52 protein-coding genes (2 of these 52 cut by a window edge) are annotated in these 56,188 nt (G+C 61.5%); 28 read left to right on the top strand and 24 right to left on the bottom strand.

Annotated elements, in window-relative coordinates:
* Window positions 1-1,681: the 3' portion of an SAM-dependent methyltransferase gene (locus ACIX9_RS26295; protein ID WP_013579257.1), read on the top strand. It extends 110 nt beyond the left edge of the window; 1,681 of the gene's 1,791 nt are visible here — the last part of the coding sequence; its start codon lies beyond the left edge, outside the window; the stop codon is at window positions 1,679-1,681.
* Between the two features lie 193 nt (window positions 1,682-1,874).
* Here the strand turns inward: ACIX9_RS26295 and ACIX9_RS04305 are convergent, their stop codons facing one another.
* Together ACIX9_RS04305 and ACIX9_RS04300 are read right to left on the bottom strand one after the other, a co-directional pair.
* A complete protein-coding gene (locus ACIX9_RS04305) occupies window positions 1,875-3,077 on the bottom strand; it encodes a glycosyltransferase (protein ID WP_013579256.1) in 1,203 nt (400 codons plus the stop codon).
* Complete coding sequence (locus tag ACIX9_RS04300) at window positions 3,074-3,883, bottom strand: PIG-L deacetylase family protein (protein ID WP_013579255.1); 810 nt, start codon at window positions 3,881-3,883, stop codon at window positions 3,074-3,076. Before ACIX9_RS04300 ends, ACIX9_RS04305 begins: the two co-directional genes overlap by 4 nt.
* 306 nt (window positions 3,884-4,189) lie before the next feature.
* Here ACIX9_RS04300 and glf point away from each other — a divergent pair, with 306 nt between their 5' ends.
* The 6 genes from glf to ACIX9_RS04270 all read left to right on the top strand — a co-directional run bounded on the left by glf (window position 4,190) and on the right by ACIX9_RS04270 (window position 13,288).
* Entirely contained in the window at window positions 4,190-6,511 is a 2,322-nt protein-coding gene (gene glf, locus ACIX9_RS04295) for a UDP-galactopyranose mutase (RefSeq protein ID WP_198152156.1), read from the top strand.
* A 220-nt stretch (window positions 6,512-6,731) separates the two neighbouring features.
* A complete protein-coding gene (gene crtI, locus ACIX9_RS04290; protein ID WP_013579253.1) occupies window positions 6,732-8,288 on the top strand; it encodes a phytoene desaturase family protein in 1,557 nt (518 codons plus the stop codon).
* 25 nt (window positions 8,289-8,313) lie between these two features.
* Window positions 8,314-9,753 (top strand): aldehyde dehydrogenase family protein, encoded by a 1,440-nt coding sequence (locus ACIX9_RS04285; RefSeq protein ID WP_157477289.1) that lies wholly within the window; start codon window positions 8,314-8,316, stop codon window positions 9,751-9,753.
* A gap of 17 nt (window positions 9,754-9,770) precedes the next feature.
* Window positions 9,771-11,291: a phytoene desaturase family protein gene (locus tag ACIX9_RS04280; protein WP_013579251.1), complete on the top strand. Its 1,521-nt coding sequence runs from the start codon at window positions 9,771-9,773 to the stop codon at window positions 11,289-11,291.
* 18 nt (window positions 11,292-11,309) lie between these two features.
* A complete protein-coding gene (locus ACIX9_RS04275; protein WP_013579250.1) occupies window positions 11,310-12,098 on the top strand; it encodes a lysophospholipid acyltransferase family protein in 789 nt (262 codons plus the stop codon).
* Window positions 12,095-13,288, top strand: a complete 1,194-nt coding sequence (locus ACIX9_RS04270) for a glycosyltransferase (protein WP_232298783.1) — start codon at window positions 12,095-12,097, stop codon at window positions 13,286-13,288. Before ACIX9_RS04275 ends, ACIX9_RS04270 begins: the two co-directional genes overlap by 4 nt.
* Here ACIX9_RS04270 and ACIX9_RS04265 read toward each other — a convergent pair.
* The 7 genes from ACIX9_RS04265 to ACIX9_RS04235 form a co-directional block, all read right to left on the bottom strand.
* Window positions 13,273-14,232 (bottom strand): purine-nucleoside phosphorylase, encoded by a 960-nt coding sequence (locus ACIX9_RS04265; RefSeq protein WP_013579248.1) that lies wholly within the window; start codon window positions 14,230-14,232, stop codon window positions 13,273-13,275. The two genes, ACIX9_RS04270 and ACIX9_RS04265, sit on opposite strands and share 16 nt — an antisense overlap.
* 1 nt (window position 14,233) lies before the next feature.
* Entirely contained in the window at window positions 14,234-14,917 is a 684-nt protein-coding gene (locus ACIX9_RS04260; RefSeq protein WP_013579247.1) for a 7-carboxy-7-deazaguanine synthase QueE, read from the bottom strand.
* Between the two features lie 81 nt (window positions 14,918-14,998).
* Window positions 14,999-15,376 carry a 6-carboxytetrahydropterin synthase QueD gene (gene queD, locus ACIX9_RS04255; protein WP_013579246.1) on the bottom strand — a complete coding sequence of 126 codons (378 nt, stop codon included), beginning with the start codon at window positions 15,374-15,376 and terminating at the stop codon, window positions 14,999-15,001.
* 466 nt (window positions 15,377-15,842) lie between these two features.
* A complete protein-coding gene (locus ACIX9_RS04250) occupies window positions 15,843-16,553 on the bottom strand; it encodes an MBL fold metallo-hydrolase (protein WP_013579245.1) in 711 nt (236 codons plus the stop codon).
* Window positions 16,554-16,784: 231 nt separating this feature from the next.
* Window positions 16,785-17,030 carry a hypothetical protein gene (locus ACIX9_RS04245; protein WP_013579244.1) on the bottom strand — a complete coding sequence of 82 codons (246 nt, stop codon included), beginning with the start codon at window positions 17,028-17,030 and terminating at the stop codon, window positions 16,785-16,787.
* Window positions 17,031-17,039: 9 nt separating this feature from the next.
* A complete protein-coding gene (locus ACIX9_RS04240; RefSeq protein WP_013579243.1) occupies window positions 17,040-19,130 on the bottom strand; it encodes an ATP-dependent DNA helicase in 2,091 nt (696 codons plus the stop codon).
* A gap of 119 nt (window positions 19,131-19,249) precedes the next feature.
* Entirely contained in the window at window positions 19,250-19,618 is a 369-nt protein-coding gene (locus tag ACIX9_RS04235; RefSeq protein ID WP_013579242.1) for a VOC family protein, read from the bottom strand.
* A 105-nt stretch (window positions 19,619-19,723) separates the two neighbouring features.
* On the opposite strand from ACIX9_RS04235, the gene der reads away from it, so the two are divergent.
* Entirely contained in the window at window positions 19,724-21,592 is a 1,869-nt protein-coding gene (gene der / locus ACIX9_RS04230; RefSeq protein WP_013579241.1) for a ribosome biogenesis GTPase Der, read from the top strand.
* Window positions 21,593-21,598: 6 nt separating this feature from the next.
* Here der and ACIX9_RS04225 read toward each other — a convergent pair whose 3' ends face one another.
* From ACIX9_RS04225 to ACIX9_RS23505, 3 genes are all read right to left on the bottom strand, one after another.
* Window positions 21,599-22,699, bottom strand: coding sequence for a DUF7544 domain-containing protein (locus tag ACIX9_RS04225; RefSeq protein WP_013579240.1), 1,101 nt, complete (start codon window positions 22,697-22,699; stop codon window positions 21,599-21,601).
* Between the two features lie 79 nt (window positions 22,700-22,778).
* Window positions 22,779-24,119, bottom strand: a complete 1,341-nt coding sequence (gene trmFO / locus ACIX9_RS04220) for a methylenetetrahydrofolate--tRNA-(uracil(54)-C(5))-methyltransferase (FADH(2)-oxidizing) TrmFO (protein WP_013579239.1) — start codon at window positions 24,117-24,119, stop codon at window positions 22,779-22,781.
* Window positions 24,120-24,470: 351 nt separating this feature from the next.
* Window positions 24,471-25,289 (bottom strand): lysozyme inhibitor LprI family protein, encoded by an 819-nt coding sequence (locus ACIX9_RS23505; RefSeq protein WP_013579238.1) that lies wholly within the window; start codon window positions 25,287-25,289, stop codon window positions 24,471-24,473.
* 208 nt (window positions 25,290-25,497) lie between these two features.
* Between ACIX9_RS23505 and ACIX9_RS04210 the strand changes: the two genes are divergently transcribed.
* A complete protein-coding gene (locus tag ACIX9_RS04210) occupies window positions 25,498-26,061 on the top strand; it encodes a hypothetical protein (protein ID WP_013579237.1) in 564 nt (187 codons plus the stop codon).
* 8 nt (window positions 26,062-26,069) lie between these two features.
* Here ACIX9_RS04210 and ACIX9_RS04205 read toward each other — a convergent pair whose 3' ends face one another.
* Window positions 26,070-26,567: a GNAT family N-acetyltransferase gene (locus tag ACIX9_RS04205; protein WP_013579236.1), complete on the bottom strand. Its 498-nt coding sequence runs from the start codon at window positions 26,565-26,567 to the stop codon at window positions 26,070-26,072.
* Between the two features lie 156 nt (window positions 26,568-26,723).
* On the bottom strand, window positions 26,724-27,422 hold the full coding sequence (locus ACIX9_RS04200; RefSeq protein ID WP_013579235.1) for a hypothetical protein: 699 nt from the start codon (window positions 27,420-27,422) through the stop codon (window positions 26,724-26,726).
* 67 nt (window positions 27,423-27,489) lie between these two features.
* Between ACIX9_RS04200 and ACIX9_RS04195 the strand changes: the two genes are divergently transcribed.
* The 10 genes from ACIX9_RS04195 to moaC all read left to right on the top strand — a co-directional run bounded on the left by ACIX9_RS04195 (window position 27,490) and on the right by moaC (window position 36,433).
* Complete coding sequence (locus ACIX9_RS04195) at window positions 27,490-28,785, top strand: 3-deoxy-D-manno-octulosonic acid transferase (RefSeq protein ID WP_013579234.1); 1,296 nt, start codon at window positions 27,490-27,492, stop codon at window positions 28,783-28,785.
* The gene (gene lpxK, locus ACIX9_RS04190; protein ID WP_013579233.1) at window positions 28,782-29,765 is read left to right on the top strand and encodes a tetraacyldisaccharide 4'-kinase; all 984 of its coding nucleotides are present in this window, start codon (window positions 28,782-28,784) and stop codon (window positions 29,763-29,765) included. Before ACIX9_RS04195 ends, lpxK begins: the two co-directional genes overlap by 4 nt.
* 99 nt (window positions 29,766-29,864) lie before the next feature.
* Entirely contained in the window at window positions 29,865-30,887 is a 1,023-nt protein-coding gene (locus tag ACIX9_RS04185; RefSeq protein WP_013579232.1) for a glycosyltransferase family 9 protein, read from the top strand.
* A 158-nt stretch (window positions 30,888-31,045) separates the two neighbouring features.
* Window positions 31,046-31,633, top strand: coding sequence for a methyltransferase family protein (locus ACIX9_RS04180; protein ID WP_013579231.1), 588 nt, complete (start codon window positions 31,046-31,048; stop codon window positions 31,631-31,633).
* 64 nt (window positions 31,634-31,697) lie between these two features.
* Window positions 31,698-32,513, top strand: a complete 816-nt coding sequence (locus tag ACIX9_RS04175) for a DUF3108 domain-containing protein (protein ID WP_013579230.1) — start codon at window positions 31,698-31,700, stop codon at window positions 32,511-32,513.
* Window positions 32,513-32,746, top strand: coding sequence for a putative signal transducing protein (locus ACIX9_RS04170; protein ID WP_013579229.1), 234 nt, complete (start codon window positions 32,513-32,515; stop codon window positions 32,744-32,746). Before ACIX9_RS04175 ends, ACIX9_RS04170 begins: the two co-directional genes overlap by 1 nt.
* On the top strand, window positions 32,739-33,434 hold the full coding sequence (gene queC / locus ACIX9_RS04165; RefSeq protein WP_013579228.1) for a 7-cyano-7-deazaguanine synthase QueC: 696 nt from the start codon (window positions 32,739-32,741) through the stop codon (window positions 33,432-33,434). Before ACIX9_RS04170 ends, queC begins: the two co-directional genes overlap by 8 nt.
* Before the next feature lie 65 nt (window positions 33,435-33,499).
* Window positions 33,500-34,687, top strand: coding sequence for a tetratricopeptide repeat protein (locus ACIX9_RS04160; RefSeq protein ID WP_013579227.1), 1,188 nt, complete (start codon window positions 33,500-33,502; stop codon window positions 34,685-34,687).
* A gap of 64 nt (window positions 34,688-34,751) precedes the next feature.
* A complete protein-coding gene (locus tag ACIX9_RS04155; protein WP_013579226.1) occupies window positions 34,752-35,957 on the top strand; it encodes a molybdopterin molybdotransferase MoeA in 1,206 nt (401 codons plus the stop codon).
* On the top strand, window positions 35,948-36,433 hold the full coding sequence (gene moaC / locus ACIX9_RS04150; RefSeq protein WP_013579225.1) for a cyclic pyranopterin monophosphate synthase MoaC: 486 nt from the start codon (window positions 35,948-35,950) through the stop codon (window positions 36,431-36,433). Before ACIX9_RS04155 ends, moaC begins: the two co-directional genes overlap by 10 nt.
* Here moaC and ACIX9_RS25615 read toward each other — a convergent pair.
* The 3 genes from ACIX9_RS25615 to egtB form a co-directional block, all read right to left on the bottom strand.
* A complete protein-coding gene (locus ACIX9_RS25615; protein ID WP_013579224.1) occupies window positions 36,423-36,710 on the bottom strand; it encodes a hypothetical protein in 288 nt (95 codons plus the stop codon). The two genes, moaC and ACIX9_RS25615, sit on opposite strands and share 11 nt — an antisense overlap.
* Window positions 36,711-36,954: 244 nt before the next feature.
* Complete coding sequence (egtD, locus tag ACIX9_RS04145; RefSeq protein WP_013579223.1) at window positions 36,955-37,941, bottom strand: L-histidine N(alpha)-methyltransferase; 987 nt, start codon at window positions 37,939-37,941, stop codon at window positions 36,955-36,957.
* A gap of 241 nt (window positions 37,942-38,182) precedes the next feature.
* Entirely contained in the window at window positions 38,183-39,499 is a 1,317-nt protein-coding gene (gene egtB, locus ACIX9_RS04140; RefSeq protein ID WP_013579222.1) for an ergothioneine biosynthesis protein EgtB, read from the bottom strand.
* Between the two features lie 168 nt (window positions 39,500-39,667).
* Between egtB and ACIX9_RS04135 the strand changes: the two genes are divergently transcribed.
* A complete protein-coding gene (locus tag ACIX9_RS04135) occupies window positions 39,668-40,483 on the top strand; it encodes a class I SAM-dependent methyltransferase (protein WP_041596935.1) in 816 nt (271 codons plus the stop codon).
* A gap of 8 nt (window positions 40,484-40,491) precedes the next feature.
* Here the strand turns inward: ACIX9_RS04135 and ACIX9_RS04130 are convergent, their stop codons facing one another.
* Genes ACIX9_RS04130 through nadA form a run of 3 tightly spaced genes read right to left on the bottom strand, consistent with a single transcriptional unit; the run spans window position 40,492 to window position 42,787 of the window.
* The gene (locus ACIX9_RS04130; protein WP_013579220.1) at window positions 40,492-41,154 is read right to left on the bottom strand and encodes a DUF6629 family protein; all 663 of its coding nucleotides are present in this window, start codon (window positions 41,152-41,154) and stop codon (window positions 40,492-40,494) included.
* 21 nt (window positions 41,155-41,175) lie between these two features.
* Window positions 41,176-41,604: a DUF2203 domain-containing protein gene (locus tag ACIX9_RS04125; RefSeq protein WP_013579219.1), complete on the bottom strand. Its 429-nt coding sequence runs from the start codon at window positions 41,602-41,604 to the stop codon at window positions 41,176-41,178.
* Window positions 41,605-41,623: 19 nt separating this feature from the next.
* Window positions 41,624-42,787: a quinolinate synthase NadA gene (gene nadA / locus ACIX9_RS04120; protein WP_013579218.1), complete on the bottom strand. Its 1,164-nt coding sequence runs from the start codon at window positions 42,785-42,787 to the stop codon at window positions 41,624-41,626.
* Window positions 42,788-43,088: 301 nt separating this feature from the next.
* On the opposite strand from nadA, the gene ACIX9_RS23500 reads away from it, so the two are divergent.
* Genes ACIX9_RS23500 through ACIX9_RS04105 form a run of 3 tightly spaced genes read left to right on the top strand, consistent with a single transcriptional unit; the run spans window position 43,089 to window position 45,335 of the window.
* The gene (locus ACIX9_RS23500) at window positions 43,089-43,637 is read left to right on the top strand and encodes a twin-arginine translocase TatA/TatE family subunit (protein WP_013579217.1); all 549 of its coding nucleotides are present in this window, start codon (window positions 43,089-43,091) and stop codon (window positions 43,635-43,637) included.
* Window positions 43,630-44,415 (top strand): twin-arginine translocase subunit TatC, encoded by a 786-nt coding sequence (gene tatC, locus ACIX9_RS04110; protein ID WP_013579216.1) that lies wholly within the window; start codon window positions 43,630-43,632, stop codon window positions 44,413-44,415. The genes ACIX9_RS23500 and tatC overlap by 8 nt, the downstream gene beginning before the upstream one ends.
* Window positions 44,412-45,335 carry a M28 family peptidase gene (locus ACIX9_RS04105; RefSeq protein WP_013579215.1) on the top strand — a complete coding sequence of 308 codons (924 nt, stop codon included), beginning with the start codon at window positions 44,412-44,414 and terminating at the stop codon, window positions 45,333-45,335. Before tatC ends, ACIX9_RS04105 begins: the two co-directional genes overlap by 4 nt.
* Window positions 45,336-45,379: 44 nt before the next feature.
* Here ACIX9_RS04105 and ACIX9_RS04100 read toward each other — a convergent pair whose 3' ends face one another.
* Complete coding sequence (locus ACIX9_RS04100; RefSeq protein WP_013579214.1) at window positions 45,380-45,895, bottom strand: DUF3761 domain-containing protein; 516 nt, start codon at window positions 45,893-45,895, stop codon at window positions 45,380-45,382.
* A gap of 85 nt (window positions 45,896-45,980) precedes the next feature.
* On the opposite strand from ACIX9_RS04100, the gene ACIX9_RS04095 reads away from it, so the two are divergent.
* The gene (locus ACIX9_RS04095; RefSeq protein ID WP_013579213.1) at window positions 45,981-46,919 is read left to right on the top strand and encodes a TerC/Alx family metal homeostasis membrane protein; all 939 of its coding nucleotides are present in this window, start codon (window positions 45,981-45,983) and stop codon (window positions 46,917-46,919) included.
* Window positions 46,920-46,923: 4 nt separating this feature from the next.
* Here the strand turns inward: ACIX9_RS04095 and ACIX9_RS04090 are convergent, their stop codons facing one another.
* On the bottom strand, window positions 46,924-47,634 hold the full coding sequence (locus tag ACIX9_RS04090) for a VIT1/CCC1 transporter family protein (RefSeq protein ID WP_013579212.1): 711 nt from the start codon (window positions 47,632-47,634) through the stop codon (window positions 46,924-46,926).
* A 137-nt stretch (window positions 47,635-47,771) separates the two neighbouring features.
* Here ACIX9_RS04090 and ACIX9_RS04085 point away from each other — a divergent pair, with 137 nt between their 5' ends.
* The 4 genes from ACIX9_RS04085 (at window position 47,772) to ACIX9_RS04070 (ending at window position 55,312) form a co-directional block, all read left to right on the top strand.
* Window positions 47,772-48,569, top strand: coding sequence for a DUF5666 domain-containing protein (locus tag ACIX9_RS04085; RefSeq protein ID WP_013579211.1), 798 nt, complete (start codon window positions 47,772-47,774; stop codon window positions 48,567-48,569).
* Window positions 48,569-52,081, top strand: a complete 3,513-nt coding sequence (locus tag ACIX9_RS04080; RefSeq protein ID WP_013579210.1) for a TonB-dependent receptor — start codon at window positions 48,569-48,571, stop codon at window positions 52,079-52,081. The genes ACIX9_RS04085 and ACIX9_RS04080 overlap by 1 nt, the downstream gene beginning before the upstream one ends.
* Before the next feature lie 63 nt (window positions 52,082-52,144).
* Complete coding sequence (locus ACIX9_RS04075; RefSeq protein ID WP_013579209.1) at window positions 52,145-54,319, top strand: VWA domain-containing protein; 2,175 nt, start codon at window positions 52,145-52,147, stop codon at window positions 54,317-54,319.
* An 87-nt stretch (window positions 54,320-54,406) separates the two neighbouring features.
* Window positions 54,407-55,312: a tetratricopeptide repeat protein gene (locus ACIX9_RS04070; protein WP_013579208.1), complete on the top strand. Its 906-nt coding sequence runs from the start codon at window positions 54,407-54,409 to the stop codon at window positions 55,310-55,312.
* Between the two features lie 104 nt (window positions 55,313-55,416).
* Here ACIX9_RS04070 and ACIX9_RS26290 read toward each other — a convergent pair whose 3' ends face one another.
* Window positions 55,417-55,572, bottom strand: coding sequence for a DUF5522 domain-containing protein (locus tag ACIX9_RS26290; protein WP_013579207.1), 156 nt, complete (start codon window positions 55,570-55,572; stop codon window positions 55,417-55,419).
* Between the two features lie 3 nt (window positions 55,573-55,575).
* Window positions 55,576-56,188, bottom strand: the final stretch of a protein-coding gene (locus ACIX9_RS04065; protein WP_013579206.1) for a DEAD/DEAH box helicase. 4,004 nt of this gene lie beyond the right edge of the window; the window shows 613 of its 4,617 coding nt (coding positions 4,005-4,617); the start codon falls outside the window, past its right edge; the stop codon is at window positions 55,576-55,578.

Raw genomic sequence — 56,188 nt, 5'->3', positions numbered from 1 at the left:
GGCGGATGAGTTGGCGCGTCGACCGAACCTTGGGTTGCAGACGGCTCCGAAGCGGGAGATTGAACGGTTTGCGGAGATTGGGTTGCTGACGGCTCCGCTGCCGGTGAGTGAGGGTGGGCTGGGCCTGGGGGTCGAGGCGGGGACGCAGGAGACGCTGATGCGGGTGCTGGCGGCGGTGGGTGGGGCGGATCTGGCGCTGGGGCGGATCTACGAAGGCCATGTGAATGGGCTGCTGCTGGTGCAGCGGTATGGGTCGGCAGGGCAGGTGGCGAGGCTGGCCGAGGAGGTGCGCGGGGGGATGATTTCGGGGGTCTGGAATACGGGTAAGCCGGAGGTGCTGCGGTTGGTGCCGGAGCAGGGTGGCTATCGTTTTGAAGGAGAGAAGACGTTCTGTACGGGGGCGGCATTTGTGCAGCGGCCTATGGTGACGGCTGAGATTCCGGGGCGCGGGTGGCAGATGACAGTGCCGACGATGGAATCGCTGGGAGCCTCGATCGACCGGAGCTTCTGGCATCCGCTGGGGATGGAGAGCTCGGAGAGCTTTGGGGTGGACTTTACGGGTGGGCGGGTGGAGGCAGACGAGTTGATTGGTGCGCCGGGGGATTTTTATCGCGATCCGATGTTCCGTGGCGGGGCGGTACGGTTTGCGGCGGTGCAGGCGGGTGCCGTGATGCGGCTGCATGTGATGTTTGCCGAATGGCTGGATGAGATGCGGCGGGGGGACGATCCGTACCAGGTGGCGAGGCTGGGGGAGATTGCTATCTCAGCGCAGGAGGCGGCGATGTGGGTGGAGAAGGGCGCGGCGGTGTGCGAGGAGAGCTTCTACCGGACGGACAAGGCGCATGTGGAGCGGATGATCGAGTGCGCGAACATGATGCGGGTGGCAATCGAACGGCTGGGGACGGGTGTGATGCAGAGGGTGACGACCGGCGTGGGGGCGCATGGACTGTTGCAGCCGGCTCGGTTTGAGCGGGTGATCCGGGACCTGACGATGTATCTGCGGCAGCCTGCGCCGGATGCTACGCTGGCTGCGATTGGGCGCTACTCGCTGGAGAAGTCTCACCGGCGGTCTGAGGGGAGTGGAGATGGGTTCTGGAGGGATGGGTTCCGGGAGGAGTCTCTTCCGCCGAAGTACTTTGAACGGATCTATACGCAAAAGCGTGATCCGTGGGAGTTCGAGACGAGCGAGTATGAGCGGGAGAAGTATGGGGCTACGGTGGGGGCGCTGCCTGAGGAGCGATACGAGCGAGGGCTTGAGGTTGGTTGCTCGATTGGAGTGCTGACGAAGCTGCTGGCGGAGCGCTGCGATGAACTGGTAGCGGTGGATGTCTCTGAGACGGCGCTCCGTGTGGCTAAGGGGCGGTGTCCAGGGGTTTCGTTTGCATGTCTGCGGGTGCCGGAGGAGATGCCGTCCGGGATGTTTGAGCTGATTGTGGTGTCTGAGGTGGCTTATTACTGGTCTTTGGCCGACCTGGCGAGGGCTGCGGATGAATTAGCTGCGCGGCATATGGATGGAGGGCATTTGGTGCTGGTGCATTTGACGGAGTGGGTACCGGATTATCCGTTGACGGGGGATCAAGTGCATGAGTACTGGCTTGGACGGGCGGAGTGGAAATGGGTTGGTGGGGAGCGGCGGGAGAGGTTTCGGATTGATGTGCTGGAGAGACAGAGCAAGGCGTAACGGGGAAAAGACGGATTAAGGCGGGATAAGAGGGGATGCCTGGAGTGGATGCTTTCCGGGGATGGATGTGCTGGTTTGGGATTTGATTGGGTAAGAACAGGCAACTGCATAGGCGTCGCCGGGGGTGAGTTCTACTTCCCACTCATCGCGGTGAGACTGCGATGAATGGGGCACGCGAGCGTTCGTGGGCGTTCTAGGGAAGAACAGATAGGTGCAACGGTTCGGACGGGGTTCCTGGGCTTTTGTGGGTCAGGGTGGTGATGGTCTGGGTGAGGGCGGTGATGGTTTCTTCGATTTCGGAGTGGTGCGGGTGGTTGGTTTGAGTGAAGAGGTCTTCGATTAGGGCGTTGCAGTCCAGGAGTTCGAGGAAGCGGGGGGTGGGGAGGCGATCTGCGTGGAGATTCGTGATGCGGTCTTGCCAGGGTTGCGGGTAGAGGGTGAGGGGCGGCAGGTGTTGGGACTGGTTGAGGCGGCGGAGGGCGGCTAGGGAGCGGAAACGGTGTTCCAGCCACTGGGCTGAATCGACTGTGTGGGGCTCTTTGTTGCGGGACTGATTTTGCCAGATGCGGAGTTGACCGGAGAGACCTACCTCGGCCCGGCCATCGAGACGGGCGGAGGTGAAGATGTGGGTTTGGGGGCAGTGGCGGATGCGTGCGCCGACCTTGCGGAGGGCGTCGATGAAGGCTACGTCTTCAAGAGGCTTGACGGGGGGGAGGCCGCCGGCGAGGGCGTAGATGCTGGGGGTGCAGGCTAAGGATGCGCCGAAGTGCTCGAGGTGGCGAGGCCAGGGGTCGGCTGGGTCGGGATCGAGGATGGATTCAAGTTGGGCGACGAGGTGCTGGAGTTGGCGATCGTTCTTGTAGGCCTGGTATGTGCCGGGGTCTTGTTGCTTCAAGGCTTCAAGATCTTCCGGGAAGAGGTTGATGACGCCGCCCACTACGTCGGCTCCGGCTTCTATGGCGGCGAGATTGCGGGCGGTCCAATCTGGCGCTACGACCGTGTCCGCGTCTGTGGAGAGGATGGCGGAGTAAGAGTGCGGGGAGGTTTGCAGGCGATGGTGAGCGGTGTCCATGAGGAGACGGCGGGCGGTGCCTACGTGGGCTTCCTCCGGCGCGAGGGTGCGGGTGGCTGTGTGGAGATGGAAGGTTGGGTGTTGTTGCTGGTAGTGCTGTGCGACTGCCTCCGAGGCGTCTGTGCAGTTGTTGAGGAGGAGGATGACCTCGTAGGTATTGGGGTCCAGGGGCTGGTGGTTGAAAGACTGCTGGAGGCGCAGGGCATCCAGTGTGCGCGGGAGGATGGACTCTTCATTGCGCGTGGGGATGATGATGCAGGCTCTCAACTTTGGGTGAGGCGGTGTGGCGATGAGAGGCTCTGCGAGTGGGGCGTAACGGCTCATGAGGGGAGGGGCTTGGCTTCCTGGTCGCGCTGGCTGGTGGAGAGCTTGTTGTCTACGGCTTTGGCGAGCCACTGCTCGTTGGCCCAGAGACGCTCTGCGCCCTGGTAGCGATGGCTGAAGTTGGCGATGGTGTGGGCAAGATCGTCGTCGATCTGCGAGGCGTAGAGGTGGGCGATGCGGAGCTTGAAGTCAGTGGGATGGGTGTTGGTGCCGTGGACGAGGACGGGGTGGAGAGGCTCGTGGAGGCGGGTGTTGACGTCTTCACGGAAGCGGGAGAGATCGACACGAACGCCTTCACGGGTGGCGTAGGGGAGCTCTTCGTAGAAGGCGGTGGGGAGGGTGGTGGAGAAGGTGAGAGCAGCGTCGCGGGCTACGCGGTGGTCGACGTGATGACCTAAGCCCAAGGGCAGGACGAGAGCCTGCATGGGGCGTGGGGCGGCAGCCTGGGTGGTGAGGGCTTTCTGGATCTTGGGGATGGCGGTGTCGGCGGGATCGGCGTCCATGTCGCAGACGATGGAGGCGTCGCAACGGAGGCGGATGGGCGCGTCCTTGAGGTTGAGATCGACCATGGTGAGGCCGGGGAGACGCTTGAGGAAGGACTCATCTTCTTTCCGGCGCATGGCGGAGATGTAGGAGAGGCGGTCGTTGTCATGGACGAAGTCTGCGTCCGAGTATGGGGCGTAGAGGGAGCGGGTGAAGACGTTGAGGAGGGTGACGCGGTGGCCGGCGGAGAGCCAGTGGGCGATGGAGAGGGAGAGGGAAAAGGCAGCGTCATCGCGGTGAGGCGAGAGCACGAGAATGTTCAAGGTGAGGGTTGCTCCGGTGGAAAGGCGTTATTGGTATGGTATCGGGCGCGAGAGGTTGTGAGCGGACGAAAGATTGATGACGGGTTCTCTGATGCGGCGGGAAGGGTGTGGGGTTAGTCGCGAAAGGGAGTGTGGATGGGGCGAGGGGGACCCAACGCGCGACGGGGTATGTACATCAGAGAGATACCGGAAGCGCACGACAGCGACCGCAATTCCACTGCCACGCGTGAGGGGCTTTACTTGCAAACGACGAATCTTTCTGCGGACACTTTTACCTCTTCCCTTTCTTCTTCCCATGATGGCGGGTTGGATCTGATCTGCTTCAGCCACCTGCGGTGGCACTTTGTGACACAGCGGCCGCAGCATCTGCTGACGCGGTGTGCTCGGGAGCGGCGGGTGTTTTTTTGGGAAGAGCCTTATTGGGATGCGGATGATAACGGGGATGGGACGCCGACGCTCGAAGTGATGCAGGAAGGGCCGCAGTTGTGGGTTTTGCGGCCGCATCTGCCGAGGGCGGGCGATGCTAACGCGATGCTGCGGGGGCTGCTGAAGGAGTTTATGCGGGCGCAGCATGTGGCGCGGTTTGTGCGGTGGTACTACACGCCCATGATGCTTTCGTTTACGGACGATCTGCGGGCTGAGGCTACGGTGTATGACTGCATGGATGAGCTGAGTGGATTTCTGGGGGCGCCGCCGGAGTTAGCTGCTCGGGAGCAGGAGTTGTTTGGGGTGGCGGATGTGGTGTTTACGGGCGGGATGAGTCTGTATGAGGCGAAACGAAAGCAGCATGGAAATGTTCATGCGTTTCCGAGTTCGATTGATGTGGGGCACTTTGCTTCGGGCTCGGGGGCCGAGGAGCCGGGGGATCAGGGTGGGATTGGGCGGCCACGGGCGGGATTTTTTGGAGTGCTGGATGAGCGGTTCGATATTGGGCTGATGGGTGAGGTGGCGAGGCTGAGGCCGGAGGTGCAGTTTGTGCTGCTGGGGCCGGTGGTGAAGATTGATCCGGGGACGCTGCCGCGGGGGGAGAATATTCATTATCTCGGGGGGAAGAGCTATGGGGAGCTTCCGGGGTATCTGGCTGGGTGGGATGTGGCGATGCTTCCGTTTGCTTTGAATGAGTCGACGCGATTTATTTCACCGACGAAGACGCCGGAGTACTTGGCTGCGGGGAAGCCAGTGGTTTCTATGCCGATCCATGACGTGGTGACGGGGTATGGGCGCGAAGGGCTGGTGGCGATCGCGGGGACTGCGGAGGAGTTTGCGGCGGCGATCGATAAGGCGCTGGAGCCGCAGACGGCGGAGTGGCTCGAGGCTGTCACGGCGAAGTTGGCGGGGGGATCTTGGGACAAGACGTGGGCTTCGATGTGGAAGCAGATTGAGCTTGTGAGGGTGCGGTCGGCGGAGGTGAAGGGGGTGGGGGTGGCTTCGTTTCGGCTGGCACCGGTGTCGGTGAGGATGAAGGCCGGGCGGGGGGAGCAGTACGACTATCTAGTGGTGGGGGCGGGGTTTGCGGGGGGGGTGCTGGCGGAGCGGCTGGCGAATGGGCTGGGGAAACGGGTGCTGATCGTCGACAAGCGGGATCATGTGGGGGGGAATACTTTTGATTATCTCGATGAGGCGGGGATACTGGTGCATAAGTATGGGCCGCATATCTTCCATACGAATAGCACGGAGGTGGTGAAGTATCTCTCGAAGTTTACGCAGTGGCGGGAGTATGAGCATCGGGTGCTGGCGGAGGTGGATGGGAAGCTGCTGCCGATTCCGATCAACCTGGATACGATCAACCGGATGTATGGGTTGGAGCTGGATGCGGCGGGGATGCAGAGGTTTCTGGCGGAGCGGACGGAGACGGCAACGAGTATTCGGACTTCCGAGGATATTTGTGTGAGCCGGATTGGGCGGGAGCTGTATGAGAAGTTCTTCAGGAATTACACGCGGAAGCAGTGGGGGCTCGACCCGTCTGAGCTGGATGCTTCTGTGGCGGGGCGAATTCCGGTGCGGTTCGACCGGGATGACCGGTACTTTACGGATACATTCCAGGCGATGCCGTCGCTGGGGTACACGAAGATGTTTGAGAAGATGCTGGACTCGCCGAGGATCACGGTGCGGACTTCAACGAACTATGCGGATGTGGTGAAGGAGCATCCGGGGATCAAGACGATCTTTACAGGGCCGGTGGATGAGTTCTTCGACTATCGGTTTGGGCCGCTGCCTTACCGGTCGCTGGAGTTCAGGCATGAGACCTTCGACGAAGAGGTGCGTCAGCCTGTGGGGGTGGTGAACTATCCGAACGAGCATGCTTATACGCGGGTGACGGAGTTCAAGTATCTGACCGGGCAGACGGCTGCCAAGACGAGCGTGGTGTTCGAGTATCCGCAGGCTGAGGGTGATCCTTACTATCCGATTCCGCGGCCTGAGAATGCGGCGCTCTATGCGAGGTACAAAGAGCTGGCGGACGCGGAAAAGAATGTCCACTTTGTGGGGCGGCTGGCGACTTACAAGTACTACAACATGGACCAAGTGGTGGCGCAGGCGCTGGTAACGTTTCGGAAGATTCGTGAAGCCGAGTTTCCAGCGGTTGAGATTGGTATGCGCGAGGGCTTTGAGGCGTCCGCGACTGTCTAAGCGAAATTCGGCATCAGAGCAAGGCGAGGGCATTTATGCTTCTCGCCTTTCTTTTTTGGGACTTGCAGGCATAGGTTTTTGGCTGCGATTGAGTCCTCCGAAAGATGTGGATGCTATCGTTCACCACACGGAATAAGTGCATTTGGGCCCTGCTGAACGCTCTCTATAATTGGAACACCATTGCGGCAGAAAGCTGCGATTGGCTGGGGCAAAAGCGCTGATGAAGAAGGATTCTCGGCAAGTTGTGATCGTCGGGGCAGGACCGGGCGGGCTGGCTGCCGCGCTGCTCCTGGCCAAGTCCGGGGTGAAGGTTACGGTGGTGGAGAAGCGCGCGGATGTGGGCGGGCGGACGTCCACGATTCACCAGGACGGCTTCAAGTTCGATGTGGGGCCTACGTTCTTTCTCTATCCGCGCGTGCTGAAGGAGATCTTTGCGGCGGCGGGGTACGACCTGGATCGCGAGGTTGCGATGACTCGGCTGGACCCGCAGTACCGGCTGGTGTTTGGCGCGGGCGGTGAGTTGCTGGCGACGCCAAATGTTGAGCGGATGGAGAAGGCCATCGAGGCGATCTCACCTGAGGACGCCAAGCGCTTCCACCAGTTCATTACGCATAACCGGAACAAGCTGGAGAAGTTTCTGCCGTTCCTGCAGAGCCCGTTCGAGAGCTGGCGGGATCTGGCGAAGCCGGAGATGCTGAAGCTGCTGCCTCTGCTGGCTCCGTGGCGTTCGCTGGACAGCGACCTACAGGTCCACTTCAAGGATGAGCGGATCCGGCTGGGGTTCAGCTTTCAATCGAAGTACCTGGGGATGAGTCCTTTCCGCTGCCCGAGTCTGTTTTCAATTTTGAGCTTTCTTGAGTACGAGCATGGGGTATTTCATCCGACAGGTGGATGCGGCGCGATCACGCAGGCGATGGCGCGGATTGCGCGTGAGCTTGGCGTGGAGATCCTGCTGGATGAGCCGGTGGAAGAGGTGTTGATTGAAGGCGGCAAGGCCACGGGAGTGAAGACGGCCAACCATATGTTGAAAGCTGATGCCGTGGTGGTGAACGCGGACTTTGCCGGGGCGATGCGGCGGCTGGTGCCGAATGCGAAACGGAATAAGTGGACGAATGAACGGCTGGCGAAGAAGAAGTTTTCGTGTTCGACCTTCATGATGTACCTGGGGATCGATGGGCAGTTTGACGATGTGTCCCACCATACGATCTATCTGGCTGAGAACTATCGGGAGAACCTGAAGGACATTGAGGAGCGCCATGCGCTGAGCGAGAATCCTTCGTTCTACGTGCAGAATGCCTGCGTGACGGACAAGACGCTTGCTCCTGAAGGGCAGAGCACGCTATATGTGCTTCTTCCTGTTACACATGATACGGGCTCCGTTGACTGGGCGAAGGAACAGCCGAGATACCGCGAGATTGCGCTGCGGCAGATGGAACGGATTGGGATCAAGGGGCTTGAGTCCAGGATCAGGACAGAGAAGATTGTGACGCCTGCGGGCTGGTCTGAGGAGTTCGATCTTTACAAGGGAGCGACGTTTTCCATGGCGCACTCTCTTGACCAGATGCTGCATCTGAGGCCGCACAACCGGTTTGAGGATGTGGAACAGATGTACCTGGTGGGGGGTGGGACGCATCCGGGGAGTGGGTTGCCGGTGATCTTTGAGTCTGCGCGGATCACTTCACGGCTGCTGCTGGAGGACTTGAAGATGGAGCCGCAGTGGCAGGCGGGTTCAGCCGAAGAGACGGTGACGGGCGAATTGGTTGGGGCTGCTTCTTGAAATGCCAGTTAGCATGATGGCTACGATGGAACGCTCCCAAGTTCACGTTTCTGATAAAGCCAGTGATGAGGCATGGTTGGTGCAGGCTCTCTGGTCTGCACGCCCGTTGCGGGAGCGCCTGAGCGTTTTGCGGGCGGGACGACTGGGACTGGCACGGAAGACCGACGCGCTGGTGAGTGCGATTTCGACGGAACTTGCAAGGACGCGTGCGGACTCGATGGTTGCGGAGGTGCTGCCGCTGCTGGCCGCCTGCAGATTTCTGGAGCGCGAGGCAGGCGAAATTCTGAAGACGAGGCGGCTGGGACGGCGAGGACTTCCCTTCTGGCTTGCGGGCGTTGAGAGCAGCGTGGAGCGTGTGGCGCTGGGGAGAGTGCTGGTGATTGGGCCTGAGAACTATCCCCTGTTTCTGCCGGGGGTTCAGGTGCTGCAGGCGCTGGCTGCGGGCAATGCGGTGGTATGGAAGCCCGGTGCCGGCGGGCGGGATGTAGCGGAAATCTTTGCGGATGTGATGGAGCGAGCCGGGCTGCCGGATGGCTTGCTGACTGTGACGGATGAGAGTGTTGAGGCGGGTGTCAGCGCCATGCGCGGCGGAGTAGATAAGGTCTTCTTTACCGGGTCTGGGGCGAGTGGGCGGGCAGTGATGAGGGCGGCGGCGGAGACGGCTACGCCGGTGGTGGCGGAGCTCTCCGGGTGTGATGCTGTGATTGTGTTGCCTTCCGCGAATGTGGAGCGGGTGGTGGCTGCGTTGCTGTTTGGGATGCGGCTGAATGGGTCTGCTACGTGTATGGCTCCTCGGCGGTTGATGCTGGTTGGCGGGGGGCATGAGAGGTTGGTGGCGCGGCTGACGGATGCGTTTGCTGCGATGGACGGCGTGGTCGTTCGGGATTCTGTACGGGAGCAACTGCGAGGGTTGGTTGAGGAAGCAAAGAGCGCGGGTGCTGTGGTGCATGGGGATGTGCGTGATGTGTTTATGAAGCCATTGCTGGTGACTCGGGCGCGGCCTGAGATGCAGTTGGCGCAGACGGATGTGTTTGCTCCGGTGCTGACGGTCATGGAGTTTGGAGATGTCGGGGCGATGCTGGAGGCGGATAGGGCTTGTCCGTTCGGGCTCACGGCTGCGGTGTTTGGGGATGAGGTTGAAGCCACGCGGGTGGGTGCTCGGATGAAGGTCGGGACTTTACTGATCAATGATTTGATTGTGCCTACGGCCGATCCGCGGGTGCCGTTTGGCGGACGGCGCGGGAGTGGGTTTGGGGTGACGCGTGGGGCTGAAGGATTGCTGGAGATGACGGCGGTGAAGACGGTGCTGGTGCGTCGCGGCAAAGGGCTCAGGCAGTATGTGCCTACGACTGATACACATGAGAATTTGTTTGGTGGCGTGATTGAGATGGAGCATGGGGATGGCCTGCGAGCGAAGATCAAGGGGCTACGGCGGATGATTCAGGCTGCGATGAGATTGAAGTGATGGACAGGGAGATTGGCATGAAGGTTGGTGTGATTGGAAGTGGATTGGCTGGGCTGGCTGCGGCTTGTACGCTGGCTGCGCGTGGGCACAAGGTGACGGTGTTTGAGAAGAATCCGTGGCTGGGCGGGAAGGCGGCTCAACTTGCAGAGGAGGGGTTCCGGTTCGACATGGGGCCTACGATTCTGATTCAACCTTCAGTGCTGCGGAAGGTGTTCGCCGAGGCGGGCAAACGCATGGAGGACTATGTGCCGATGGTGCGGCTGGACCCGCAGTGGCGGTGCTTTTTTGAGGATGGCAGCACGATCGATCTGATGGATGACACGGGTGCAATGGCCGCGCAGCTAGAGGCGATCTGGCCGAAGATGGGTGCGGGCTATCTGAAGTTTCTGAAGCAGAGCGAGCAGCTTCATTCGATCTCCGACCGGTTCTTCTTCTGGCGATCGATTGGGTCCATGCGGGACACGATGGATGTGAAGGGCGCGTTCGACCTGAAGGTGCTGAAGGACGTGATGCGGATGCGGCTGGGGAAGACTGTGGCCGAGGTGATTCGCGAGAGTATTCCTGATCCGAACACGGCGCAGATGCTGGATCACTTTGTGCAGTACGTGGGGTCAAGCCCGGATGCTTCTCCGGCCATTCTTTGCGCGATTGGGCATATGCAGATGGAGGAAGGGATCTGGTATCCGGTGGGTGGAACTCGGGCGGTGCCGGAGGGGCTTGTGAAGCTGGGGCGGGAGCTTGGCGTTGACTTCCACACGGAGACGAGTGTGGCCAGGATTACGAGTGCCGGCGGAAAGGTAACAGGTTTGGTTACAGATGCTGGGGAGGCGCACAAGTTCGATGCGGTGGTGTCGAATGAGGACGCGGTGAGGACGCATCGGGAGTTGATTGGCGGGGCGGTGGCGCGGACGTTCGAGCATAAGCGTAAGTATGAGCCGGCTTGCTCCGGCGTGGTGCTTTACCTGGGATTGAACAAGCGGTATGAGCACCTGGCGCATCATGATTTTGTGTTCTCTCGCGACCCGCATGAGGAGTTTCATGCGATCTATGAGTTGGGGATTCCGGCGCCTGATCCTACGTGCTACCTGGCTGCTACGGCTGCGACCGATCCGGCGAGTGCGCCGGAGGGTGGCGAGGCGCTGTATGTGCTGGTGCATACGCCCTATCTGCGGCCGGGGCAGGATTGGAACGAGATGTTCCCTGGGTACAGGCAGGTGATTCTGGATAAGCTGAAGCGGACGGCGGGGCTGACGGACATTGAGGAGCGGATTGTGTTTGAGGCGCACCTGACGCCGCAGGATATTCATGAGCGGTACAGGGTGCTGGATGGTGCGATCTATGGGATCTCAAGTCACGGGGTCTTCAATGGGGCGTTCAAGCCGGCGAATCGGTCAAAGGAGTTGAAGGGCTTGTATCTGGCGGGGGGTGCGGCGCATCCGGGGCCGGGGATGCCGATGGTGATGATGTCGGGTTGGATTGCTGCGGATTCGCTGGATCAGGATGCGCAATCAAATGTGCTGCGGGCGGCTGTGGCTTAGGGTAGGCTCGGAAGCACTATGGAGACGCCGTATATTTCGAAGCCGGTGCTTGGGTTCTTCCGGCGGATTGTGCGGGGGTACTTCAGGCGGCACTTTCGCGCGGTGAGGGTGCGGGGGGCGGAGAGGTTTGCTGCGGCAGGCACGGATGGGCGGCCGCTGATTGTGTATGCGAATCATGGGTCGTGGTGGGACCCGATGGTGCAGGTGCTGCTGGCGGCAGAGTTGATGCCGGGGCGGAAGCACTATGCGCCGATGGATGCTGCGGCGCTGGAGCGGTATGGAATCTTCAAGCGGATTGGGGTGTTTGGGGTGGAGATGAAGACGGCCAGGGGGGCGGCGCAGTTTCTAAGGACCGGGCTGCGAGTGCTGCGGGAGGGCGGGGTGATCTGGGTGACGCCACAGGGTCGGTTTGCGGATGCGAGAGAGAGGCCGCTGGAGTTCAAGCCGGGGCTTGCGGCGTTGGCGGCTAAGGTGGCGGGTGGGTGTACGGTGATTCCGCTGGCGATCGAGTATCCGTTCTGGGATGAGCGGCTGCCTGAGACGCTGCTGCTGTTTGGAGAGGCGGTGACGGTGGAGGGGGACTCGGCTGAGGCGGTGGAGGGGCGGCTGAAGTGGGCGTTGCAAAGGGCAATGGATGAGTTGCAGGAGTTGGCGATCGCGCGGGATGCGAGGGCGTTTACGGTGCTGCGGAAGGGTCGGGTGGGGACGGGCGGGTTCTATGAGTTGGGGCAGAGGGTATGGGCTCGGGTACGGGGGCGCAGGTATCAGGCAGAGCATACGGTGATGCCGGAGGAGGAGCAGGGATGATGTTCTGGGTAGCGTTTTCTGCGCTGGTTTGTGCGGCGATTCCGGCTGGGTTGTTCTGCTGGAATCTGCGGCTGTATCGTGCGCCTTCAGGTGGAGATGAGGGCCGACAGCCGGTTTCGGTGTTGATTCCGGCTCGGAATGAGGCGGGGGGGATTGAGGCTGGGGTCAGGGCGGTGTTGGCTAGTACGGGGTGTGAGTTTGAGGTGGTGGTGATGGATGATGGGTCCACCGATGGGACTGCGGAGATTGTGGGGCGGTTGGCGGAGGAGGATGCGCGGGTGCGGCTGGAACGGGCTCCTCTGCTGCCTGCGGGGTGGAACGGGAAGCAACATGCCTGCTGGGTTTTAGCGCAGGTGGCGAAGAATCCTATGCTTTGTTTTGTGGATGCGGATGTGCGGGTGGAGCCGGGGTGCGTGGGGCGGATGGCTGGGTTTCTGGAGGCGGGTGGGAATGGGCTGGTGAGTGGGTTTCCAAGGCAGGTGACGGAGACGACGCTGGAATGGCTGCTGCTGCCGATGATCCACTTTGTGCTGCTCGGTTTCTTGCCGCTGGGCAAGATGCGGGCGGGGACTGATCCGGCGTTTGCGGCGGGGTGTGGGCAGTTCATGATGGCTCGGAGAGAGGACTACTTTGCTTGTGGGGGACATGCGGGGATTCGGCTGACGATGCATGATGGGCTGCGGCTGCCGAGGCTGTTCCGGGAGGCTGGGTTCAGGACGGATCTGGCGGATCTTACGGAGTTGGCCGAGTGCAGGATGTATCGGACGGCGGGTGAGGTTTGGCGGGGGCTGGCTAAGAATGCTACTGAGGGGTTGGGTGATCCGAGGCGGATTGGGCCGGTATCGCTGGCTTTGGTGCTGGGGCAGGTGCTGCCGTTTGTCTTGATGGCGCTGCTACCCGGTGTCGTGTTAGGGCATGCGATGGAGTACTATCAGCAACCACGGCCTCTCGCTTGGACCGCGCAACTTCCTGCGATGTTCTGGGCCGAATTCGTCGTGGTTGCTTTAGCTATCGTTGCTGCGTGGTTGCCGCGGTGGATTGCGGTTGGGCGGTTCAGGCAGGACTGGCGGGGGGCTTTGCTGCATCCGGTGGGGATTGTTTTGCTACTTTGTGTGCAGTGGTATGCGCTGGCGCGGAAGGTGCGGGGTGGGGCGGTGAGCTGGCGGGATCGGGCTTATGTGGGGTCTTGATCGAGGGATTGGATGATGGCGGTGGCTACTCGGTGGGCGTTTTCGAGGGCGGGGCGGTAGGCGGAGTAGGTGGCTACCTTGGTCTCGGCTAGGGATTCGGCGGCGGTGATGTCTTCGCGCTGCTGGTCATAGTTGCTGACAGCCCGGGCGATGAGGACTCGGTTGAAGTCCAGCTTCCCTGCTGCTGCGAGGAAGGTCAGCGATTGCAGAATGCCGGTGTCTTCCATGGCGGTGATGGTGTAGGTGGCCTGGCCTTCGGTCTGATAAGAGACCCAGCGGGTGGCGCGTTGGCTCATGAGGCGGCCGTGGAAGAAGGTGGAGGAGGAGAGTTCGTCTCCTCGCAGGACCTTTGGGGCTGACTGCGCTGGGCTGAACTGTGCTCGGCGTTCGGTGATTTGGGGGGTATCTTCGAGGATGATGTTGCGGGTGAGGTTGAAGGCTCGTTCGATCAGGGTGCTGTTGAGTTGGAAGACGATTCCGTCGTCGTTGTTGAAGCGGGCGGCGCGGGGGGCTTCGTAGGGAGTTGTTTTGCCGATGGGGATGAAGCCGTCGGGCCATTCGGCTGGGATCTCGCGCGCGTCGAGTTCGTGGGTGAGGTCTCCGTCTACGACGTAGTCGGGGAGGACTACGGAGGCGAGAGACGCTTGTGTTGGAGTTGCTCCGGCTACTCCGGTGATGAGGAAGCGAGCGTTTGTTAGATCGAAGCGTGGGTCCAAGCCTAGTGCCATGACTGAGGCGGCGGCTCTTGCCGCGCCTACCCCGGTTGCCAGGGCGAGGGTGCCGGCTCCGTCGGTTAGGAGGGGGCGGTAGGCGGCTTCCAGTGGGATGGTTTGGGTTAGGTTGTTGCGCTGGCGGAAGAGGGTGAGTTCGCCGGGGACGGGGCCCTCATTGAGCGGCCAGTCGGGCTCGAAGGCGGCTATGAGGACCAGCTTGATCCGCTGCATGCTAGACGCCCTTTTTCATCGGTTCCCAGATGAACTTGTGGATCTGGAGGGAGAGGCGAGCGTCTACGCCGTCGTGCATCATCCACTCGACCAAGGTACGGGGGTCCAGGGTGGCGTTTTCGACCGTGCGTAGGGGGCTGGGGTTCTTGGTGAATGCTGGGCTGAGGAGGACGCCGGCGGCCAGGTCGTTGAGGCGATGCTCGGCGATGAAGGCTCGGGCGAACTCGTAGTCGGCGCGGTTGGTGAGGACGAACTTGACTTCGTCGTTTTTGGTGAGCGTCTCTAGGTTTGAGAGGCGGAAGCTGTTGGCTGCGGCTCCGGCACCGGGGCACTTGACGTCCACGATCTTGTGGACGGCTTTGGGAACGAGGTCCAGGGGGCGCTCGCCGGAGGTCTCCATCATGAGGGTGTAGCCCTGGGTGAGGAGGACGTCCATCAGGGGGAGGAGTTCTTTGGCATGGAGCATGGGCTCGCCGCCGGTGAACTCGACCAGCTTGCATGGGGCGAGGGCTTCGATCTGGGCGATGACCTCTTCCTGCGTGAAGGGGTTGCCACCGGTGAAGGTGTACTCCGAGTCACACCAGGCGCAGCGCAGGTTGCAGCCGGCGAAGCGGACGAAGATGCAGGGGAGGCCGGTGAAGCTGGATTCGCCCTGGACGGATTTGTAGAGTTCGATTAAGTGCATAAAGGCAAGTGCAAGTGCGCCCTTGCGCCGGGCGGGCGGTGCTTCGCACGGTTTTGGACGCTTCGCGTTTCTAGAGGCTAGTTATTCGTAGTAGCGGGCGAAGCTGGTGTCGGTTTCGTAGAGGGTGCAATCCTTCACTTTGACTCGGCCTTGCGTCATTTCATCGAGTTGCGTTGCTGTGTTATCGAAGAAGTAACGAGCCAGGTTCTCGGCCGACGGGTTGATCTCGTCGAAGGGCTTCAGGTCGTTGATCATCTGGTGGTCGAGGTAGTCGACCACTGGCCGCATGACCTGCTTGAGGAGCTTAAAGTCAAGCAGGAGACCGGCCTCGTCGAGCTCTGCGCCGACGAGGGTGACGAAGACCTTGTAGTTGTGGCCGTGGGGGTTCTCACACTTGCCTCGGTAGTTGCGGAGGTAGTGGCCGGAGGAGAAACCGGCCTCTACGGTGACTTCAAACATTCAGGTGCTTCCCTTCTTTCGGTCAGCCGGTGTGAGCACGGAGACGGTATACCCTCCCCCGGAAAGTATCTAAAGTCTTCAAAAGAAAGGAGTTAGATCTGGACTAGACGGGGTAAGGCTGTGCAAAGTCTTCAAAACAAGAGGCTTATCCGCAAGATATTGATGCGAAGGGCTTTAGGGGCGATTCTTTCGTGCAGTCTCTCGTTTTGATCGCTAATACCATTTTACAGGAGTGGCGGGAGTGAATATGCCAACTATTTTTTTGACGTAAGTGGCTTGGAATGAATTAGTTATGGAATTTTTTGAGTCTCGAAGGGCTTGACATGCAAGTTTGGCCCAGAAATGACGAAAAAAAGTTTGCAAGTGTGGCGGCCAAGGCGAAGGAGGATTAGCGGCGGGTAGAGTGAAGGGCTTTCTTCCAGCTGTCAGCTACCAGCCATGAGCTGCCAGCTTGCGTGGTGGCGGGTCAGGCTCCGGTTTGCTGGAGGGCTTGCTGTAGGGCGGGAATGCCGCCGGAGCGGATGGCTCCGTGGCCGGCGGCGAAACGGGCTATGTCGTAGGTGAGGAGCTTGCGGGCGCTGGCGACGGCGGTGGGTTTGTGCCAGGTGGCTACGTTGGGGAGTGGGAAGAACCAGGGGGCGTAGCCCGAGACGGCGAGACGACCGACGCAGACGAGAGCGTCTCCGGTGAAGAGAGTGCCGTCGCGCTCGTCGAGGAAGGAGAGGTGGCCGGGGATGTGGCCGGGGGTCTCGATGACGCGGAGGGAGCCGAAGAGCTCGCCTTCTGCGAGGAGGTGAGTGGGGATGGATTTTGTGCCGGGGAGGCTGCCTTTGATCTTGGCCTGAGGTTCGCCGGGCCGGAGAGATTTGTTGGGTTTGCGCTCAAGGAGAGGGAGGCTGCGGGCGCTGGCGGCGAGTTGAGTGTCCGGGCCTAGTTTTTTCATGAGAGCGTCGAGGGAGCCGACGTGGTCGCCGTGAGCGTGGGTGAGGAGGATGCGGCGGATGGGTGCGCCGGCGGTGAGAGCGGCGGCGAGGATGGCATCTGTGCTTCCGCCGATGGTGGTGTCGATGAGGGTGAAGGAGTCGCCTTCCGGGGAGGACTCACGAACGAGATAACAGTTGCAGAGACCGAAGCGGGTGAGCTGGAGGGAGTTGGGGGTGATCTGCGTGGTCTTCATGGGGGGATTGGATGCGGGGTGAGGTTTGTAAGGACAGACAACGACAGAGGCAAATACGGAGGTTCTGAGCTTCGCTCAGAATGACGAACTAAAACAAAAACAAACCACAGCAAAAGCAACGGCGAGAAGCAGATTCCCTTCGGGAATGACAAACAAGTGGCAGCAGCAACAGCAACAGCGACGGCAGCTACTGAGGTTCTTCGCTGCGCTCAGAATGACTAGGTTTGGAGATTAGCGTTTGCGGCGGAGTTGGCGGGCCTGCTCGGCGCGGCGTTCGGCTTGCTCGAACATGCTGGTGAGGGTGCCGGCGAGGGCGATGACCATGGAGAGGACGAGGAAGGCGATGGACATGGTGCGCCAGAGAGCCACATCGCCGGGGGAGCCGGGCTGCTGGGCGATGTTGGAGAAGGAAACGCCGAAGCAGACGAGGCAGAAGAAGAGGAGGGTGCCGGCGAGGATGTAGAGGTTGCGTCCCATGAGTTATCCCTAGTTTATGCGGGAGTTCCCTGCTTTGGCTGCAAAGAATGCTTCTACATCTTCTATGGACTGGGTGACGGTGTAGGGCGGGAGGGAGTCCAGGAAGACTTTGCCGTAGCGCTGGCGTTGGATTCTGGGGTCTAACAGCATGAGGACGCCGCGGTCGTTGAGGGAGCGGATGAGGCGGCCGAAGCCTTGCTTGAGGGTGATGACGGCGGCCGGGATCTGGAGATCGAAGAAGGGCTTGCCGCCGGTTGAGGCGATGAGGTCCATGCGGGCTTTGAGGATGGGGTCTGTGGGGACGCCGAAGGGGAGACGGTCGATGATGACGCAGGAGAGCTGCTCGCCCTGGACGTCTACGCCCTGCCAGAAGGAGCTGGTGCCGAAGAGGACGGCGTTTGGGGTGTCTCGGAATTGCTGCAGAAGCACATGGCGGGGGGCTGTGCCGTGGAGGAGGAGTGGGTAAGGGAGTTCGGCCAGGAGGCGGTCGTGCATGAGGCGCATCTGGCTGTAGCTGGTGAAGAGGACGAAGGCTCTGCCTTTAGTGATTTCGAGGACTCGGCGGATGCGTTCTACGGCGTGCATGGTGAAGTCTGGCTCGCGTGGGTCCGGCATGGACGGGGGGAGATAGAGGAGGGCTTGTTTGGGGTAGTTGAAGTGGCTGGGGACGACGAGTTCCCTGTTGAGCGTGAGGCCGAGGCGGCCGGTGATGTGGGTGAAGGGCGAGGTGCCTTCGGGCGCGGCGACGGTGAGGGTGGCGGAGGTGAGGACGACGGTGGGGTAGCAGTCAAAGAGCGAGGTGGTGAGGAGGGTGGAGACGTCGATGGGTGTGGCCTGGAGCTGGGTGTTGTAGATCTGCTGGGCGGGGCCTCGGGCGAGGTTGCGGACGCCTGAGCCGCCGGCGCGGCGCTCGATCCAGAAGACGGTGTTGGGGTCGTCGGATTCCAGGAGGAACTTGAGGTGCTGGCGGATGTCTTCGGTGCGCTTGATGAGGCCTTTGGTCTCTTCTACGTTTTTGACTTGCTCTAGCTCAGAGGTGAGGCGCTTGAGGGCGTTGGTTGCGCCGATGTAGGCGTCGCCTTCGGTTTCGAGGTAGTCGGCGCGGTGCTCAAAGGGCATGCGGCCTATGGGCTGGTACTCGGTTGTGGGGAGGGAGGCGAAGAACATCTTGCTACGATCTTTGAGGATGGCGCAGGCGGATTCTATGGCTGAGGACGAGGCCTGCTTGGCGCGGAGCATGATCTCGACGTCGCGGGTGAGCTCGTCGATGCGGGCGTTGGAGAGGCCGATGCCGAAGTAGTTGGAGGCGATGTCTTCGAGCTCGTGGGCTTCGTCGAAGATGACGGCGGAGGCGTCTGGGAGGATGCCTGCGTCAGGCGCGCCGGCGGCCTGCTGCTTGATGTTGAGGTCTGCGAAGAAGAGATGGTGGTTGACGATGATGAGGTCGGATTCAAGGGCCTTGCGACGCATCTGGGTGATGAAGCATTGCTCCCAGTCCGGGCAGGTGGTGCCGAGGCAGGCTTCTGTGCGGGCGTCTAGTTTTGACCAGAGGGCGGAGGTCTCGGGGAGGTGGTCTAGTTCAGCGCGGTCACCTGTTGGGGTTGTGCGCTCCCAGGTGGTGATGTGGTGGAACTGTTCGATCTCTTCGAGGCCGCTGAGGAGTGGGGAGTCACGGAGTGCGTAGAGCTTGTGCTTGCAGAGGTAGTTGGCGCGGCCCTTCATGTAACAGACCTTGAGGGGGCCGTAGTCGTCTGCGAGCATGGATTCGAGGAAGGGGATGTCCTTGAAGTAGAGCTGTTCCTGAAGGTTTTTTGTACCGGTGGAGATGATGACGCGCTGGTTGTGCTCGCGTGCATGGCGGAGGGCTGGGAGGAGGTAGGCGAGGGTTTTCCCGGTGCCTGTGCCGGCTTCTACGATGAGATGGCGCTTGTCTTCGAGGGCGGATTCTACGGCTTTGGCCATGTCGTACTGGCCCTTGCGATGCTCGTAGGCGAGGGAGGACTTGGCGAGGATGCCGCCGGGGGCGAAGAAGTCGTGGAGGGTCGGGAGCTTCTTCGGCCTGGCGGACGTGGGGGACGGGATGGGTGGGGCGGTGGACACCTTTGGCTATGATAGCCGGGGATTGTGGAAAAGCGAAGAGAAGGCGTAGTGGGAGAGACAAAAGCTAACCACGGAGGGCACAGAGAAAGACGCTGGGGACACGGAGGTGGAGGTGAGGTTTAGGAGTTTTGGAAGGTGACGCAGATGCCGTTGGGGTCGTGGGCTGCGAACTCGGTGGTGCCCCAGGGTTTGGTGGAGAGGTCTCCATTGGGGTGGATGATGCCGCCGCGCTGCTTGTAGGCAGCGTAAAAGGCTTGGATGTCTTCTACTACGACGCGGACCATGGTTTGCTCGCCTACGGTGCGAGCGACGATGGGGTCGGTGATGCGGGCTATGTGGAGATGGGTGTTGTCGCAGGCTATGCCGGCGTAGGTGGGTGGGTTGGCGTCGGCGTGGGTGCGGGTGAAGCCGGCGATGGTGGTCCACCAGTCGAGTGAGGTCTGAACGTCTGCGGCGGGGAGGATGGGAATGGCGAGTTTGATGGTCATGATGGGGGCAGGATACAACGGTGACGCCGCTGGGGGCGATAAGTTTCTATAATGGAGAGTGATATGTCTGCGCTTTGACTGCGTTGGGCTTGGGAGATTGGGACGATGGCAGCGAAGAAGGCAGCGAAACGGTTAGGCAAGAAGCACAGGCAGGCGAGCACTCGGCCGCATAAGGGTAAGGCTCCGAAGTCTGGGGTGACGACGGGCGCGACGCGGATTGGGGCGGTCGATCCGAAGAAGCGGAAGATCATCGCGACCAAGAAGGCGAAGGTTGTCGCGGAGAAGCGCATCTCCAAGCGGTCGCCGGAGTTTGAGGCGAAGCGGACGATCACAGGGGACGATCCGGAGAAGACGGTCGGGAAGAACTCAGCTAAAGTGCCGCAGGATCGTCCGATGCGTGAGCCGAGACGGCCTTCCGGGCGGATTCTGGCGGGGCCGAAGGACGATGACGACTGGCGCGAGGCGGAGTTGGCAGCGCTGCAGCAGTCTGTCGTGACGGAGAGTGCGGCCAGCCTGGCGCTGCCGCTGATTGCGGTCTGCGGGCGGCCGAATGTTGGGAAGAGCACCTTGTTCAATCGGCTGACGGGGTCAAGGCGGTCGATTGTGGGGGATGAGCCTGGGATCACGCGCGACCGGATCTATGGCGAGATTGAATGGCAGAATGTGAAGGCTCGTCTGGTAGATACGGGCGGCGTGGTGCCGGATGATGAGGCGCTGATTCCGAGCGAGATCTTCCGGCAGGCGCAGGTTGCGCTTCAGGAAGCGGACGCGATCGTTATGGTTGTGGATGGGCGGACGGAGCTGGCTTCACCGGATATGGAGCTTGCTCGTCTGCTGATGAAGGGCGGGAAACCGACTTTTCTGGCGGTCAACAAGATGGACTCCGAGTCGATGTATGCGGCGGCGGAGAACTTCAGGCGGCTCGGGTTCAAGAACGTGCTGCCGATCTCTGCGGAGCATGGGTCGGGCATTGGCGATCTGCTGGATGAGGTTTTTGCGGTGTTGCCGGAACCTGCTGAAGGCTTGGAGATTGAAGAAGAGCCGGAGTTTGAGCCTTTCGACGAGGAGATTGAGGCGGCTGAAGGCGAGGAGCCGGTTCGGGTCAGGACGCAGCGGACGCATGGCGAGTATGAGTCGCGCGAGACGAAGGTTGCGATCATTGGGCGGCCAAATGTGGGCAAAAGCACGCTGCTGAATGCGCTGACGGAGACGGATCGTGCGATCGTATCGCCGATTGCGGGAACGACGCGCGATGCGGTGGACGAGATCGTCGAAAAGAAGGGACATATCTTCCGGTTTGTGGATACGGCAGGAATCAGGAAGAAGGGTAAGACCAAGATGATGGCGGAAAAACTGTCCGTCATCATGGCTCGGAAGCACCTGGAGGCTGCGGATGTGAGCCTGCTGGTGATCGATGCGCAGGAGGGTGTGACGAACATCGACGCCAACATTGGCGGGTATGCGCATGAGAGCGGGCGGTCGGTGATCATCGTCATCAATAAGTGGGATCTGGTGACGACGGCTCGGACGGACGGAAAGCCTGCTGCGGATCAGAAGGCTTATGCGCAGCAGGTTCGTGATGCGCTGAAGTATCTGGACTATGCTCCGCTGCTGTTTATTTCGGCTGGGCCGGAGACTGGTGGGCCGAAGGCGATCGAGCAGGTGTTTGCGAAGGTTGAGCTTGTGGCGAGGGAGCGACGCAAGCGCGTGTCTACCGGAATGATGAACAAGTTCCTGGATAAGGTGGACTTCCAGCGGGCGAGCGTGCCGATGAACAAGCGCGTGAAGATCTACTACATGACTCAGGCGCAGGTCGCTCCGCCTACGTTTGTGCTCTTCACTGACAGAGACATCAAGATGCACTTCTCGTTTGAGCGGTTTCTGGCGAATCAGATCCGGGAGGCTTTTGGGTTTATCGGGAGCCCGATCTGGTTCAAGATTCGGGCTCGGAATAAGAAGAAGGTAGAGGAGTAGAAGCCGTCAGGCGAGAGCGGGGTCCATCGGGAGGGATGGGCCGTCGTCTTCACCGGGTGATGGGGGGGTGGGGGGTGGGGTGAAGGTATAGGCAGGTGGTGCGGGGGGCTCGAGGATGTCACCGAGCATGGGGTAGCGGCCGCCGAGGAAGTAGATGCCATAAGCTTCGAGCAAGGTAAGCAGATAGCCGAAGGTGCCGATGGACCAGTACATCGTCAGGGCGATAAAGAGGATGTAGAGCAGGATACCGCCGACGATGAGCAGGATGTAGGCGGGCGATCCTTTGTGAGCGCCGGTGATGCCCGCGATCATGGCTCCGATGAAGATGATGATCCCGAACGGGACGAAGATGATCAGGTTGGCAAAGTACTGCATCACGAAGCCAATGATGGAGAGAGCAAACTTCATGAGCAGGTACAGGATGATCTGGACGGGGTCGGCTGCGATGACGTCTACGCCACGGCTGAGTGCCGCGAGAAGCGGAAGTTGCTCCAGCGTGTAGAAGGGCAGGACGAAGTCATTGAGCAGCGTGGCGAAGAGCTTAAGCACGAAGAAGACCAGGAAGAACATGGCGTAGAAGCCGATCATCTGCGCCATGAAGGCGTGGAAGAGGGCGGGGTCGGGGGGCTGGCCGGGGGTGGCCTTAGGCATGCTCGCGATGCCGGTGAAGAGGCGGCGGCCGGTGGTGAGGAGGATGGGGGCCATGACGGCGGTGAGGACGATACCGATGCCGACCTTGAGGCCAAGCCAAGGCCAGATGGTGCGGCTGTAGCGTCGCCACATGGGCGCGATGAACTTGCCGCGCGTGACGACCATCTCAAAGTGGACGAGTTCCATGCGGGCGCCGAGGTAAAAGAAGGCGAGGAAGATGAGGGTGAAGACCGTCGCCAGGGCTAGGTAGGCCAGGAGGGCGGGGCGGGAGGAGGAGGCGTGCCACGGGAGGGCGGCGAAGGCCAGGGGTACGGGGAAGAACATGCTGCCGGCGAAGGCGAGGTAGGACGAGGCGCAGAGCTTCCAGGTGCGGCCGGCCTTGAAGGGCTGGAAGAGGGTCTGGTGGGTGCGGGTGAAGGCGGGGGCTATGGCGTCGATCGGGTTGAGGCGCTGCATGCGTTAGGGGTTCCCTCTCCGTCCTCTGTGCGATCAGGCGGGACGTTGGGAGAAGAGTAACGTACGCGGGGCTTTGGGGCTACAGCGTTGTTTGGGTGCGCCATTGCTGCCAGGCGGTCAGGGCTCGCTCGCACTGGATGCGGTGGCGCTCTTTCTTGTCACGGATCTTTTTGCGAAGGTCCTCTTCGAGGGGGGGCAGGAGGTCGAAGGTGATGTTGGCGGGTTGGAAGCGGTTTCCCTTGCCTCGGTCTTCTGCGTGGGTGATGTAGTGAATGAGGGAGCCGTGGGCGGTGAGGCGGGGGCATGGGACGGGGGTTCGGCCTGCGAGGAGGGCGGCGGCGAACTGGCCGGCGAGCATACCGCTGGCGATGGACTCGGTGTAGCCCTCTACGCCGGAGAGTTGGCCAGCGATGAGGATGTCGGGGCGGGCGCGGAGCTGGAGCGTCTCGGTGAGGAGCGAGGGTGCGTGGATGTAGGTGTTGCGGTGGATCTGGCCGTAACGGAGGAAGGTGGCGTGCTCGAGTCCGGGGATGAGGCGGAGGACGCGGGCTTGCTCGCCGAACTTGAGGTGGTTCTGGAAGCCGACTAGGTTGTAGCTGTCGGCACGAAGGTTTTCCTGGCGGAGCTGGACGCAGGCGTACGGCCACCGGCCTGTTTTCGGGTTGGTGAGGCCGGCGGGCTTCATGGGGCCGAAGCGGAGGGTGTCTCGTCCGCGGCGGGCGGTCTCTTCGATGGGGAGGCAACCTTCGAAGTAGTCGAGCTTCTCCCACTCCTTGGCCTGGACGTTTTCGGCGGAGGTGAGGGCGTCCATGAAGGTCTCGTACTCCTCCTTGGTGAAGGGGCAGTTGATGTAGTCGGCGGTGCCCTTGTCCCAGCGGGCGGCGAAGTAGACCTTGTCCATGTCGATGGTGGTGGCGTCGACGATGGGGGAGATGGAGTCGTAGAAGGCTAGCTGCTCGGAGCCGGTGATTTGTTGGAGGGCGGCGGCTAACGGGGCTGAGGTCAGGGGGCCAGAGGCCAGGATGGTCAGGTCTGCGTCGGTGGCGTTGAGGGTGGTGACCTCCTCGCGGTGGATGGTGATGAGCGGGTTGGACTCCAGGCGGGCGGCTACGCGGGCGGAGAAGGCTACTCGGTCTACGGCCAGGGCGTGTCCGGCGGGGACGGCGGAGGCGTCGGCCTCTGCGAGGAGGACGCATCCGGCGCGGCGCATCTCCTGCTTGAGAAGCCAGGGTGCGGAGTTCTCAGACTCCGACTTGAGGGAGTTGGAGCAGACGAGTTCGGCGAAGTCTGAGGTCTGGTGGGCCTCGGTGGAGCGGGTTGGGCGCATCTCGTAAAGCTCAACGTGACAACCTGCTGCGGCGGCTTGGAGAGCGGCTTCCGGACCTGCGAGGCCTCCGCCGATGATGCGAATCTTCTTCATCCTTTCAGTTTAGTTTGCTGGTGCGTGGGGGACACCCCCCACCCCCGGTGAAAGTATGCAAAGTCTTCATTCGATTCAGGTTAGGTCTGGACATCCTTGTATGCCTGGAAGAGAGCGAGGCGTAACGCAGACAAGAAGGCTGAAAACGGATCAGGACGGATAGGTCAAAAGATTGAGAAGGGCCTCGACGGTGATTCGTCCAGGATGTTATCTCTCCTTCTATTTTATCAAGTCAGGCGGGGTAAATACCCCAATTATTTTTGAGTGGTAAGTTGTTGTTAGGATGTGGGTTATGGATTTTTTGCAGGCCTTAGGGGCTTGACACGTTGATTTGCTGGGTTTTTTCAGGAATTATTTGTAAGTTGCTGAAGGGAAATGGGTTGGGAAGACGCGGGCGTCGGGTGTGGCGGGGGTCCAGACTTCGGCTGCCGTGCGGCAGTCCTGGCCTACGGCTGGCCCGCAGAGGATGAAAGCCGCCCAGAGGCTGCCGTCGGGTCTAGGAATGAGGAGGTAATGGGAGTTGATCGTGCCGGAGCTTCCGCGGAGTGCGCGGGTGGCAGGAGTCAGGCCCAGTTGTTCGATAATGGCTGAGCCGGAGGCCACCTTGCCGAGGGGCGGGAAGTCCCAGGCCATGTCGCCGCACGGGTCTGGAGGGAAACAGAGCTCACCGGGCGCGGCGACGACGGTAGAGCCGGGTGGGGAGAGCTCCTCGTCTTCCAAGGATTGCTTGAGGGCGGTGGGGTTGGTGTGGCCTCTACCAGCGGGGTCATGGATCGCGGTGACCTTCCAGCTCCCTTTGAGATAAACGGGGGTTACGTCGTCAAGCTTGTCATCGGCTGCCTTGGCGGAGGCGTTGATGGCCTCAAGCTGGTCGAGGCGGTCAGCGTACTGGTGTTGGAGGCAGGCCGCGTCGGCAGTGGCGCAGGTCTTATCGCGGAGGGCGAGCCAGGTGCGCTGCTGGGTGAGGAGTCTGGCTTTGGCCCCGATGGTGAGTTGAGGGCGAAGGGCGGTGTAGAGGTGGTTGAGGTCTGCATCGAGTTTTGTGAGTTCGGGGGTTTGGCAGACGGTTTTATCGATGGGTGTGATGGCCTTGGTGCAGTCCGCAGCGGCAGTGACGGTTGCGAGCGCGAGGATGGATGCGGCGATGTTACGGAAGCTGGATTTAGTCATGGCTTAGCAGGCCTTGGAGGCGATGTGATCTTCGACGTCGATCTTGTCGTCAAGTGCGGTGAGTTTACCGTCTGCGTTTGCTTCTGCCGCTGCCAAGGAACCCGGGGTGGCTGCCATGGGATGAGGATACAAGGTATGGGTTGGGGGTCAAGGGTGAGGGTTTCCAGCTGTCAACGTGGTCTTTCCCGGACTACACTGAGGCGTGTCTGTGAGCAAACTTTTCCTTTTGCTGCTCCTCAGCGTCTCCCCGCAGTCCGCCCAGTTGAGCGGCCCCATTGCTTTGAACGATCCAACTCTTGTGCAGGCTGCCAAGGAAGCTCGCAAGGCGGGGTGGCACGACGTCATGACCTACCCGAAGCAGTCGTTCGTCGTGAGCTGGAATGGTGCCAGGCTGGGAACGTTTCTCTCGCTGGGTGCGAGGTCTGCGGGAGCCTCCTACCAATGTCTTCATAGCTTCGTTCCTGACGATGGGAGTGTTGCTTCCTCCACCGTTGTGACGGCGGGCGCAGGCAAGCTGGGCACCGACATTTGCGACCACCCGAGTGCGGTGGGGATTCTGCCTTCGCCTCCCGATCAGATCCGAGTTGGCATTCTTTATGCGAACTCGGATTATTCAGGCGGGAATAAAGATGCGGGGGCTGACGCTCCGTCTGTCAGTGCTGCCGTCGTGATCGATCCGGGGACTCGCAGGATGACTCTCGATGTGAGGGCGACCGAGATCCTGCAGAGGGCTGGTCCTTCGTCGTTGCAGGCGATGCGTGGGCTTTTTTGATGGATTGCTCAGGATGACGGCGTGGCTTGGGACGCCAGGGCGGTGAGGGATTCGGCTTCTACGCGCATGGTGCCCCAGTCGTCTTTGAGGTGGGCTCCGTGGGCCTGGTAGAAGGCGATGGCTTTCTCGTTCCAGCGGAGGACGTCCCACTGGAGGCGGGGGAGGCCTTTCTCGACGGCGATGCGGGCTACGGCGGAGAGGAGGGCTCTGCCAATGCCTTGTTTGCGGAAGGCTGGGAGGACAAAGAGGTCTTCCAGATGGATGCCGGGCTTGCCGGTCCAGGTGGAGTAGTTGAAGAAGTAGAGGGCCAGGCCGGCGGGTTCGTTTTCTATAAAAGCCAGTAGGCAGTCGAATTGTTTTTCTGGACCGAAGCCGTAGCGGTGGAGGTCGGCTTCGGTGGCTTTGACGGCGTCGGGTTCGCGCTCGAAGATGGCGAGCTCACGGACGAGGTGGAGGATGAGGGGTACGTCGGCGGGGAGGGCGGGGCGGATTTGGACGGTGGGCATTGGGGATAGTTTAGTGCGGATGGAAGACAAACGCAGGTCCCCTTCGGGGATGACAACAAAAAGAACAAGAGCAAAAGCAAAAGCGAAATACGGGGGTTCTTCGCTGCGCTCAGAATGACGGTTGTTTGGGTGGGGACGGCGGTGCGATGAGATGAATTATTTCTTGTTGGCCTCGGGCTTTTTGTCGGGTTTGGGTTGGGCGGCTAGCCACTTGTCGAAGGGGAGGGTGAAGGCGAAGAGCTCGTGCTTGACCGTGTGCTCGTCTACGTAGTGGATCCTCTTGATGTAGAGCTCGGCGTGCTTGAGGACGGGGTCGTCTATGCCGCGGGTGTCGTAGAAGACGTAGCCGGCGCGGGTGCTGTGGGGAGGGACGGTGGTGGATTGGAAGCCGAAGTCCTGGTCGTCGCTGAGGATCTTCTTGTCGATGGGCTCCTTGTGGATGGTGACGGGGATGAGGGGAATCTTGGTGCCTTCGGCGTACTTGTGATTGAAGAGGCGGCGGTTGAGGTCTTCGTCGTCCGCGGCAGCCTCCTTATCGCCTTCGGCGGGGATGAACTGCATGCGGACGTCGTCGAGGATGACGGCTTCGTCGCGGTCGTTGGTGATGATGATGCGGACGGGCTGGAAGCCGTGCTCGATATAGGGGAGGCGGAAGAAGGAGCAGTCGGCCTTTTCGGTGCAGGGGTCGGCGGCGATGGTGACTTTTTCCGTGGGGTGAGGGTCGTTGAGGGGGTACTCGGCTGCGGGCTTTACGGGAGGGGCGGGGCGCGGCTTGTCTGCGGCCCGGGCGAGGACGGGAGTGGCGAGGAGGAGGGCGGCGGCGAGGCTTCGAGTAAGTTTGGGGGTGGGAGTCATCGCTGGTTGGTTATGATCCTGCTTAGAGACTTACAGGATAGACGGGAAAGCGACGGCACGGGGTTCGATGGCAATGTTGATTTACAGCTTTCTGCTGGCGTTGGGATTGGTAATTGCTTCGCCGTGGTGGCTTTGGCGGATGGCGACGAGTGGACGGTATCGGGCGGGGCTGGGGGGGCGGCTGGGGCAGGTGCCAGCGGAGTTGCGGGCGGTTGTGGATGGGAAGAGAGTGGTTTGGATTCATGCGGTGAGCGTGGGGGAGGTGCTGGCGGCGGAGAGGCTGGTTCGGGAGATGGAGGCAGCGCTGCCGGGGTGGGTGGTGGCGGTTTCCACGACTACGGCTAGCGGGCAAAAGATTGCGCGGGAGCGGTTTGGGGCGGAGCGGGTGTTCTATCTGCCGCTGGACTTTGCGTGGATCGTGCGGCGCTATCTGAGGGCTTTGAAGCCGGAGCTGCTGGTGACGATGGAGAGTGAGCTTTGGCCGAGGGTGCTGGTGGAGTGCGAACGGGTGGGGGTGCCGGTTGCGGTGGTGAATGCTCGGGTTTCCGATCGGAGCTATCCGCGGTATATGAGGCTCAAGGCGCTTTGGGGGCCGCTGCTAAGGAAGGTCGCAGTGTTTCTGGCGCAGGGAGAGGAGAGTGCATGGCGGCTCAGGCAGATGGGGGTGGAATCGGGCCGGGTGAGGGTGATCGGGAACCTGAAGTACGACATGCAGGTGGATGAATCAAGGCCGATGGTGAAACTGCTGCGGCAGATGGTGACGGGGCGGCGGGTGTTGGTGGTGGGGAGTCTGGTGGAGGGCGAGGAGGCTTTCTTTCGGGATTGTCTTTGGGATTTCTGGAAGAAGGCTCCGGATGTGGTGGTGATTCTGGCTCCGCGGCATCCGCAACGGTTTGTGGAGGCTGCGGGGGTGTTTCGGAAGGGGTTCCGAGTGTGCAAGGCGAGCGACATGATGGCGGATAGCAAGCTGCCGAATCCGCCAAAGTATCTGCAGTCTCTGCCGCTGGTGATTCTGGATACGCTGGGGGACCTGGCGGGGGTGTATGGGTTGGCGGATGTGGCTTTTATCGGGGGGAGCCTGGTGGCCAAGGGGGGGCATAATCCGCTGGAGGCTGCTCGGTTTGGCGTGCCGGTGGTGATGGGGGAGTCGTATGAGAACTTCAGGGAGATGGTAGAGAGCATGAAGGAGGCAGAGGCGATCCGGATTGTGGATGGGGCGGGGCTGGGGGAGGCGCTGACTCGGCTGATGCGGGACGATGAGGGGATGGGAGAGCGGGGACGGATGTTCTTTGAGGGGCAGACGGGGGCTACGGGACGGGCGGTTGAGGCGCTGGTGGAGTTGATTTCGGGGCGTGAGGGTTGAAGCGGCCGTGGCTCGCGCCGCTGGTGCCGGTTTATTGGGCGGGGTTGTGGGTGAAGGATGCGCTGCGTGCGGAGGCGAAGCGGCTGGCAAGGCCGGTGATCAGTGTGGGGAGTCTTTCTGCTGGTGGAGCGGGTAAGACTCCTGTGGTGATGGCGCTGGTGGAGTTGCTGGGGCGGCATGGGGTGACGGCGGATGTGCTGTCTCGGGGGTATGGGCGGGGGTCTGGGGTGGTGGAGCTTGTGGATGCTGCGGGGGATGCGGGGCGGTATGGGGATGAGCCGATGTTGATGGCTCGGGCGGGGATTGAGGTTTGGGTGGGGGCGGAGCGGGTGGAGGCTGGGCGGGCTGCGGAGAAGTACGGGCAAGCGCAGGTGCATGTGCTGGATGATGGGTTTCAGCATCGGGGGCTGGGGCGGGATCTGGATGTGGTGCTGCTGACGGCGGAGGATGCTGGGGATTGGCTGCTGCCTGCTGGGAATCTTAGGGAGCCTCTGGGGGCGCTGGCGAGGGCGGGCGCTGTAGTTGTGCGGGAGGAGGAGATGGCTGGGCTTGCGGGACTTTGTGCGGGCAAGGAGGTTTGGGTGGTTCGGCGGGAGCTTGTGCTGCCGGCGGAGAGGCCGGGGCGGGTGGTGGCTTTTTGTGGGCTGGCGAGGCCGGAGGGGTTCTTTGGGATGGTGCGCGGGGCGGGAGTTGAGGTGGTGGGGACTCATGCGTTTGGGGATCATCATGCTTATACCGGGGCGGATGTGGAGTGGCTGCTGGCGGCGGCGGAGCGGGTGGGGGCGGAGGGTTTTGTGACGACCGGGAAGGATGCGGTGAAGTTGACGGCGGGGATGGTGGAGAGGCTGGGGAGGGTGGTTGTGGGGGAGTTGAAGGCTTCGTTTTTGGATGAGGCGGGGGTTTGGGAGAGGATTCGTGAAGCAGTTACAAAACAGACAACGGCAAAGACCAATACGGAGGTTCTGGCTTCGCCAGAATGACGAACTTTCTCTAACGAGAACTCTCTAATGACGACTCTCTTAAGACAACTTTCTTGAGATGGCGCTGAGCTTGGTGCGTGAGAAGATGGGGGCTTGGAATTGGACCGGCCAAAACGGGTACTTGTCGTGCGGGTGGGGGCGATGGGGGATGTGCTGCATGGGCTTCCGGCGGTGGCGGCGCTGAGGGAGCGGTGGCCGGATTGCTTTATTGGGTGGGCGATCGAGCCGAGGTGGCGGGCGTTGGTGGAGGGTGGGGTTGCGGACCGGGTTCACTTGGTGCCTACTCGGGAGTGGAAGGAACGGCCTTTTTCTACGGCTACTTTGCGGCAGATTGTGGAGTTGCGGCGGGAGATGCGGGCGGAGCGGTATGACGTTTGTGTGGATCTGCAGGGGTCGATCCGGTCTGCGGTGATTGGGAGGATGAGCGGGGCGGCGCGGTTTGTAGGGGCGGCTAAGCCTCGGGAGCGGCAGGCGAGGGCGCTCTATGGGGAACGGGTGAGTTTGCGGGCGGAGCATGTGATTGGGCAGGCTTGTGAGTTGATGTCGGCTGGGGTGGGGGTTCGGATTGCACAGGCGAAGGCTTCCCTGCCGGTGAACGCGGAGGCTGAGGAGTGGTTTGCGAGGACGGTTGGGGGTGAGGGTTTTGTGGTGATTGCGCCTACGGCGGGTTGGGGCGCGAAGGAGTGGCCTGCGGAGCGGTTTGCGATCGTTGCTCGAGAGTTCAAGGCTAGGGGGTTGCGCGTGCTGGTGAACTCTTCTGGTGGGGATCTGGCGCGGCGGGTGGCGGAAGATGGTGGGGCGGAGTTGGTGGAGTGTGGGGTGGCGGAGTTGGTGGCTGTGACGCGGCGTGCGGCGTTGGTGATCGGCGGGGATACGGGGCCGGTACACCTGGCGGGGGCGCTGGGGAGGCCTATGGTGGCGTTGTTTGGGCCTACCGATCCTGCTCGGACGGGGCCTTATTTTGTGGGGGCGAAGGTGCGGGTGCTGAGGGATGCGGGGAGTGTGGTGGATCATCGGCGGCATGAGGAGACCGAGGCGGGGCTGATGCGGGTTAGGGTAGAAGAGGTGGTCGAGGCGGCTTTTAGTTTGCTGGAGACGGATCACCCTGAGTTTTCTGCTTAGTGGCACAAGCAAAAGCAAAGGCAAGAGCGAAATACTGAGGTTCTGGCTTCGCCAGAATGACGACATTTTTAGATTGACGGCTTTTTTCAATTGACGGCTTTTTTAGATTGACGGCTTTTTTAGATTGACGACGGGGTGTAGAGTGCGGGAGCGATTGGATGGCTGAAAGAACAGGTTGGCAGAAGGTTGCGAAGCGCATCCGGGTGCCGATGGGATTTGTGACTGCGGCGGTGTTTTTGTGGCTCGCGAGACCGAGCGGGAAGACGCTGGCGCTGAGTCTGCTGGTGGTGGGGCCGGGGGTCTGGCTGAGGGCGTATGCGGCGGGCTATGTGCGAAAGAACGCAGAGCTTACGACCTCCGGGCCGTATGCGTATACGCGCAATCCGCTTTATCTGGGGTCGATGCTGATTGCGTTTGGGTTTGCGGGGGCGGCGGGGAGCTGGGTGCTGCTTTTGCTGCTGGCGGCGCTGTTTGCGGCGATCTATATCCCGACGATCCAGGGCGAGGAGCAGTTCCTGCGGACGCGGTTTGGGAATTTCGATGAGTATGCGGCGAAGGTGCCGCGGATTCTGCCTCGGCTGACGGCTGCGCCGACGAACGAGGAGCGCGGGGAGTTCTCCAAGGCTTTATACCTGCATCACCGCGAGTACAATGCTTTAATGGGGGCCGGTGCGATTTACGCTGCGCTGGCGCTTAAGCTTTGGGCCGCATATCACTTCGATATGACTCGTTTTTTGCATCAATAGTGGGCGTGACCTGGACGAAGAGCCGGGCCGGATCACACAATCCTAACTTTTTCGGTGACGCCCTTTGTTGAAAGCAAGAACTCTGATCCTCTTCCCTGCCCTTGTGGCGCTGGCTGCCTGCGGAGCGGCGAATGCTCGCGCTCAGATCCTGGGGCTGGGCAAGCCGGCTGCGCCGGTGGTGATTCCTACGCTGCAGGCTCCTGAGCCGGGGTACGTGTTTCCGGCGAAGCAGACGCTGACGTTTTCGGTCGACTGGCGGGTGTTTACGGCAGGCACGGCGGTGTTCCACCTGGAGCAGAACGGCACGCAGGAGAAGGTGACGGCGACGGCGGACACGGTAGGGAACACGAATATGCTGTTCCCGGTGGTGGACAAGTTCGAGGCAGGGCTGGATACGAAGACGGGCTGCTCGACGGGCTTCAGCAAGCAGTTGCAGGAGGGCCGCCGGAAGGTGACGAGCGACCTGACCTTCAACTATGGCCAAGGCAAGCAGTACGAGACGAGCAAGAACCTGGTGAAGGGCACATCGGCGAACCGGCAGGCTTCGATTCCGGCTTGTGTGCAGGACTCGCTCTCTGCGATCTTTTATGTGGCTTCACGGCCTCTGGTGGTCGGGCAGACGGTGGGATTTCCGCTGGCTGACTCGATGCGGACTGTGACTGTGAACATGAAGGTTGAGGGTAAGGAAGAGATCAAGACGCCGGCGGGGACGTTCCAGACGATCCGGGTGCAGCCTACGGCAGAAGAGGGCGTGGTGAAGAACCGGGGGAATATCTGGATCTGGTACACGGACGATGCGCGGCATATGCCGGTGCAGATTCGGGCTCGGCTGTTCTGGGGGACGATTACGTTTCATCTGCAGTCGGTTGAGGCGAAGTAGTGGCGGATCTGGAGGCGGAGAAACTGGTGATGGTGGGGCGGTATCTCGATCCGAGCGAGGCGCAGATGGCCAAGGGGATGCTGGAGTCTGCCGGGGTGGAGTGCTTTTTGCAGGGCGAGAACGCGAATGCGATGGTGCCGATGGCGTTTCGGGTGAGGCTGGAGGTGCAGCGGAAGGACTTGGACGAGGCTAAGGCTCTGCTGGCGGCGACCGGGGGGCTGGACGATGAGTAAGGCTGTGCTTTGTCTTTCCGGGGGGATGGATTCGTGCGTGTGCGCGGCGCTGGCGGCGAGGGATCATGAGCTGTATGCGGTGCATTTCAGCTATGGGCAGAGGACGGAGGCTCGGGAGCTGAGATCTGCGGAGGCGATTGCCAAGCTGGTGGGGGCTAAGGATTTTCTGCATCTGAAGATCGAACTGTTCCGGCGGATTGGCGGGTCGGCGCTGACGGATCGCTCGATTGCGGTGCCGGATGCGGTGGCGGAAGAGGCGATGCACGGGCGGACGGGGGATGAGGTTCCGGTGACGTATGTGCCGTTTCGGAATGCACATTTTCTTTCCGCGGCGGTGAGCTGGGCGGAGGTTCTGGGGGCGAAGGTGGTGACGATTGGGGCCGTGGAGCAGGACAGTTCCGGCTATCCGGACTGCCGGCCGGCCTACTACGACGCCTTCAATGAGCTGATCCGGCAGGGGACGAAAGAGGGTGAGATCCGGGTAGAGACGCCGTTGATTCGGATGCGGAAGAATGAGATCGTGCGGCTTGGGGTTGAATTGGGCGCACCGTTGCATGTAAGTTGGTCATGCTATTCAGGCGAGGATGAAGCCTGCGGCGTGTGTGAGAGCTGTGCGCTTCGACTACGAGCATTTCGCGAAGCTGGAGCAACCGATCCGGTGCCTTATGCGGCCGGCACGATACGCTAAGAGATATTGCATCTAAAAGATCCAAGAGAAGATTTGCGTGGCCTGAGGGCGCGCGGGAGACAGACGTGAAGAGATTTCTACGGGTTGGCAGCGTTCTCGCAGTTTTGACAGTAGCGGTCCCGGTGGTGGTGAGCCCCGGACAGGCGTTTGCACAGGCTGCGGCCGAGAAGACGGCGATGGTGCATGGCAAGGTAACGCAGGCCGATGGACGTCCGTTCGAGATGGGTCAGATCAAGTTCACGCAGGATCGCGCGACTCCTGAAAAGGACCGGAAGTATCCGTTCACGTTCCCGGTTGGAGCGGGTGGCGTGTTCAAGGGCGAAGGGATTCCTGCCGGTGCGTGGCTGGCAGTGGTTTATGCCGACGGCAAGACGGTCGACTACCTGGAGGTGACGCTGAAGGCAGGCGAAGACCATTCGCTGGACTTTGACATGACGCGCGAGGAGTACCTGAAGGCGCTTTCGCCTGAGGTTCGTGCGCAGATTGAAGAGACGAAGAAGAAGAACGCGGGCGCAAACGCTTACAACGCGAAGATCGCGGACATCAACAAGACGCTGCTTCAGGCTCGTGCCGATGCGAAGGCCGGTGACACGGCGAAGGCAGTGGCCGAGATGCAGGGTCTGACGCAGGCGAAGCCGGACGAGGGTCTGCTGTGGGTGACGCTGGGCGAGATGCAGCTTGCGGATGCGAACGCGGCTGCGAAGGCTGCGCGTGCGGCGCACACGTCACCGATGGATGCAGCGATCGTGCAGAAGTACACGGATGCTGGGGTTTCTTACCAGAAGGGTATCGACCTGGCGCAGGCCGCGACGAAGAAGCAGCCTGAGGTTGTGGGCCTGGCTTACCTGAACCTGGGTGAGGCAGATGCGAAGTCCGGCAAGTTCAAGGAGGCGACCGACGCGTACGACAACGCGGTGAAGGCGAATCCGACGCTGGCGTCGCAGGCTTACTACAACGAGGCTGCGATCCTGTTCAATGCGCAGAAGATGGACGAGGCGGGTGCGGCTGCGGATAAGGCGATCGCTGCCGATCCGAAGCGTGCCGAGGCCTACTACATCAAGGCGCAAACGCTGATTCCGAAGGCGACGATGGATGAGAAGACGAAGAAGTTCGTCCTGCCTCCGGGCTGCCTGGAAGCGTATCAGCAGTATCTCGACCTGGCTCCGGATGGCGCGCACGCGGCTGAAGTGAAGGACCTGCTGACGAACCTTGGGCAGCCGGTGAAGAACAGCTACAAGGCCGGCAAGAAGTAGGCTGATGGTTGGAAGGACGACCCCAGGGCTTTGCGGCCCTGGGGTTTTTTCTTGAGGGGACTGGATGACGAATGTGTTGGAGTTTGAGGCTGCGCTGGCGGTGGTTCGGGAACATGCCGCAGGCTTGGTGGCGGTGGCAGGGGTGGAGACGGTGGGGTTGCTGGCTGCGCGGGGGCGGGTGCTGGCGGAGGAGATCAGGGCGGATCGGGATCAACCGCCGTTTGACCGGGCTACCCGGGATGGGTTTGCGGTGCGGGCGGGGGAGTTTGGGCTGGGGGTGCCGGTGCGGGTGGTGGGGATGGTGAAGGCTGGGGAACAGTGGCTTGGGAAGGTGATGGAGGCCGGCGAGGCGATTGAGATTATGACCGGGGCTCCGGTGCCGGAGGGTGCAGATGCGGTTGTGATGGTGGAGCATGTGGTTCGGGATGGCGAGACCGTGAAGGCGGAGGCCGGGCGGACGTGGCGGGTGGGCGAGAGTATCGTGCCTCGGGGGCGTGAGGCTAAGGCTGGGGATGTGGTGGTTGCGGCGGGGACTGTGATGGGGGCGGCGGAGATTGCGATGGGGTCGGCTTGTGGGTGTGTGAGCGTGGTGGTGAAGCGGCGGGTGAGGGTGGCGATTGCGGCTACGGGGGATGAGCTAGTGGAGTTGGAGGAGACGCCGGGGGAGATCCAGATTCGGAACTCGAACAGCTATGGGCTGGCGGCGATGGTGGAGGCTGCGGGGGGTGAGGCGGTTAGGCTGCCGATTACGGCTGATGAGCGGGGGGCGGTTGCATCTACTTTGCGCAGGGCGCTGGAGTGCGATTTGATTGTGCTCTCGGGTGGGGTTTCGATGGGGGAGTATGACCTGGTGGAAGAGATGCTGACGGTGGCGGGAGCGGAGTTCTTCTTTACCGGGGTCAAGATGCAGCCGGGGAAGCCGGTGGTGTTCGGGCGGATGGGGGAGAAGCTGTTCTTTGGGTTGCCGGGGAATCCGATCTCGACGCAGGTGACGTTTCATTGCTTTGTGGAGCCGGTGCTGAGGGCTTTGGGTGGGGCTGGGTTCACGGGGCCGCGGTTTGGGCTTGCGCGGATGAGTGGAGCGGGGGAGCGGAAGGCGGGGCTGACGCGGCTGCTGCCGGGTCGGCTGGATGGGACGGATGTGAGTGTGGTGGGATGGCAGGGATCGGGCGATCTGGCCGCGAATGCTCGGGCGAACTGCTATGTTGAGTTGCTGCCGGGTGATGGAGAGGTTGAGGCGGGGGAGATTGTGAGGGTATTGTGGCGGTAGAAGACGGCAAGTTGTCTCACTATGATGAGAGCGGGCAGGCGCATATGGTGGACGTGAGTGCGAAGGGGGAGACTCGGCGGGAGGCTGTGGCTCGGGCGTTTGTGGAATTGAGCGAGGCTGTGTTGAAGGCGCTTCCGCAGAACCCCAAGGGGAATCCGCTGGAGGTGGCTCGGTTTGCTGGAATTCAGGCGGCTAAACAGACCTCTACGCTGATTCCGATGTGTCATCCGCTGGCGCTGAGTTTTGTGGATGTTCAGGCGACTGTCGTTGCGGGGGGCGTGGAGATTGAGGCTACGGCGGCTACCGTGGCGGGGACGGGGGTTGAGATGGAGGCTATGGTGGCGGCTTCTGTGGCGGCGTTGACCGTTTATGACATGACGAAGGCGCTGGATAAGGGGATTCGGATCAGGGAGGTTGTGCTGATGCGGAAGAGTGGGGGGAAGAGTGGGGAGTATCGGCGGGCGGCTATTGCTTGATGAGTGCCAAGAGATCCTGGGGGGAGTAGAGGATGGAGAGCTGAGGTGGGGTCTGGGTGAGGCCTGACTGGGTGCAGACGGCTACTCCGCCCTTGGGGCAGAGCTTGAGGCAGGAGACCGGGATGAGGTGTGGGGGTGGGGTGCCGGTTTGTTTGGCTTGGGATTTGAGGAGCTTTTTTAGTCTGCTTAGGTCAGTGCCTTTTAATTTCTTTTGGCACTTGCGGCAGGCTAGGAGGATCGACGGCCATTTTGTGGGGTAGGTGCGGAGTTTGGGCATATTTTGGAGAAACGAAAAAAGACAAAAGCAGCGGCAACAGCAAAGACAAATACGGAGGTTCTGAGCTCCGCTCAGAATGACGACGTAAAACAAACAACGGCAACGGCGAAAGCGAAAGCGAAAGACCAATACAGGGGTTCTTCGCTTCGCTCGGAATGACGGCGTAAAACAAACAACGACAAGTGCAACGGCAACAGCGGATTCCCTTCGGGAATGACAAACAAAAAAGCGAAGGCAAAGACGGCTAGATGGCGGTGGCGAGAGTTACGGCGAAGAGGTGGTTGGGGTCGTGGTAGGTGTGGGTGGGGGTGAAGTTGGCGGTGGCGAGGAGGGAGGCTATGGTGGCTGGGGTGAACTTGTGGGAGTTTTCTGTGTGGATGGTTTCGCCGCGCTCGAAGTGGATGGTTTGGGCGGGGCCTGAGGGGTCGGCGGGGATGGTGACGGATTGGGGGCGCTTGGATTCCAGGTGCATCTCCATGCGGGATTCGGTGGGGTTCCAGAGGGCTCGGTGATGGAAACAGCCGGGGATGAAGTTGGTGCCCAGTTCCCTGTTGAGGTGGGTGAGGATGTTGCGGTTGAAGGCGGCGGTGACGCCCTGGGCGTCGTCGTAGGCGGCGATGAGGGCGGCCTCAGACTTGTTGGGGCCGGGGGCCAGGTCGGTGCCGAGGAGGAGAGCATCGCCGGGGGCGAGCTGGGCGCGGAGGTTGAGGAGGATGCCGCGTGCTTCGGCCGGGGAGAAGTTGCCGATGCTGGAGCCGATGTAGAGGGCCAGGATGCGGGTGTGCTTCGTTGGCCTGGTGATGCGGATAGGCTCGGTGATGTAGTTGGCGACCTGGGGGCGGACGTTGACGCCTGGGATGTCGCGTTGGAGGTTGTGGACGGCTTCGTCGAGGGCGGAAGGGCTGACGTCGATGGGCTGGTAGAGGACGGTGGGCTGGATGCGGGCGGCGGCGGCGAGGAGGAGGCCGGTTTTGGTGGCGGTGCCTGCTCCTAGCTCGGCGAGGGTGATGGGGGCTCCCAGGCTGGAGACGATTTCTGGCGCATGGGTGGCGAGGATGGCGCGCTCGGTGCGGGTGAGGTAGTACTCGGGGAGGAGGGTGATCTGCTCGAAGAGGCGGGAGCCGCGCTCGTCGTAGAAGAGCCAGGGTGGGAGGGTTTTGCGGGCGGCGAGGAGGCCTTCACGGGCGGCTTCGGAGACGGGGTTTGAGGCGATGAGTTCTTGGGTGGGCACCTGGGCTCCGGGAGACAGTGGTTGGTGGTTGGTGGTTCGTAAGAGCTACGGCCCGGGGCTAAAGCCCGGTTAAATCTGTGGCAGTGACGGGGGGCTAAAGCCCCCCTCTAATCCGAACAGCAACAGCAAGAGCAACTGCGTACATTGATCAGTTGCGAGTTATGAGTTTCGAGTTATGGCAACGGCAACTGCAACGGCCAAGACGGAGGTTCTGAGTTCGCTTAGAATTACGGCCTATCGCTTACATAATGTCCTTTGCGAGGCGAAGGCCGGAGAACTGCCAGCGGGTGGCTGGGGTGAAGAAGTTGCGGTAGGTAGGACGGATGTGGGTGGCGGGGGTTACACAGGAACCGCCGCGGAGGATGACCTGGGAGGACATGAACTTGCCGTTGTACTCGCCGAGCGCGCCCGGGAGGGGGCGGTAGCCGGGATAGCCGGTGTAGCCGGAGGAGGTCCACTCCCAGACGTCTCCGAAGAGCTGCTGGAGACCTTCGGAGGCGGGTGCGGGGGTGGGGTGGAGGGTATCGGACTCGAGCATGTTGCGGGGGGCTGTGGTGGCGGTTAGGGCGGCGTGCTCCCACTCAAACTCTGTGGGGAGACGCATGCCGGACCAGCGGGCGAAGGCGTCGGCTTCAAAGAAGCTGAGGTGGCAGACGGGGGTTGCGAGGAGAGACTCCAGCGGCTGGAAGCCGTGGAGGGTGTAGACGGACCAGCCGGAGGTGGTGGCGGAATCGCGACGCCAGTAGAGCGGGGCTTGCCAGCCTTCGGCGCGCATGGTGGACCAGCCTTCAGAGAGCCAGAGCTCGGGGCGGGTGTAGCCGTTGTCGTCGATGAAGGCTAGATAGTCGGCTACGGTGACGAGGCGGTTGGCCAGGGCGAAGGGCTGGAGATAGACCTTGTGGCGGGGGGTCTCGTTGTCAAAGGCGAAGGCGTTGGGGTCGGATGGGTCGAGGGTCAGGCCGATTTCGGTGAGGCCACCTTCGAAGGTGGTGAAGGTGCAGAGATTAGGGATCAGGGACCAGGGCTTAGCGGACGCTTCTAGGTAGGCGGGGTGGAGAGGGTTGGTGAAAAGGGCGTGCTTGATGTCGGTGGCGATCAGTTCGAGGTGCTGCTGCTCGTGCTCGAGGCCGAGGGAGATGCGGCGGAGGACTTCGTCTTCGGCTTCGGCTTCGCCGCTGAGGAGGGTGGCTATGGCGGCGTCTACGTGGGCGCGATAGGCGAGGATCTGGTCGAGCGGGGGCCGGGAGAAGCTGGCGCGGAGCTTCTTGGCCGGCATGTCGCCGAGGGAGGTGTAGTAGGAGTTGAAGAGCCAGTGGAAGTCGGGGTGGTAGGGGGTGTAGCCGGGGAGGTAGTCGGCGAGAACGAAGGTCTCGAAGAACCAGGAGGTGTGGGCGAGGTGCCACTTGACGGGGCTGGCCTCCGGGCAGGACTGGACCATGAGGTCTTCCGGCGTGAGGGGTGCGGTGAAGGCGAGGGTGGCGGCGCGGACGGTTCGGAAACGGGCGAGAAGATCGGTGGTGAGACGACAACCGGACTGAGTTGCGGTTTGCGTAGGCATGGTTCTGGTCCTCATCTTCTCTGTTTCTTCTCTGTCTGTGCTGCAGTGTCAGATTGGATGCGGACTGGTGGTGGACGGTTCCAATGCTGAATGGAGGAATTTTACCCCGACGAACGAATGGGTCTGTATCGTTAGCGGTGATTGGCGAATGAGATTTTGAAAAGGGGAATGGCGATGGCGGATGGCGGAATGGATTTCGATGCGATCAAGGTGAAGCAGCAGGCGGCGTGGGCTACGGGGGATTTTGCGGTGATTGGGAGTGCGCTGCTGCTGGCGAGCGAGCTGGTGTGCGAGGCGATGGATGTAAGGAGCGGTTGGCGGGTGCTCGATGTGGCGGCGGGGCATGGGAATTCGTCTCTGGCGGCGGCGAGGCGGGGGTGCAGGGTGGTGAGTACGGATTATGTGCCGGCGCTGCTGGAACGGGGGAAGATGAGGGCGGCGGCGGAGGGGTTCAGGATCGAGTTTCTGGAGGCGGATGCGGAGAACCTGCCGTTTGGGAATGGGGAGTTCGATGCGGTGATCTCGACTGTGGGGGTGATGTTTGCGCCGAACCAGCAGCGGGCGGCGAATGAGTTGATGCGGGTGTGCAAGGCGGGAGGGAAGATCGGGCTGGTGAACTGGACGCCTGCGGGGTTTGTGGGGCAGATCTTCAAGACGATCGGTAAGTATATTCCGCCGGCACCGGGGCTGAAGCCGCCGTTTGTCTGGGGGACCGAGGATGGGCTGAAGGAGCTTTTCGCAGGGGCGGCGAAGCTGGAGATTGTGAAGAGGGTGTACACGTTCCGGGCGCTTTCCACGGAGGACTGGCTGGAGACGTTCAAGACGTACTACGGGCCGATGAACAAGACGTTTGCGGCGCTGGATGCGGGCGGGCAGGCCGGTTTGCGGGCGGATCTGCTGGAGCTGGCAGGAGGCCTGAACCGGGCTGAGGATGGGACGATGGCGCTGCCGGGTGAGTATCTGGAGGTCGTGGTGATGAAGTAGCCGGAGGCCTAAGCAGGCTGGGCGTAGTGGTAGGGGCGCTGTTTGGAGGTCTTCCAGAAGTAGGCGAGGATGATGATGCTGGCTACGGCGGCGTAGGCGCACCAGACGGAGGTGAAGGCGTAACGCTTGACCGCCATGGTGAAGAGGAGGGCGATGAGGTTGGCAACGCCGAACCAGATCATGGGCTTGAGCTTTGAGAAGAAGAGGGAGCCGGAGGTGGCGATGATGTACAGGACGGCAAGGGTGGTGTAGTTGGTGCCCTGGTTGACGTAGACGATGCTGTTGCGTTCGACGTAAACCTGCAGGGGGTAAGCCATGAGGGCCCAGAGCATGTAGAGGGTGGTGAGGCCGCCGAGGATGGTGAAGGGGAGCATGGCTCGGCGACGGGGGATGGTGGGCTCAAAAAGCTGGATGCTGAGGGGCATGAGGAATGGCAGCAGGCCCTGGGCGTAGAGGACGAAGGCTGCGCCCATGTTGTGGACGACGGCGGTTGAAAGGTAGCCGTCGAGGCCGAGCCAGACGAAGCCCTCAATGAACTGATGGACGGCGAAGAGGGTTGGAAGGGCGGCGAAGAGGAGTTCGCGGCGGTGCTTGACCTTGGGGAGGGTGGCTACGCCGAGCGTGCCGAGGACGCCGCTGCCTACGAAGTTCGCTGTTGCTGAGAAGCACACAGGTTTGAGGGTACTAGAGGTTTAGTTGGGGCGTTCGCGTCCGAAGCGGTCGTCTACATCGCGGCGGACGTCGGCTTCGTCTTCGGGTTCGCGCCAGTGGGCGATCTCCGGCTCGCCGAGGGACCAGCAGAGGAGGATGGGGCGGCTTTGGAGCTCGGATGGGAGTTCCAGGGAACCCTCGCTGAGGTCTGTGACGGCGGCTCCGATTTCTTCGATCTCATCGATGGTGGATTTGGCGGACTGGACGGATTTGTCTCGCTCCGCGCGGCGGCGGGCGGCGGCGGTGACGTCTACGTGGAGGCCGCCGGAGAGGAAGATGCGCTGGCTGAGGTCCTGCATCTCGGATTCGATCTCGTTGGCGCGTACGGCGGCATCCCGTGCGCGGCTGACGAGCGAGCCGAGCACGGGGATGAGAGTCTGGGCTTCGCCCAGGGTGAAGATCTTGCTCAAACTACGATTCCTCCGGTGCTTATGCCTTCATGGGTGCGGAGGCTGCGGTTTCGGTTCTGACTTCGAGCATACGGTCGAGGGCTACCTTTGCCCAGTGCTTGGTATCGTCCGAGACCTTGATGCGGTTGACGACGTTGCCTTCGACGAGGTTCTCAAGGGTCCAGGCGAGGTGGGCGGGGGAGATGCGGTACATGGTGGTGCAGAGGCAGCCGGAATCGTCCAGGGTGATGACGCGCTTGCCGAGGGGGGCGAAGCGGGCTGCGAGGCGGTTGACGAGGTGGATCTCCGTGCCTACGGCGAAGCTGGAGCCTTCGGGGGATTTCTCGATGTACTCGATGATTTTTTCTGTCGAGCCGAGGGCGTCGGCCTTCTGGCAGACCTCCCATCGGCACTCCGGGTGGACGATGACCTTCATGCCGGGCTCTTCGGCGCGGATGCGGTCTACGTGCTGGGGGAGGAAGCGCTGGTGGACGCTGCAGTGGCCCTTCCAGAGGATGACTTTGGCGGCCTTGAGGCGGGCGGGGTCTACTCCGCCGTTGATCATGTAGGGGTCCCAGACGACCATCTGGTCCATGGGGATGCCCATGGCGAAGGCGGTGTTGCGGCCGAGGTGCTGGTCAGGGAGGAAGAGGATGCGCTGGCCACGGGCGAACGCCCAGTCAAAGGCTCCGGGAGCGTTGGACGAGGTGCAGACGAGGCCGTTGCGCTCTCCGCAGAAGGCTTTGATGTCGGCGGCGGAGTTCATGTAGGTGAGGGGGATGAGGCCTTCGCCTACGCCTAGACGCTCCAAAGAGTCCCAGCAGTTTTCTACCTGGCCGATCTCTGCCATGTCGGCCATGGAGCAGCCGGCGTTGAGGTCCGGGAGGATGACGGTCTGCCAGGGCTGGGCGAGGACGTCTGCGCTCTCTGCCATGAAGTGGACGCCGCAGAAGAGGATGTATTTGGCGTCGGTTTCAGCGGCTACCTTGCTGAGCTTGTAGCTATCGCCGGTGAAGTCTGCGAAGCGGATGACTTCGTCTCGCTGATAGTGGTGGCCGAGGATGAGGGCTTGTTTGCCGAGTTTGGCACGGGCGGCTGCGATACGGGCGTCCATGGTGTGGTCGGGCTGGGAGAGGTAGTGGTCCAGGGGGCAGGCCTGGCGTATGGCCTCGGCTGGGGATTCTTCAATTAGGACAACACTCACGTTTTACTCGCCTTCAGTCTCACGGAGGCGCTTGGCCGGGCCGGGGGACGGGGATGTTGAAAGCACTGACGTCTATCCAGTCAAAAACTGGGGCTGCAGTGGATTCGCTGTACCTGGCCATCGATAGGCCAGGACCCAACCCACGGGGATGTTGCAACCTGCATATCGGCGATAGGACTCGCCTTGGTTCTATTAGACACCTTTTTGGGGAAAACGATTCGGGCCGGTGGGGGGGACGGATGGGATATTCCTTCGGCGCGGCTGCCGGGTGTTGCTTTGAGCATTTATCATCCGAACAGCTATGCCCAGCTTTCAAGACAGCGCATTCATTATCCTTCTCGGTCTCCTGCTCTTCGGTCCCAAGGGGCTTGCCGGCATTGCGCGGCAGGTCGGCAAGCTGATGGGGGAGTTTCGCCGTGCATCGGCGGACTTCCGCATGCAGATGGAAGACGAACTGCGGATCTCCGAGCAGGCCGAACAGCAGAAGAAGATTGCAGCGATGGAGGCTGCCGCGCCGGTGGCTCCGCTGCTGCACGCGGATATGCCGGAGCCTGAGCATCCGCACAATGATGTTTCTTCTATGGATTCGCTTGTGGATGTGGGGGAGAACCGGATTCATCTGGCTGGGGATGTTCCCGAGGCGGTGGCTGTGGAGACGCCGACTCCGCTGCCGATCGCTTCTTCCGGGGATCTGGATTTGATGCCTCCGGATACGGGGTTGCCTGTGGCTCGGAGCGGTGGTGGTTCTGTGAGCGGGGCGTTCGACTCGATTCCGCATACGGCGGACCCTGAGGTTGAAGCTCGGCACGAGCAACAGGAAGAGCATCAAGAGGCTGCGAGCAATGGCTGACCTGATCGATAACGTACGAGCGAATGTGGCGGACCGGGCTGACCTGCCGGGGATGACGCTGATGGAGCACCTGGACGAGCTGCGGAAGCGGCTGATTCGGGCGGTGATCGCGCTGCTGTGCGGGTTTGGCGTGGCTTATATCTTCCATGTGAGGCTGTTCGGGTATATCCAGAAGCCGCTGAACGACCTGGGGATGAAGCTGGCGTTTACGCATCCGACCGATCCGCTGAATCTGTATATCAAGACGGCTCTGGTGGGTGGGGCGATCATTGCGAGCCCTTTCATTCTGTATCAGCTCTGGCTGTTTATCTCGCCGGGGATGTATGCGAATGAGAAGCGGTATGTGTGGCCGTTCATGGGATCGACGGTGGGGCTGTTTCTGGCGGGAGCGTGGTTTGGGTACCGGTACATTCTGCCGGGGGCGCTGAGCACGCTGATCAATGGGTTCGGCAAGGGATTTCAGCCGATCATCACGATCGAGGACTATACGGGGTTCTTCCTGGCGATCATTCTGGGGCTGGGGATTACGTTTGAGCTACCGATTTTGATCTTCTTTCTTTCACTGTTCGGGATTGTGGATGCGAAGTTTCTGCTGAAGCATATTCGCTACGCCGTGTTGATCATCTTTCTGATTACGGCGATCATCTGTCCGCTGCCGGACCCGATCAGCATGTGCATCTTTGCGTCGCCGATGCTGGTGCTTTATGGGCTGGGCGTGGTGATTGCCGTGTTCGTCAATCCGAATCGCAGGAAAGCCAAGGAGCTGAAGGCCTCATGAAGAAGTATGCTGTTTTGCTGATGGCGATGGTGTTTGGGGCGGGTTCGGCCTGGGGTGCGCCGGCTAAGGCGAAGGTTTCAGGCGCGGCGACCTATGCCCTGACGAAGGAGTACCTGGCGGCTGCGCCGAAGCGGTTCAATGGGTCTCCGGGTCATGCGGCGGCGGAGAAGTTCATTGAAGGGCACTTCAACAAGGAGAATGCGGACCACCGGATGGAGGTGGATACGTTTACGGCGACGACCCCGGCGGGGATGCAGACGATGCACAACATCATCGTCAAGTATCCGGGCAAGAAGGATGGCGTGATCGTGCTGGGGTCGCACTATGAGACGAACTATCCGCTGAAGGACATCAACTTTGTGGGGGCGAATGATGGAGCTTGCACGTCCGCGCTGCTGATGGAGTTTGGCGAGTACTTCCGGGCGCATCCGCCGGAGGGATACAGCGTGTGGCTGGTGTTCTTCGATGGCGAAGAGGCGGTGAAGACGTGGGGGCCTTCGGACTCGTTGTATGGGTCAAGGCACCTGGCGGCGAAGTGGTCTCAGGATGGGACGCTGGGGCATCTGAAGGCGTTTTTGAATGCGGACATGATCGGCGACAAGGATCTGAATATCGATCATGACGATGCTTCCACGCCTGCGCTGCTGGACCTGTTCAAGGTGGCGGCCAAGAATACGGGGCATGAGAAGTCGATCTATAAGAGCAATACGCCGATCCAGGACGATACTGTGCCGTTTGCCAAGCGGGGGGTGCCGGTGCTGGACGTGATCGACTATGAGTATGGTCCGCTGGATGAGAAGACGGGCGACTATGCGTATCACCATACGGCGCAGGATTCGATCGACAAGATCAGTGCGGCTTCGTTGCAGATCTCGGCTGATTTGTTCCTGGAGATGGTTCACCTGATCGATCAGCGGTAAGGCGGGTTGCCGAGGCCTGGCGGCCCCGGCCCTTTATACCTTGGCTACTTCCCTTCGCAGGTGGCTCCCTTGACTCCGTGGGCTCCCTTGCCTTTGGCTTCAGCCTCCGACATGTACGCTCCGGCCTTGGTCTTGCCGTAGTACTCCGTGCCATAGCAGTGGTAGACGTTGCTGCCGGTGTTGAGCCAGACGAGTCCGTGTCCGCCTCCGGCGGCCTGGGGCTTGGCTGCTGCTGCGGCTGCAGGGCCGGGCTTGGGCGCAGACTGCGCCGCGGCGGCTGGGGTGGGGGCTGGCATGGCTGCCGGTGCTGTCTTGACCGGTGTGGGTGCGGGGAGGCTGGGGGAGGTGGCGCCGGGCTTGGGTGCGGGCATTGCACTGGCGACGTACCAGGTCTGCACGCCCTTATGGCCGGCGCAGGCGCCGCTCTTTGCGGGTGCGGTGGAGTAGGTTCCATCCTTGCAGATACCGGTTGCGCCTGCTGGTGCTCCGGCGGGGGCCTGAGCTGCTGCTACGCCGGTCAATCCGGCCATTACCAATGCCGCACAAAGTGCTTTGAACATCCTATCCTCCTGAAGTGTGCAGCTTGAACACACGCAATCGTATCCGGCACCGGGTCTCAGGGCAAACAGTTACCATCAAAGGCACATGGCAACTCCGTTGAGTCATTGGATCGGCTTCCATCTTGCGCTGGTGGTTCTGCTTGCGGGCGAGCTTCTTTTCTCGCGCGTTGGGATGGCGCGGCTGGGGGAGACGGAGAAGCTGCGGCGGCAGCATCGGAACGCTGTTGTGGCGACGGTGATGTGGGTTGCGGCTGCGTTTGTGTTTGCGGCGTTTGTCTGGAAGACGATGGATGGAGCGAACGCGACGCAGTTCCTGGCGGGGTATGCGCTGGAGGAATCGCTCTCGATCGACAACCTGTTTGTGTTTCTGCTGCTGTTCAAGGTGTTTCGGATTGAGGCGACGCATCAGCCACGGGTGCTGTTCTGGGGAGTGCTGGGCGCGATCGTGATGCGGGGGGCGTTCATTGCGGCGGGGATTGGGCTGCTGACGCGCTTTCACTGGATCAGCTACGTGTTTGCGGTGCTGCTGCTGGTGGCGTCTGTGCGGCTGGTGATGCCGGAGAAGGAAGAGGACGCGGACAAGCCGCCGGCTTGGATTGGGTGGGTTTCGCGGCTGCATCCTGTGTCGATGACGCAGAAGAGCTTTTTTGTGCGGGAGAACGGTCGCCGCATGATGACGATGCTGTTCCTGGCATTGATTGCGATTGAGTTCTCTGATGTGGTGTTTGCGCTGGATTCAATTCCAGCGGTGCTTTCGATAACGCGGCATCCGTTCATTGCGTATACGTCCAACATCCTGGCGGTGATGGGTCTGCGGAGCTTGTTCTTCCTGCTGGCTAAGGCGCTGAAGCAGCTCCGGTACCTGCATTATGGGCTGGCTGCGGTGCTGGCGTTTGCGGCGGTGAAGATGCTGGCGGCGGAGTGGTATGAGGTTGGGCCGCTGGTCTCGCTGGGGGTGATTGTGGGGATTCTGGCGCTGACGATTGCGGTGTCCTTGATTCACAAAAAACCTGAGGTGGTGTGATGGCTCAGGCGTGGTTGAGGAGACGGGCGAGGGCGTAGGCTGCTGCGGCGGCGGCGCCTCCGATGAGGGTGGTCTGGAGTGCGCTGCGGAGGGTGCCGGTGCCTAAGAGGCGCCCCTTGATGGCTCCGAAGATGGCGAGGGCCAGCAAGGTAATGACTACTGAGAGGCGGAGGGCTGCGGCGTTATCGCTAAGGAGCATGTATGGGAGCAGGGGGATGATGCCCCCGGCGATGTAGCTGGCGGCGATGGTGGCGGCGGAGAGATGGGCTCGATTGGCGGCGGGTTCTTCCAGGCCGAGTTCGAAGCGCATCATGAAGTCGACGTAGGCGGTTGGGTTCTGCTGGAGGGCTTCAAGGACCGGGGTGGCGGCGGGGCGGGAGACGCCGTAGCGGGCGAATATCTCGTAGATCTCTTCTGCTTCATCTTCGGGGCGGGTGACGACTTCGTCTTGTTCGCGACGGAGTTCCGAGGCGTAGTGCTCGGCGTCGCCACGGGCGGCGAGGTATCCGCCGAGGCCCATGGCGATGGAGCCGGCGGCGATCTCTGCGAGGCCGGCGAGGACGACGAGGTGGGCGTTGGATAGAGCGCCGGAGAGGCCTGCGGCGAGGGCGAAGGGGACGGTGAGACCGTCGGAGAGGCCGATGACGATGTCGCGGACGGTTTCTGTGGATTGGAAGTGATGTTCGTGATGATGATGGGATGGTACCGGCGGCATGGGCAAAGTTTATCCCATGCAATCGTATCCATAATTGTATTCAATTAGAAGATTGAGGGGCGAGTCTTTCTGTCGCGAAGCTCGTCTGTATGATTAGTTTCCCCAAGCAAGTCATTTCAAGAGCAGGATGGTGTTCCGTGAAGGCTGGGACGTTGATTCGCAGGTGTTTCTGGACGGTGGTTCTGGTGCCGGCTTTGGCTTTGGGGCAGGTGGGAACGGATCAGCAGCCCGCGGTGGCGATGGGCGCGGGGCGGATGGTTCGGGGGACGATTACGGCGGTTGCGCCGGATCACCTGACGGTGAAGACGGAGAGGGGTGAGGTGTTCCAGGTGGCGGTGACACCGAATACGCAGGTGCGTAAGGGGCGCGATCCGATAAAGTACGCGGACGTGCATGTGGGCGATGGTGTAGGGGCGATGGGTGAGGTGGATCGTCCGAACAAGACCGTGCATGCGATGTTTGTGACGGTGGTGGACGCGGAGCAGATCAAGAAGGCCAAGGAAGCGATGGGCAAGAGCTACATCGCGGGTAAGGTGACGGCGATCGACGAGGTGAAGCTGACGATTCTGCGCGCGGATGGGGTGACGCAGGTGATCCAGGTGGATGAGGACACGTCGTTCAAGCGCGGTGGGCGCGGGATGCAGATGATGATGGGGGACGGTGGGTTGGGTGCGGGTAGTGGCGGTGGGCGGCGGGGGCAAGGTGCTGCGGGTGGCGCGGGTGCTGCGCCAGGGGGCGATGGCGAGAGCATCACGCTGGGGGATGTGAAGGTGGGGGATATGGTTGGGGGGCCGGGGGCGCTGAAGGGTGGGGTGTTTGTGCCGACGGAGCTGCGTGTGGGTGAGCCGGGTGCTCGGCGTGGGGGTCGGAGGCAGGGTGAGGATGGGGCTGCTGCTGCTGGCGGTGCTGCCAAGCCTGCTCCGGAGACGAAGTAATGGGGATGAAGCGTGGGTTGATGGTGGCTTTGCTGGCTGGAGTGCGGGTGGCTGGTGGGCAGGATGCTCCTGCTGTTACTTCGGCAGTGCAGGCTCCGGCGGCGGCAACCGCGGGCGGGACGATCAAGGGCTTTGTGAAGGCGGGGACGGTGCCGCTGCCGGGCGTCGCGGTAACGGCGACCAATACGCTGACGGGCAAGAAGTATGCGACGACGACCGATGTCAACGGCGCGTATGCCATGACGATTCCGCGCACGGGGCGGTATGTGGTGAAGGTGGAGTTGGCGGCGTTCGCTTCGCTGACGAAGGAGGTCAGGATCACGGCGGAGGCTACGGATCAGGTGGCGGAGTTCGGGATGGAGCTGGCTTCACGGGCGGCGGCGCAGGAGGCTGCGGCGACGACCGCGACGACCAGGGCGTTGGCGAGTGCGATTGGGCGTGGGACGCAATCTTTGAGTGTGCTGGGGGGTGGGGACCTGGGGGAACAGACGGATGCTACGGCGGGCGGCGGGGTGGTGGGGGCTTCCCTGCCCTCGTTGAGTGGGCTGGGGGACGCGGGCGGAGGGGACTCGGTTGCGGTGAGTGGGCAGGTAGGGCAGACGAATGGGTTGGCGGGGATCAATGAGGATGATCTGCGGCAGCGGATTGAGGATATGCAGGCTAGGGCTCGGGCGCAGGGTGGTGGAGCGAGTGATCAGTTGGATGCGGTGGTGGGGATGCTGGGCGGGCTGATGGGTGGGGCTGGGCCGGGTGGTGGCGGAGGACGTGGTGGACGAGGGGGCGGTGGTGGTGGACGAGGCGGTGGGGGTGGCGGGTTCAGAGGGTTCAATCCGACGACTCCGCATGGGGCGATCTTCTATCAGGGCGGCTTTCCGGCTTTGCAGGCGCAGCAGTCTTCCGTGCCGAGCCTGCTGGCGCTGGAGAACGGCGGATTGCCGCAGCAGCCGCAGCCGTTTTTGAGCTCGCAGCAGAACCGGTTTGGAGTGAGCCTGACGGGGTCTCCGGGGATACCGGGGCTGGTGAAGGCGAGTTCGAAGCAGTTTGTTTTTTTGAATGTGACCGGGGTGCGGAACATCTCGCCGCAGAACTACACGGCTACGGTGCCTACGCTGGATGAGCGTGGACAGGCGCTGGTGAATGGGGCTCTGGTTAATACGGATGCGAATCTGTCCGGTGCGCCGAGGGCGCTGCCGATCTATAACCCGGTGACGGGGACGCAGTATGTGGGGAGCATTATCCCGAACGCGCAGATCACGCCGCAGGCTCGGGCGCTGCTGAACTACTATCCGCTGCCGAATATCAATGGGGCGACGACGCAGAACTACCAGGAGGTGACGACCTCCGGGACCAACTCGACGAATGGGTCACTGCGGTTTGTGAGGAACTTTGGGGCGGGCGGGTTTGGACCGTTCGGCGGTGGAGGCGGCGGTGGGCGCAGGTCACAGGCGAATGCGCCGAAGACGCTGCGGCAGAACTTCAATGCGAACTTCAGCTTCTCGCGCGCGGCAACGGATGCGAGGAACTTCGTGCCGATCCTGGGCGGGAAGACGCAGACGAATGGGTATGGGCTTTCTGCAGGGTACACGGTTGGGTATGGGCGTGTGACGAATAACGCGACGCTGAACTGGAACCGGTCGAACACGGAGACGAGGAACTACTTTACGGGGCAGTCGTTGAATCCTACGGCTGCGGCGGGGATCGCGGTGCCGAGCCAGAGCGCGCAACTGGCGCAGCAGGGGTTTTATAACGGCGTGCCGCGGATTGGGCTGACGACGTTCAGCAGCATCAGCGAGACGGTGCCGGTGAGCCGTATCAACCAGACCATCTCATTCAGCGACTTTGTGAGCTATGGGCATAAGAAGCACAACTATCGGTTTGGGGTGGATCTGCGGCGGGTTCATGCGGATCAGTTGGGTGGTAACAATCCGCTGGGAGCGTTTACCTTCTCGGGGTTTGTGACGGAGAGCGCGAGCGACAAGGGGAACACGTCGACATCTCAGCCTGGGTCCGGTTCTGCACTGGCGGATTTACTGCTGGGACAGCCGCAGCAGACGACGATCCAGGCAGGGCTGTTCAAGACGTATCTGCGGGCGAACATCGGGGATGCGTATGCGCAGGATGACTTCAGGCTTGCACGCGGACTGACGCTGAACTATGGGCTGCGGTTTGAGTACTTCTCGCCTTATGTGGAGAAGTACAACCGGCTCTCCAATTTGGATCACAATGCGGACTTTACGAGCGTGGATGCAGTGCAGCCGGGTGGGACGGGGACGTTTGGCGGTAAGTATCCGCGGTCGCTGGTGAACCCGGACCGTAATATGTTCTCGCCGCGGTTCGGTGTGGCGTGGCGACCTTCGTTCCTGAAGGAGACGGTGATCCGGGCGGGGTATGGGATCAACTTCAATACGGGGCAGTTCGCTACGTTTGCGCAGTCGCTGGCGTTCCAGCCGCCGTTTGCGGTGACGCAGAACAATGTGTTGGCGACGACTGCAAACGCTTCAGGATGCACGATTGCGAATATGACGCTGGCGAACGGGTTTGGCTGCTCGAGCAAGGCGATTACGAATACGTATGCGGTGAACAAGGACTATCGGTTGGGGCATGTGCAGGTCTACAACGTGGATATCCAAAAGTCTCTGCCGCATGGCGTGGTGGTGAATGTTGGGTACAACGGGAGCAAGGGCGGCGACCTGGACGTGGTGACTGCGCCGAATGCTAACGCGACTACGGTGACGACCGGGAACGCGCAGGCGTTTACGTTTGAGGATTCGGCGGCTTCGTCGCGGTTGCAGCAACTTGTGGTGAGTGCGCGGAAGAGGCTGGAGAAGGGCATCTCACTGCAACTGCTTTATCAGTATGGGCACGCGATCGATAATGCGAGCTCGATTGGCGGCGTGGGCGTGAATGGGGCTTCGACGGTGCAGAACAGCCGACGGCTGGACTTGGAGGAGAGCAACTCCAGCTTTGATGTGCGGCACAAGCTGACGGGAAACTATGTGATCGAGTTGCCGTTCGGGCCGAACCGGGCTTTCCTATCGAAGGGTGGTGTGGCTTCGAAGATCATGGATGGATTCTCCGTCAGCGGGGACTTTACGTTTGCGACGGGGTCCTACTTTACACCGCAGTTCACGAACAGCGCGGCCGAGCTGGCGGCGGGTGGTACGGCTACGTTTCGTCCGGACCGGGTGTTCTCACAGCCGATCAATGCGGGCGCCAAGAACATCAACCAGTGGTTCAATCCGGCGGCGTTTGTGGCTCCTGCGAGCGGGTATGGGACGGCTTCGCGAAACTCGATTGAAGGGCCCGGGACGATTGCAGCGGACCTGACTTTGAGCAGAACGGTGCAGCTTGGGGGGACGCGATCGATTGAGGGCCGGTTCACGGGGATGAACGCATTCAATACGGTGCGGTATAGCGGGATCGATACGAGTGTGACTTCGGCTTCGTTTGGGCAGGTGACGAGCACGGCTTCGGCACGGACGGTTACGTTTCTGGCTCGGTACAGGTTCTAGAGACAGTGATGAGGCAGTGGTTGGGTAGTGTTGATGCAGTGATGAGGCAGTGTGAGGTTCACGATGGCGTTATGGCGTAAGGGTGTCGGTTTGGGGTTGGCGGCGGTGATGGCTCTGGGGCCGGCGATGGCTGCTGCCCAGGATGCGCAGCAGCCGCAGACGTTTACGCTGCGGGTGGATTCCAACATCGTGCTGACGAATGTGATTGCGCGCGACAAGAAGACCGGTGCGGTGGTGAAGGATCTGAAGGGGTCCGACTTTACGATTCTGGAGAATGGCAAGCCGCAGAAGATGGCAAGCTTCGACTACCAGAATGTGGATCAGGCGGCGGTGCTGGCTGAGAAGAGCACCGTGAGCGGGAAGGCGAAGATTGCGGATCTGCTAAACCGGGATCTGGCGGCCGATCCGAAGGATTTGCGGGACCATCGGCTGATGGTTTTCTTCTTCGACATCAGCAGCATGCAGCCGGAGGATATCGATCGGGCGGTACAGAGCGCGCAGGATTTTGTGAACAAGAAGATGCAGCCGGCGGACCTGGTGGCGCTGGTGAGTCTGGATACTGGACTGACGATGGATCAGGACTTCACGGCGGATAAGGCTGCTCTTCTGAAGGGGCTGGGCAAGTACAACGGGACGCAGTCCGCGGGGTTTGCGGCGGGCGGGACGACGGGCTCGACCGATGCGACGGCGGATGATGGATCGACCTTTGCCGCGGATGACAGTGAGTATGCGGCGCTAAATACCGACAAAGAGTTGTATGCGATTCAGCAGATTGCGAAGAGTTTGGAGCGGGTGGATTCGCGTAAGAGCATGTTGTATTTTTCCGGTGGGCTGACGCGGCAAGGCATTGAGAATCAGGCGAGCATGCGGGCTGCTACGAATGAGGCCGTGAAGGCGAACATGGCGATCTATAGCGTGGACTCGCGTGGGTTGGAGGCGCTGCCTCCGGTGGGGAATGCATCGACGGGAAGTCTGCGGGGGACGGCTGCTTATAGCGGCGCTTCGATGCAGAGTAACCTGCAGGGCAACTTCGCCTCGCAGGAGACGCTGGGGACGCTGGCGTCGGATACGGGTGGCAAGTTCTTTAGTGACTCGAATGACTTTGCTCCAGTGTTTCAGCAGGTACAACATGACACGGAGGCTTATTACATTCTTGGATTTCGCTCAACTAATCCGGCGCGGGATGGGAGCTTCCGGCACCTGACCGTGAAGCTGAACCGGAACGATGTGAAGTTGGAATACAGGCCTGGGTATTATGCTCCGGCGGACTTCCAGCACTCGAAGACGGAGGACCGCGAGGTTCAGTTGACGGAGCAGTTGCGCAGCGATCTGCCTGCTACGGATGTTTCTGTTTACCTGCAGGCGCTTTACTTCCGGATGGAGGATAACCGGTTCTTTGTGCCGATCAGCCTGATCGTGCCGGGGTCTCAGATTCCGTTCCTGAAGAACGGCGATAAGGACAAGGCGACGCTGGATGTGGTGGGACAGGTGAAGAACGCGCAGGGCATCGCGGTGGGGAACATACGCGATACGGTGAAGCTGGCGCTGGATGCGGCGCAGCAGGTGCAGCGGAAGAACATCCAGTACTCGACTGGCTTTACGCTGGCGCCGGGGCGGTACCACCTGAAGTTTGTGGTTCGGGAGAACCAGACGGGGCTGATGGGGAGCTTTGAGACGGATCTGAATGTGCCGGATCTGAAGAAGGTGCCGATGAAGCTGAGCTCGATTGTGCTGGCGAGTCAGCGGGTGCCGAATGCGGATAAGAAGGCGGTGAATCCGTTGATCCGGGATGGGGTGGAGTGGATTCCGAATATTCCACATGTGTTCCGGCAGGATCAACACCTGTACTTCCTTTACGAGGTCTACGATCCGGCGCACCAGAAGGCTGAGACGGCAGTGGTGCCGGCAGGCATGACGCGGCGGCCGCCGATTGGCGGGGTGCGGGTACTGACGAGCATCGAGTTCCTGCTGGGGGGCGTGAAGGTCTACGAGACGCCGCTGGTGGAGGCTACGGCGATCAACAGTCCGGAGCGCGGGGCGGTGTCGTTTCAGTTCGACGTGCCGCTGGCTCCGTTGAAGCCGGGGACGTATGTGTGCCAAGTGAACGTGATCGACGATGCGGGTGGGAGCTTCAGCTTTCCGCGGCTGGCGATGCAGGTGAATGCCGCGGGTGGGGTGGCTCCAGTTTCTCCGGCTGCGGTTCCAACGGCCGCGGGTGCTCCTGCGCCTGCGCCATAATTTTCCCTTGACGAAGATCAATGGGAAGCGCAGTATGTTGGCCTGCCTGGATAGTCAGCTACATGCGCGACCTGGAGGTCGAATGTCATGGATACGCGGCGCATCATCACTTCCCTACTGATTGGATTTACGGCTCTCTTAGCGCTGGACCCTGGGCTGCTTGGACAGGGGATGCGGAGCGCCGGCGATATGGCGAAGCTGGAGCGGCACCAAATGCCGGACTGGCTGTTGCTGGAGCCGTACCTGCCTGATCCGAGGACGGCTACGGCTGCTCGCCTGGAGCTTGAGGGGGATGTGCTGCGGGCACGGCGGTTCGACGAGGATGCGCTGGAGTACTACCAATTTGCGTTGAATCGGGGCGGCGATGTGCCTCGCTTATTGAACCGGATTGGGATTACTCAGTTGACGCTGTCTCAGCCTGCGGCTGCGCGGCTTTATTTTGCTAAGGTGGTGGCGCTGCAGCCGAAGGTGGGGGCGGGGTGGAACAATCTGGGGGCTACGGAGTACTTTGCGGGGAACTACCGGAGTGCGCTGACGGACTACTCCAGGGCGGTGAAGTTCGAGAAGAGGAATGCGGTGTTTCATGCCAACCTGGCTACGGCTTACTTCCAGTTGAAGGACTATGAGAGCGCTCGGCGGGAGTTTGCGAAGGCCTACAAGCTGGATGCGAATGTGTTCCGGCCGGATGGGGGGAATGGGATTCAGGCGAGGGTGCTTTCCGCGACGGAGCGAGGGCGGTTTTGCTTTGAGCTCGCGAAGGTGGCGGCACTGGGGCATGACGATGTGGCCGTCATGGCTTGGCTGACCAAGGCGAGCGAGGCGGGGCTGGATCTGGGGGCGGAGATGGTGGGGGCTCGGGGGCTGGAGGCTTACCGGGTCGATCCGCGGGTGCTGCTGCTGGAGCAGAATGCCAAGGCGATGGGGTCGTCGAAGCGGGCTCTGGCTTCGGTTGCTGTGCCGACGTTGCCGGCGGAGTTGAGTAAGCCGGATTGAGGAAATCGACCCCTTGCCCCTACCAGGGGAAAAGTATCTAAAGTCTTCTATCCATGAGGGTTAAGTCTGGACTTCAGGCCCCGGGCCCGATCATGGCACGCACTTTATTTATAGGGGCAGTGACGGCAGTCTGAGTTGCAGCAGTAGCCGCGTTTGAGGTGGTAGGCGGCGGTGAAGACCATGTAGGGACCGTCGAAGTAAAAGTCTTCGGGGGAGAGTTCGGTTGGGTCGGCCTGGTCTTCCGGGATGGGTTGGGTCATCGGCTATTGGAATAATCCTATGGTGGATGGCTCAGGTGTGGGCTGGGTGAAGGTGGATTCGGGTTCAGGAGATGAAGGTTTGGTGGGGTCTTGGACACTGACACCGTTGCGGAACTTTGTGGAGCGGCCTGGGACGGCGGGGACGCGGTCGCCGGGGATGACGATTCCGATGAGGTTCATGGGGTCGGCTCCGGCTACGGTGATCTCGTGGTCGGAGGCCTGGTTGCGGGAGGCGCGGAGGGAGTCTACGGCTTCAGCAAGGGCGAACTGCTCGCCGCTGAAGCCGGTGACGAAACGGCCTCCGCGGAGTTCGCCGCGGGCTTCCAGGCGGCGGAGGATGGGGAGGAGATCGCGCCATTTGGGTGCGTTGGATTCGCGCTCGAGGAGGTCACGGAAGAGGACACCGTAGCGACAGAGGAGCATGCGGGCGGCGGAGTCGTGTGCGGCGGATTGGCGGCGGGCGTTGGCGATGGAGTGGGCCTGGGCTTCGGCTCTACGGGCTTCAAAGGTAGTATGAGGAACCCACGTCCCAGAATCGGGACGTGGGGCACCCGGATTTTCGCTGGGTCCATGCTCTTCGCATAGGAGGGACCAGCGGCCTGCGGTGGTGCGAGCG

Origin of the sequence: Granulicella tundricola MP5ACTX9 (genome assembly GCF_000178975.2) — a bacterium.
Lineage (GTDB): Bacteria > Acidobacteriota > Terriglobia > Terriglobales > Acidobacteriaceae > Edaphobacter > Edaphobacter tundricola.
The sequence above is the reverse complement of the archived record's forward strand: the minus strand, read 5'-3'. Positions and strand labels throughout refer to the sequence as shown.

Excerpts from the sequence above, each read along its gene's own strand:
- ACIX9_RS04305 (WP_013579256.1), bottom strand. The coding sequence starts at position 3,077 with ATGAGCCGTTACGCCCCACTCGCAGAGCCTCTCATCGCCACACCGCCT.
- crtI (WP_013579253.1), top strand. The coding sequence starts at position 6,732 with ATGAAGAAGGATTCTCGGCAAGTTGTGATCGTCGGGGCAGGACCGGGC.
- ACIX9_RS04285 (WP_157477289.1), top strand. The coding sequence starts at position 8,314 with ATGGAACGCTCCCAAGTTCACGTTTCTGATAAAGCCAGTGATGAGGCA.
- ACIX9_RS04280 (WP_013579251.1), top strand. The coding sequence starts at position 9,771 with ATGAAGGTTGGTGTGATTGGAAGTGGATTGGCTGGGCTGGCTGCGGCT.
- ACIX9_RS04275 (WP_013579250.1), top strand. The coding sequence starts at position 11,310 with ATGGAGACGCCGTATATTTCGAAGCCGGTGCTTGGGTTCTTCCGGCGG.
- ACIX9_RS04270 (WP_232298783.1), top strand. The coding sequence starts at position 12,095 with ATGATGTTCTGGGTAGCGTTTTCTGCGCTGGTTTGTGCGGCGATTCCG.
- ACIX9_RS04265 (WP_013579248.1), bottom strand. The coding sequence starts at position 14,232 with ATGCAGCGGATCAAGCTGGTCCTCATAGCCGCCTTCGAGCCCGACTGG.
- ACIX9_RS04260 (WP_013579247.1), bottom strand. The coding sequence starts at position 14,917 with ATGCACTTAATCGAACTCTACAAATCCGTCCAGGGCGAATCCAGCTTC.
- queD (WP_013579246.1), bottom strand. The coding sequence starts at position 15,376 with ATGTTTGAAGTCACCGTAGAGGCCGGTTTCTCCTCCGGCCACTACCTC.
- ACIX9_RS04250 (WP_013579245.1), bottom strand. The coding sequence starts at position 16,553 with ATGAAGACCACGCAGATCACCCCCAACTCCCTCCAGCTCACCCGCTTC.
- ACIX9_RS04245 (WP_013579244.1), bottom strand. The coding sequence starts at position 17,030 with ATGGGACGCAACCTCTACATCCTCGCCGGCACCCTCCTCTTCTTCTGC.
- ACIX9_RS04235 (WP_013579242.1), bottom strand. The coding sequence starts at position 19,618 with ATGACCATCAAACTCGCCATTCCCATCCTCCCCGCCGCAGACGTTCAG.
- der (WP_013579241.1), top strand. The coding sequence starts at position 19,724 with ATGGCAGCGAAGAAGGCAGCGAAACGGTTAGGCAAGAAGCACAGGCAG.
- ACIX9_RS04225 (WP_013579240.1), bottom strand. The coding sequence starts at position 22,699 with ATGCAGCGCCTCAACCCGATCGACGCCATAGCCCCCGCCTTCACCCGC.
- trmFO (WP_013579239.1), bottom strand. The coding sequence starts at position 24,119 with ATGAAGAAGATTCGCATCATCGGCGGAGGCCTCGCAGGTCCGGAAGCC.
- ACIX9_RS23505 (WP_013579238.1), bottom strand. The coding sequence starts at position 25,289 with ATGACTAAATCCAGCTTCCGTAACATCGCCGCATCCATCCTCGCGCTC.
- ACIX9_RS04205 (WP_013579236.1), bottom strand. The coding sequence starts at position 26,567 with ATGCCCACCGTCCAAATCCGCCCCGCCCTCCCCGCCGACGTACCCCTC.
- ACIX9_RS04200 (WP_013579235.1), bottom strand. The coding sequence starts at position 27,422 with ATGACTCCCACCCCCAAACTTACTCGAAGCCTCGCCGCCGCCCTCCTC.
- ACIX9_RS04195 (WP_013579234.1), top strand. The coding sequence starts at position 27,490 with ATGGCAATGTTGATTTACAGCTTTCTGCTGGCGTTGGGATTGGTAATT.
- ACIX9_RS04180 (WP_013579231.1), top strand. The coding sequence starts at position 31,046 with ATGGCTGAAAGAACAGGTTGGCAGAAGGTTGCGAAGCGCATCCGGGTG.
- queC (WP_013579228.1), top strand. The coding sequence starts at position 32,739 with ATGAGTAAGGCTGTGCTTTGTCTTTCCGGGGGGATGGATTCGTGCGTG.
- ACIX9_RS04155 (WP_013579226.1), top strand. The coding sequence starts at position 34,752 with ATGACGAATGTGTTGGAGTTTGAGGCTGCGCTGGCGGTGGTTCGGGAA.
- ACIX9_RS25615 (WP_013579224.1), bottom strand. The coding sequence starts at position 36,710 with ATGCCCAAACTCCGCACCTACCCCACAAAATGGCCGTCGATCCTCCTA.
- egtB (WP_013579222.1), bottom strand. The coding sequence starts at position 39,499 with ATGCCTACGCAAACCGCAACTCAGTCCGGTTGTCGTCTCACCACCGAT.
- ACIX9_RS04135 (WP_041596935.1), top strand. The coding sequence starts at position 39,668 with ATGGCGATGGCGGATGGCGGAATGGATTTCGATGCGATCAAGGTGAAG.
- ACIX9_RS23500 (WP_013579217.1), top strand. The coding sequence starts at position 43,089 with ATGCCCAGCTTTCAAGACAGCGCATTCATTATCCTTCTCGGTCTCCTG.
- tatC (WP_013579216.1), top strand. The coding sequence starts at position 43,630 with ATGGCTGACCTGATCGATAACGTACGAGCGAATGTGGCGGACCGGGCT.
- ACIX9_RS04105 (WP_013579215.1), top strand. The coding sequence starts at position 44,412 with ATGAAGAAGTATGCTGTTTTGCTGATGGCGATGGTGTTTGGGGCGGGT.
- ACIX9_RS04100 (WP_013579214.1), bottom strand. The coding sequence starts at position 45,895 with ATGTTCAAAGCACTTTGTGCGGCATTGGTAATGGCCGGATTGACCGGC.
- ACIX9_RS04095 (WP_013579213.1), top strand. The coding sequence starts at position 45,981 with ATGGCAACTCCGTTGAGTCATTGGATCGGCTTCCATCTTGCGCTGGTG.
- ACIX9_RS04090 (WP_013579212.1), bottom strand. The coding sequence starts at position 47,634 with ATGCCGCCGGTACCATCCCATCATCATCACGAACATCACTTCCAATCC.
- ACIX9_RS04080 (WP_013579210.1), top strand. The coding sequence starts at position 48,569 with ATGGGGATGAAGCGTGGGTTGATGGTGGCTTTGCTGGCTGGAGTGCGG.
- ACIX9_RS04075 (WP_013579209.1), top strand. The coding sequence starts at position 52,145 with ATGGCGTTATGGCGTAAGGGTGTCGGTTTGGGGTTGGCGGCGGTGATG.
- ACIX9_RS04070 (WP_013579208.1), top strand. The coding sequence starts at position 54,407 with ATGGATACGCGGCGCATCATCACTTCCCTACTGATTGGATTTACGGCT.
- ACIX9_RS26290 (WP_013579207.1), bottom strand. The coding sequence starts at position 55,572 with ATGACCCAACCCATCCCGGAAGACCAGGCCGACCCAACCGAACTCTCC.